Origin of the sequence: Pedobacter cryoconitis (assembly GCF_014200605.1) — a bacterium.
GTDB classification, from domain to species: Bacteria; Bacteroidota; Bacteroidia; order Sphingobacteriales; family Sphingobacteriaceae; genus Pedobacter; species Pedobacter cryoconitis_B.
Genome location: NZ_JACHCE010000008.1, coordinates 173015 through 230685 on the forward strand (window position 1 = coordinate 173015; position 57671 = coordinate 230685).

A 57671-nucleotide genomic window follows, 5' to 3' on the forward strand; every position below is an offset into this window, starting at 1 on the left:
AGAATAGTCAGGACCATTATATGGTGACATATATACGTTACCATAGCCCAATGGATTATTGGTAAGGTTAGCCCCGGTTTGGCCGCCAAATGCAGTAATTGAACTAAAAGGGGCAGGGCCAATACTTGCGCTGCTGGCATCTGTACGTACATTAGAGAAGGATGCTCTTGCTTTCAGAAAAGAAATTGCAGCGGGCATTTTTACATAGTCAGAAATTACTGTCGACAAGGAAATACTTGGATAATAATATGTCGTAGGCGTTTGGAAAGCTGATGATTTGTCTATCCTGCTGGTTGTAGAAAGTGTTGCATACTTACCAAAAGAAGCATCTAACGAGAAATAACCACTAAGTACCATCATACTCGAATTAAAACTCGTAGACTGTACCGGATTTTTAGAATTACTGAAAGAGTAAACTTCAGGTACATTCAAATAGTCAGTAGAGGTCCAGCTTGAATTATAGGATAAATTACGCAGGTTTGTTCCTACCAAACCAGAAAGGTTCACGAAATTTTTGACGTTATAATTGAAGTTTAATAATAGCTCATTATTGTTTTCAAATAAATTACGCCTGTCTTCACGGTAATCGCCCTGATTTCCTTCACGGCCATAAGGGTGAGCAGAAAATGGGAGCTTCTCTGTACGTAAAATATTATAAGTATCAAATTGTGAACGAAGTGTTGCGTTCAAATGGTTATCAATTTTAAAGTTGGCAGAAAGATAGCCATAGACATCATTTTTATGATGACCACGTAACCATTTTTCTGTCATCAGATAAGGATTATGATAACGCTGATATTCGGCAAATTGTGACTGTACACCTTCTTTACCCGGCTGCCATATCGCTTTAATATCTGGCGCATTCACATCCCAGTCGGCACCTGTCCAGATAGCTGTACTATAGATTAAACTGGATGGCCCATAATCTGCATCAGGAAAATTATCCGTATACTGTCTGTTAAAATCCAGGTTACCCTCAATCTTTAGTCTTGGATTTGGATTAAATGAACCATACATATTGAAATTGACAATATTAAGTCCGCTATTTGGGATATAACTTGACTGCTTGGATTGTGAAACAGAGAATCTTGTCGTATAAGTCTCTCCGTTAGCACTCAATGAAATGTTATTGTTAGTCTGATAACCGGTTTTCAGGAAATTCTTTAAATTGTTTTTACCTCTGGCCGTGTATGGTGTAGCTTGTCTTACCCCATTAATTACAGGACTGTCATACTGAGGGATTAACTGTCCGGCAAAGTAAGGTCCCCAGACATCATAATCTCCATCCACACCACCTGGTGCACCGCCTTTACCGTCTACGAATACATATTGTGTGTTTTCACCAGCACCAAATGAATTCTGTATACGTGGGAAAGTCAAAAATCCGCTGTTAATTACTGTACTGCTATTGAAATCAACAGTTAATCCTCTTTTGTTCTTATCGCCCTTTTTAGTCGTAATCAAAATCGCACCATTTACAGCCCGGCTTCCATATAAAGCAGCAGCAGCCGGGCCTTTCAATACCGTATAGGTTTCAATATCATCAGGGCTGATATTCCAGGTATCTGTATTGATTGGAAAACCATCCACAACATATAAAGTTAACTTATCACCGCGGATCATCACATTCGGCTCTCTCAATACCTCAGCAGAGGGGCCAACAGATAAACCGGCGACTTTTCCTACCAGGCCGCTAATTGGATTAGGGTCACGTGCTTTTAGTAAATCATCACCATTAACGGTCTGCAAGGCATAACCAACCTTTTTAGTATCTTTCTTGATCCCTAAAGCAGTGACTACGACTTCAGCAAGTGCTTTGCTATCACTTTTTAAAAGGACATTAATGAAAGTCTCCTCACCAATAATAATTTGTTTTTTCTCGTAGCCAAGATATTGGAAGGATACGGTCTGCCCTTTTCTTGCGGTTAAAAGAAAGCGGCCATTCATGTCTGTAACAGTACCTTGTTTGGTGCCGTCAACCAAAACACTTACTCCAGGTAAGGATTGTTTGGTTTCATCAGTAACTGTACCTGATATTTTAATCTGTGCCGCCAGAGTCATAGGGGCAAGCAAAAATAAGCATACAGTAATTACTTGTTTTAATTGCTTGTAAAGCTGTTTCATTGACGTGGATTTAGGTTGAAGTAAATTTTATTTTCATGCAGCAATACTAAACTTTGTTTATTAAAACTAAACCAATTTAGTATTATGTATACTTAAACTTTTGGTGTTTTTAGTTATAAATTATGCTGATTAGCAATAAGTTCGTTACACATTGATAATGATGGCTTAACATATCATCCGCTTATCTTATCGAAGTAGTTAACTCCTTTATTTTCAGTTGAAAATGATAAATTGAAATTGTTAATTATAGATATATTAACAGGCATTCTGAGCAGGTATTTGTGTTAATAGTAATTTAATCAAGGCCTGAGATTGAGAAATTATGCCCACATTTGTCATTTAATTACATCCTTATGCACATACTGGTTATTGAAGATGAACAAAGAGTTGCCGAACTGATTAAGAAGGGACTGGAAGAACTCGGATTTCATATTACTCTTGCCTTTGATGGAGAAATGGGCAAGAAGCTGGCCCTCACAAAAACCTATGACCTGATTCTCATGGATCTGATCCTCCCAAAGATTAACGGGATTGATCTTTGCAAAGAAGTGCGTATTGCCCGTCCTGATATTCCTATTATTATGCTGACCGCTTTAGGAACTACAGACGATAAAGTAGAGGGTTTTGACGCTGGTGCAAATGACTACCTGGTTAAGCCCTTTGATTTCAGAGAGCTGCATGCCAGAATCCGGGCTTTAATTAAAAGAAACCAGACACAGGGTAATACTTTTAACCAGGGTTTTATTTTGAGATTTGCAGATCTGGAAATGAATCTGGAAACCAAGCTGGTCAAAAGAAATGACATCCCTGTAGACCTTACGCCCAAAGAATTCCGTTTGCTTGAATATATGATGGGAAACTCTGAAAGGGTATTATCCAGAACTGAAATTGCAGAGAAGGTTTGGGATACCTTTGATTCGGGGACAAACTTTATTGACGTCTATATTAACTATCTCCGGAAAAAGATAGATAAAAACCATGAAGTGAAATTAATTCATACTAAACCGGGTATGGGTTTTATATTTAAAGAAGGATGAAGATAAGAGCGAAGCTTCTGTTATTATTTCTAACACTTTTCGGGGCTTTGCTTTTGGCATTTGCTGTATTTATCTATGTCTCTACCTCTCAGAACAGAAAAGACCAGTATTATAAACATTTAAAAAGAGAAGCAATCACAAAGGCTAATTTGCTTTTTGATGCGAAAGTACCTCCGGCGGTCTTACAGCTGATCTATAAAAATTCCATAAATTCTTTATTTGAAGAAGAAGTCGCTGTATATGACACCTCTTTTAACCTGCTTTATCATGATGCGGTACAAATAGATAAAGTTAAAGAAACAAAGAGAATGATTGATCAGATTATCCGGCAAAAGGAAATCACTTTTGATCAGGGTTCTTTGCAGGTTGTAGGTCTTTTATACAAGCATAAAGGCCAAACCTACGTCATTACAGCAGCAGCAAATGATAAGTATGGCTTGAGCAGGTTAGAGGACTTCAAGTATACTCTGATCATATCATTTATCATTATTATCAGCCTGACGATTGCTGCGGGTTATTATTTTGTAGGTAAAGCTTTAAATCCGGTAGCAGAAATCGTAGATAAGGTAGAAGAGATTACAGCAACCAATTTATATAAGCGGGTACAGGTTAAAAATGAAAAAGATGAAATAGGAGAGCTGGCAACTACCTTTAATACCATGCTCGACAGACTGGAACAATCATTTGATGGCCAGAAGAACTTTGTAAGTAATATCTCTCACGAGCTCAGGACCCCTTTAGCTACAATTGTTGGTGAATTGCAATTGGCGCTCATCAGGGAAAGAAGTGTGTCAGAATATAAAGAGATCATCAGATTATCGTTAAGCGATGCGCAAAGACTGGTCAGGTTGTCAAATGGTTTGCTTGATCTTGCAAAAGCAAGCTATGACCATACCACAGTCAGTATGAAAGAATTAAGGACAGATGAATTGCTGATGGATGCAAGAGAAGCTGTGCTTAAGATTAATGAAGCTTATAAAGTAGATATCGTTTTTGAACGTGAAATTGATGATGATGACGATATCTCGGTCAAAGGAAATGAATATTTGCTGAAAGTTGCGTTCATCAACCTGATGGAAAATGCCTGTAAATTTTCTGAAAACCACCAGTGTGTAGTGAGCATAAATTACAATCAGGATAAAATTAAACTGGTTTTCAAAGATTCGGGTATAGGGATTAGTGAAGATGAACTGGAAAATATATTTTCTGCATTTTACAGAGGAAAAAATAAAGACTTTAGCCCTGGAAACGGAATAGGATTATCCCTGACAGAGAAAATTGTACTAATGCATCATGGTACTATTCAGGTTACTTCAATCGTTAACTCCGGCAGTGAGTTTACCATCGAAATGTTTCACGTTTAAAATCTGCTTTGTAAAACAACAGCATGACGTCCTTGAAAAAGGATATGTACCACATTTCCTTACAGCATCAACTTTTTCAGAATTTCTACACTTCTAATTAAATCTTCCTGAGCAGAAGAAGCGAAGCCTAAACGGATACCGTTGGCATCATAGTCAGGATATTTGTGAATTTTTCCATCAGGCAAATATAAACCTTCACGAAAGGCCTTTCTGGCCAGTTCTTCCAGATCAATGGATGGATCAAAAACCGTCCATATTGACATACCACCTTCTGGAACGGTAAATTTTACCGCTTCTTTTAATTCATTGCCCAGCAAATCACATAAAAAATCACGCCGCTGCTGGTAAACAGCAAGTGTTTTTCTGAGGTAACGTTGTATTGTGCCGTCATTCAGCAAATCGGCCATTGCATTGTCCAGTACATGGTCGCCCTGCCTGTCCAGTAATATCCGGACTTTAGCTAAATGTTCAATCACGTTTTCGGCGGCCACCAAATATCCCATACGAAAGGCAGGAGAGAAGCTTTTGCTGAAAGAACCGCAGTAAATGACCATTCCATTTTCATCAGCACTGGCCAGTGGTAACAGCGGGCGGTGCTTAAAATGGAAATCAAAATCATAGTCATCTTCAAAAATGATGAAACCATACTCGTTAGCCAGCCGGAGCAATTCCAGTCGCCGGTCAATTCTTAAAGAGACCGTTGTGGGATACTGGTGATGGGGCGTAACATAGACCATTCTTATTTTCTGTCTTGTACAGATCTTGCGCAGCTCATCGACTATTAAGCCATGTTCATCTACAGGAACTCCAATTAATCTGGCCCCCGCGTGAAGGAAATTATGTTCAGCCCTTCTCCAGCCCGGGATTTCAGAAATAACAACATCTCCGGGACTGATCAAAGCATTGCTAACCAGGTTAATGCCCATTAAAGTTCCCCTTACTGAAAGTATGTTCTCAGCAGTAGTCTTAAGTCCTCTTGTCGCATTAAGATATTCCGATATGGCCTGCCGGTAAGCAGCGGGGCCGGCGGGATTCCCGTAATTGCCAAATTTCGGATATAATCCGCTTCTGGTAAGTTGATTACGGTAAGCCCGGTAAAATTCTTTTAAGGGGGCAAGTCTGGGATCAGGGTAGCCATCATCCAGATGTAAGCCATACAAAGGTGTCTCTGCAATACGATCAGGAAAGTCCCTGGGATGAAAAGTGAAACCAGCAAGCTTTGAGGAGGCTGGTGTTATTGCCTTTAACATTTCCGGATTATGATCTGCCACATGCGTAGAAACAAAAGTTCCGCGGCCTACAGCACTTTCGAGCCAGCCCTGCATTTGTAGTTCTTCATAAGCCTTCGCTGCTGTAATCCTGTTGATCTTTAAGAGGTTTGCCAGATCCCGGCTGCCCGGTAGTTTCTGGCCCGAACGTAATTGACCATTTCTGATCAAAGATAATAGGGCATCTGCTAGCTGAAGATATACAGGTCGTTCAGCTGAACGATCAAATGATAGGTCTGCAAATAATTGGTTGATAATCGGACTATTCATTATCTCATAATTGGACTACAAAGATAAGCCAATTGTAATTTACTTTTGTCTGGTAATACCATTAATCTTTACAGAGCTAAAAACGCAAATCATGTATACACCTAAGCACTTCGAATTTGAGAATGAAGCAGAAAAGATAGCCTTCATGAAAAAATATAGTTTCGCAACTATCGTAACAAACAAAGCAGGTCTTCCCATTGCAACCCAGATTCCGTTTTTGATTACACAAAACGCTGGTCAACTGGTATTGAGTGGACATTTTGCCTTAGCTAATGAACAGGCCGGTTATATTGAGGAAAATACCTCCCTGGTTATCTTTTCAGAACCTCATGCTTATATTTCTCCCGTTCATTATGATAAAATGGAGAATGTACCTACCTGGAATTACGTAGCTGTACATGCATATGGGAAAGCAAAAATTGTTGAGGAGGAGAATGCAAAGATAAAAGCGCTGGAAAGTATGATCCTGTTCTATGAGCCTGGTTATTTGGAACAATGGAACCATTTATCAGCTAAGTTCAAAAAAGGAATGGCGAGAGGAATTGCAGTCTTTGATCTGGAAGTCACCGATTTACAGGGAAAGAAAAAAATAAGTCAGAATAAAGCTGAAGCGGAAAGACAAAAGATAGCTTCTTATTTAGAAAAAAGTGAGCTCAGTTCAGAAAGGGCCATTGCAGACCTGATTAGAAAAAAATAATAAAAAACATTAATTATGAATTTTAGCATTCAAACACCATTAACAAATGAACGTGTCACGCTCTTGCCCTTAAAAGAAACCGATTTTGAAGAATTATATGCCGTAGCATCCGATCCAAAGATATGGGAACAGCATCCTAACAAAGACCGCTGGAAAAAAGAGGTGTTCCAGAACTTCTTTAACGGGGCTATTTTGAGCGGTGGCGCATTTAAAATAACAGACCAGGCTACCGGAGAATTCATAGGCAGCACCAGGTTTTACGACTATGAGGAAAAAGAAGGCTCGCTATTAATCGGCTATACCTTCTATGGTACCGCTTACTGGGGGAAGGGGTTTAACCTTTCCGTCAAGAAAATGATGCTCGATTATATATTCCGCTTTGTATCGAAAGTACAGTTTCATATCGGAGCAGAGAACATACGTTCACAGATCGCAATCGGCCGTCTTGGTGCCATTAAAATTATGGAGAAAGAAGTTATTTATTTTGGTGAAACTCCGAAACTCAATTTTGTATATGAAATCAGCAGGCAAAATTGGGTCAATATATAAGTTTTCTGATTATTAATCATTTATGGTGTCAGCAAGGAAGAATGCGGACACCATAAACGGAGATTAATTAAACTTATTTGTTTTTTTGAACTCCTGATTGTAGATTTTTAAATTGCTTTTCAGTAGCTGGCGTGCCACATGAATTCTTGTTTTCACAGTGCCAATAGGGATATTCAGCATTTCTGCTATTTCATGATATTTATATCCTTCAAAATATTTGATAAAAGGAGTGTAATATTCAACGCTTAACATCGCCAGTGCTTTGTTTACATCGTCACTAATAAATTTATTGTTGACCTCATTATGCGAAGCGCTGTTATACAATTGTGCCGAATTGATCTCTTCGGTTGTATCTATCAAACTGCGTTGCTTAACCATTCTTCTATAATCATTGATAAAAGTATTTCTCATAATTGTATATAACCAGCCTTTCAAATTCGTTCCTTCCACATAAAGTTTGGAGTAACGGATAGCTTTCAATAAGGTTTCCTGAACTAAGTCATCAGCGTCGTCAATGTTTTTTGTGAAATTCAGTGCGAAAGTTTTTAAAGCAGACTTGTGGTCATTAATTTGGTATGGGAAAGAATTACTGATCATAAGTTAAAAATTAGGTTATAAATGCGATTGATTAATTACAATTTTCCTAATCCAACTCTTATACCAATTAATTGACGAAAAACAAACAAATGTGCTAATTAAGAAGATCAGGCATTTATTGGTTTTTGCTGGTATAAACATAAAATGATAATTTGTTTAGCTATAGTGATACTTATATGAAATTATTCTGTCGTTTTTATCGTTTTATGGCTGTTAATGGTGGTTTGGCTATTCAAAGTTCCAATTGATATCATGCATAAAAGAGTGCTGATTTAATCTTGAGTCTCCCTGGTAATTTTTAAGAGTGTACTGTTTTTAGTACTATTCTTTGAAAAGCTATCTGCAGCACCTGAATTTACCAGGTTCATTCTAATGAATTTCTAATGAATTTCTGTTTATCCTCTAACGGCCCTTTCAAAAAGGGTGTTTTATATTTGCAGCACAATAAAAAACAACAATATATGGACTCAGGCCCCTATTTAAAGACGCTTTTAAAAGCGCGACAAATTAATTATTTAACCGCCCGCCAATCCTCATAGCTTATGTTATGCCGGTTGACGGCATAAAACAAAGTTATGTTCAATTTTTCAAAAACACAGACAAAATATACCCGTCATATTGCAGATTATGATTATCCGGTGGGTATGGATACAAGACCAACAATCACGTTTGGCGTAGCTGACAAAATCTTCAGCAGACAAAATTACTATCAGTCCCTTTCTTTAAGACAAATCTTTTTCAAACTGTCTTTTTTAATATTGAATGCAATCAGAGGGGCCTTTCACCAGGCTAAAAAAATGGAGGGCTCGCTATGACAATATTTGAATTTACACTGAGACTTGCTGTAGCTTTTGCCCTGGGGGCAGCTATCGGTACAGAGCGCCAATGGAGACAAAGGATGGCCGGACTAAGGACAAATATGCTCGTTTGTTTAGGCGCCTGCATGTTCGTTTCATTAGGTGTGAAAGTTGGCGGAGATGCCTCTGGCAGAGTTATATCCTATGTAGTCAGCGGGATTGGTTTCCTTGGAGCAGGCGTAATTATGAAAGATGGCCTGAACGTCAGGGGGCTGAATACCGCGGCCACCTTATGGTGTTCTGCTGCTGTTGGTACTTCGTGCGGCCTGGGTTTTATTCCTGAGGCGGCAATCGTTACTGCTTTCGTCATTCTTACACATATACTGATGCGCCCGGTTGGCGTCAAATTAAGCCGCCTGCCTTTAAAAAACACACGTATTCCGGTGGCTTACCTTTTAATTATCAAATGCAGACAGGATGTAGAAAATCATTTGAGAGTTCTGTTGCTTCAATTTACAAGTAATGATGATAAGTTATTATTAAGGTCACTCAAAAGTACCGATGATGGCGATCCGAGTAAAGCCGTTATCATGGCCGAAATTCTGGCAAATAGCAACGAAGACTCTATTATGGAACGGATCGCCGGACGCTTAACTATTGAACATGAAGTTTCTGAGGTCAGCTGGAATAAAGCTGGTGATGAAAATGACCTGTAATCAGTATGAAAATGACTTGTAGCTAAATTATTAACCACCTATAAATTAATAACAGAAAATGACATTCCTGCTTTTAAAATGCGGTATCATACAATATGCAATCTTATTCATTGCGATTGGAATTACTGCCGACAACCTGATGATTGCAAAATTGAGTGGTAAAACGGTTTCGGTGATTAGCCGTGCCAATTGGATACTCATCCTGCTCTTACTGTTTATTACACAGAATCAAATGTTTTTGTGGGGTAAATGGGTCACGGGCTGGGTACCTGCGCTAACCGTAAACCAAAAGGACTGGCTCGCAATGGGCCTGCTGATTTCCATTGGGGTCAAGATGTACAGGGATCATTTTCAAAGTAAAAGAGATACCACTGCTATCAATTATACGGCAAATAACTTATTGATACTCGCTTTTGGATCTGCGATTTACTTATTCGTTTTTGGGATGGCTATTCAATGGCTTAACCGGACCGAAGGAAATGTAAATATCCTTTTTCCGGTCTTTATACTCATCTTTTTGGGCACCGGGGTATGGTTAGGCAAATCTCATAACCATAAACTGATCCACAGGCTGCGCACAGTTTGTACCTGTCTGATGATGGTAGGGGTGGCCGTACTCCTGTTCCAATTGATATAATTAACAATTTCCGCTTATCTTATATATATAATACCATGACTATCTTAAAAGAGAGTTTAAAAAAAAGAGCCATTCCAGACAAAAGAAAAGTAATGTCTAATGGTAGTGATGAGGCTGCAGCGACCAAACTACAAAATGTTTCCAGGTCAGATCAAAGTTTCTATTTAGCTATGCTCGATAGCAACCTGGATGGATTATCGGCCATGCAAGCCAAAGAAAGACTGGGCAAATTCGGGTTAAATGAAGTGCATCACGAAAAAGCTCCTGCATGGATTAAACAACTGTTCCAGGCTTTTATAAATCCTTTTATTGGTATCCTGCTCATTATTGCGGTGATCTCTTTTATACTGGATGTCTGGCTGGCAAATCCAGGTGAAGGTGATTATAAGACCGTTACCATGGTTGGTATTATGGTCATGGTGAGTTCTTTACTTCGGTTTTTTCAGGAATATCGTAGTAACCGGGCTGCAGAACAACTTAAAAGCATGGTTAAAACTACAGCTACTGTAGTCAGAAAAACGACCGGAAAGAAAGAACTGGATATTAAAAAATTAGTGCCCGGAGATGTAATTATGCTGTCTGCCGGAGATATGATCCCTGCAGATTGTCGTATTGTACAATCTAAAGATCTCTTTGTCAGCCAGTCTATGCTGACAGGGGAGTCTTTACCAGTAGAAAAAAGAAGTCTCGCTGTACGTGATGCAGAAAATAAACCACTGGTAGAGCTGGATAATATCTGCTTCATGGGTACTAACGTTGTGAGTGGTTATGCGACCGCAATTGTCGTAAACACTGGCAACCAGACCTACTTTGGTTCACTTAGCAAAGTGATCGTTGGTAAACGTGCGGAGACAAACTTTGATAAAGGTGTCAATAAAGTGAGCTATCTGCTCATCAGCTTCATGGTCGTTATGGTTCCGCTGATCTTTTTGATCAATGGATTGGTCAAAGGGAATTGGTGGGATGCTTTGCTTTTCGCTATTGCTGTAGCCGTTGGACTGACTCCTGAAATGCTCCCAATGATTGTAACCGCAAACCTGGCCAAAGGCGCGGTGAACATGAGTAAACATAAAGTAATTATTAAACGCCTCAATGCTATACAGAATATTGGCGCTATGGATGTGCTTTGTACTGATAAAACAGGCACGCTGACTATGGATAAAATTGTGCTTGAGAGGCATCTGAATATCTTCGGACAAGAGGATGAAGAGGTGCTGAAATGGGCTTACCTCAATAGTTTTCATCAAACCGGGCTCAAAAACCTGCTTGATGTAGCGGTTTTAGAGCATGTCGAACTGCATGATTACCTCAAAGTTGAAGAACACTTTTTAAAGGTAGATGAAATCCCTTTCGATTTTCACAGACGCAGAATGTCCGTTGTCCTTAAACAGCGCAATGGAAAACATTTGCTGATCTGTAAAGGGGCAGTTGAAGAAATGCTTGATCTGTGCAGCCATGCTTTTGATCCCGGAGATGATAAACAGCTGCATATTGAGTCAGATAAAGTAATTCCAATGGATGAGACCATGCGGAAAATGATTTTGCAGACCTCAAAAAAGCTCAATGCAGAAGGGCTCAGGGTATTGCTGGTTGCTATTCGTGAGTTTGATGACCGTGCGCTTAATTACGCTGTTGAAGATGAGAAAGACATGATCCTGACTGGCTTTATCGGCTTTTTAGATCCTGCTAAACCTTCGGCTAAAATTGCTATTGAAGCTTTACAAAAATTAGGGGTGAGCATTAAAGTACTGACTGGCGATAATGAAATTGTCACTAAAAAGATATGCCGTGATGTAGGTATCCCTTTTGATAAAATCCTGCTGGGTGCAGAGGTCGAAAAAATGTCTGATGCTGAATTGCAGGAACAAGTGGGAGAAGTTTCTATCCTGGCAAAATTAAGCCCTGTTCAGAAATCCCGTGTTGTTAAAATCTTGCAGGCCAAAGGTCATACGGTAGGTTTTATGGGCGATGGGATCAATGATGCTGTCGCACTCAGAGATGCCGATGTAGGTATTAGTGTAGATACAGCGGTGGATATAGCCAAAGAAAGTGCTGATATCATTTTGCTCGAAAAAGACCTGATGGTTTTAAGAAAAGGCGTGATATACGGCCGCAGGACCTTTGGTAATATTATCAAATATATCAAAATGACTGCCAGCAGCAATTTTGGTAATATGTTCAGCATGCTGGGTGCAAGTGCCTTTCTGCCATTCCTGCCTATGCTGCCGGTGCAAATTCTGGTTCAGAACCTGCTGTATGACGTTTCGCAGGTCTCTATTCCATGGGACAGAATGGACGAAGACTTCATTGAAAAACCTAAAAAATGGGATGCTTCAGGAATTAAAAGATTCATGCTGTATATAGGCCCGATCAGTTCAATTTTTGATTATGCAACGTTTGCAGTTATGTTTTTTGTATTCAAAGCGAATAGCCCTGCGCATCAGAGCCTTTTTCAAAGTGGCTGGTTTATCGAAGGGTTACTGTCACAGACGCTGATTGTACATATGATCCGGACCCGTAAAATCCCATTTATACAAAGCTGGGCAACAGCTCCGGTAGTGGCATTAACCTCACTGATTATGGTGATCGGGATATTTATTCCTTTCTCCCCATTTGCAGGTGCATTAAAAATGGAACAATTGCCACTAAGCTATTTCCCCTGGTTAATAGGTATCCTGGGCTCTTATTGCCTGCTTACACAACTCATTAAAGGATGGTACATTAAAAGATTTAACCAATGGCTTTAGTCCGCTCCGGCAAACAATGGATCATCGCAATCCTGTTAATTCTACTGGTTGTGGTATTCGCAGAATGGTTGGAATACCGTTTTCACACCCTATCTGATTTCTCACACAAAGACAATAAACAATATGAAGTTGAAAAATAACAGCCAGCCATATCTGGCTGCCATCGCAGTAATTATCATAGGGCTCACTGCTTCCTGCAAACATCAGCCGGCTAAAGAAGCGGCTGCTGAATATACCTTAAAAGGTGACGTAATTACTTTACCTGAGCATTCTGTTTTGAAAGGCAAGTTAAAATACATCACTGTTGATACAGAACCTTATCAAATGCAAATGCTCACTGCCGGAACAGTCAGAGCCATTCCTACGCAATACGCTGAAATCGCGCCTCCATTTCAGGGAAGAGTGACTAAATCGTTTATTAAACTAGGCATGAAGACTACTGCTGAAACCCCTTTGTTTGAAATCAGTTCGCCAGATTTTATTGCCGCTCAGAAAGTCTTTTTTCAGGAGAAATCGCAAATGCAGCAGGCAGAGCGGACTTTGAAACGTCAAAAAGATCTGATGGCTAATGGTGTAGGTACACAAAAAGACCTTGAAGAAGCACAAACCGCCTATGATGTAGAGAAAAAAGAGTTTGAAAATGCAGTTATAGGAATCAAAATTTTTAAAGCAAATCCAGAAAAACTATCTCTTGGTCAGGCGCTTGTTGTACATGCACCAATTACTGGCGAAGTGATTGAAAATAAAGTGGTTTTGGGCCAGTTTATCAAAGACGATGCTGCCAGTGTTGCAACTGTAGCTAACCTGAATAAAGTATGGGTATCCGGGCAGGTGAAAGAAAAGGATATCCGTTATATCCATGAAAAAGACGAATGTGAAATTGAAGTTGCCGCTTTACCGGGAAAAACAATCAGGGGAAAAGTTTACCACGTCAATGAAGTTGTAGACGAAGATACCCGCAGTGTACAGGTTTTAATTGAATGCGACAACAATGATCATATGCTTAAACCGGGGATGTATGTTTCTGTGAATTTTATAGATGCACCTGCTTCGGCTATTATCGTTCCGTTAAAGGCAATCCTGCAGATGAACGATGCAAATTTTGTTTTCATAGTTACCCCGGATGGTAAATATATCAAGAGAAAAGTAGAAACAGGTGGTACAGAAAAAGACCGTGTTGTTATTAAATCAGGTCTGGCCAAAGGCGAAAAGATCGTATCAGAAGGTGGCTTCTATCTATTGGAAGCTAAGTAAATCACGCTATTAGCCCATTACTATGAAACAATTAATTTTTACTGCAATTAAAAAACGCTGGCTCTTTGCAGCACTATTTATACTCCTGGCCGTATTCGGTTTTTACTCCTGGAAACAACTTTCCATAGAGGCTTATCCGGATATTGCCGATGTGACCTCGCAGGTCGTAACACAGGTACCGGGCCTGGCTGCCGAAGAAGTAGAACAGCAAATCTCTATCCCGATAGAACGTGCATTAAATGGTTTACCAGGCATGCATGTTATGCGCAGCCGGAGTTTATTCGGCCTGTCCCTGATTACCATGGTTTTTGACGATGGGGTAGATGATTACTGGGCAAGACAAAGGATTCAGGAACGGTTAACAGATGTCAAACTACCTTTTGGCGCTACCCCGGGACTTGATCCGCTGACCTCGCCAACCGGAGAAATCTACCGGTACATTATAGAAAGTAAGAACCACGATTTAAGACAGCTTACTGATTTACAGAACTGGAAAATTATTCCAAGGATCAAGCAGGTACAGGGAGTTGCCGATGTAGCCAATTTCGGTGGCATCACGACACAATATCAGGTAGAAATCGATCCTGCTAAATTAGCCCAATACCATGTTTCGTTAACAGACGTGCAAACTGCCATCAACAGCAATAATACCAATGCCGGCGGAAGTATCTTAAACCGCGGGGAACAAGGTTACGTAGTCCGTGGGATAGGTTTAGTGAAAGATCTGGCTGCATTAGGTGATGTCGTTGTTAAATCTGTTAGTGGTGTTCCTGTATTTGTAAAGGATTTAGGAGAGCTAAAATATGGAACGCTCGAACGTAAAGGTATTTTGGGTTATACAGACCGTAACGTAAATTATTCGGACGGGATTGAAGGCATTGTTGTGATGCTGAAAGGGCAGAACCCTTCCGTTGTTCTGGAAGGCATTCATAAAGCTGTAGCAGATTTGAATAAAGGGGTTTTACCAGAAGGCGTAACTATACGTGCCTATCTGGACAGGACAAATTTAGTGAATACCACACTGGATACGGTTTCCCATACACTTTTAGAAGGGATGGCCCTGGTTATTATCGTGCTGATTGTTTTCCTGGGAAGCTGGAGAGGGGCTCTGATTGTAGCCATTACAATCCCTGTCGCTTTGCTGGTTGCCTTTATCCTGATGCATTTTACCCATATCCCCGCTAACCTGCTTTCTTTAGGTGCTATTGATTTTGGAATTATCGTGGACGGGGCAATTGTCATGCTCGAAACAATCCTGAAGAAAAGAGAAGCTAACCCTGAGCAAGAGTTAGAAGAGGTTTCTATCGGTAAAAGGGCATTGAGTGTTGCAAAACCAATCCTTTTCTCTACGATCATCATCATTACTGCTTACCTGCCTTTATTCTCTTTCGAAAGAGTAGAGAAAAAACTGTTCACGCCCATGGCATTTACCGTAGGTTATGCCTTACTCGGAGCATTGGCTGTTGCCTTATTACTAATCCCCGGTTTAGCCTATGCGGTTTATAAAAAGCCAGGAAAAATCTATCATAACACCTGGTTAGAGAACCTGACCAAATGGTACGACAGCCGTTTGAAAAAGATCATGGATAAGCCTAAAAAGGTCTTTATGCCCTTGATTTTGGTACTGGTGGGTGCAGTCATCTTATCAATTACTGTCGGAAAAGACTTTTTACCACCATTAGATGAAGGCTCTATCTGGTTGCAGGTTTCTCTGCCTCCGGGAGTGACTTTAGAAAAATCAAAAGAAATGAGTGATTCACTCAGGGCAGTAACCATGAAGCATCCTGAAATCACTTATGTGAATGTGCAGGCGGGCCGGAATGACGAGGGTACTGACTATTTCACTCCGTCACACTTTGAAGTTTCTGTAGGATTGAAACCTTATAAAGAATGGGCTGGCGGTAGAAACAAGGCCGATCTGATCGAAGATCTATCCAGAGAATACGCTGCTATGCCGGGTTATACCGTTGCTTTTACCCAGCCTATGATAGACGGGGTAATGGACAAAATTGCAGGTGCACATAGTGAACTGGTGGTCAAAGTATATGGTAACGACTTTAAAGAGACCAGAAGAATCACCGAAAATGTAGTCACCACTTTAAGAAAAGTTAAAGGCGCGGTAGACATTGCAATAGATCAGGAGCCACCTCTGCCACAATTACAAATCAGGGTAAACAGAGATGCCGTAGCCAGGTATGGATTGAATATGAGCGATGTGGCAGAACTCGTGGAAGTAGCTATTGGTGGAAAAGCTGTTTCACAGATCTTTGCCGGGGATAAAGTTTACGATGTGATTTGCCGTTACAAAGAAGAAAGCCGCAACACACCCGAAAAAATTGCAAACCTCATGCTGACCTCTTCAACAGGGGCTAAAATTCCATTATCGCAAATTGCAGAAGTGAAAACTGACCTGGGGGAAAGTTCTATTTCCAGAGAAATGAACCGCAGACAATTAACGGTCAGGTTAAATTTAAGAGGGGCAGATCTAAGCTCGTTTTTAAAAGAAGCACAGGCAAAGATTGCGCAGCAGGTTAAATTCGATCCCGAAAAATACAAGATTGAATGGGGTGGGCAGTTTGAAAATCAAAACCGGGCTTATGCTAAATTGACTGTTGTAGTGCCTTTAGCTTTAGCGATCATGTTCTTGTTGCTTTATGGTGCTTTTGGGAAATTCAGGCAGGCAGGTTTGATTCTGAGTATCGTTCCTCTGGCCTTATTTGGTGGGATGTTAGCACTGAACATACGTGGAATGACCTTAAACGTATCTTCGGCAGTGGGATTTATCGCACTGTTTGGTGTAGCTATACAAAACGGGGTGATCCTGATTTCTCACATCAACGAACTCCGTAAAAAGGGCTGCGATTTACTAAAAGCGGTTATAGACGGTGCAAAAGATCGTTTCAGACCTGTGCTGATGACTGCGACTGTTGCAGCTTTAGGTCTTTTACCTGCTTCTTTGGCTACAGGAATTGGTTCAGATGTGCAAAGACCATTGGCGACAGTGATCGTTTACGGACTGTTTGCCGCTACTGCGATTACCTTATTTGTGCTGCCTGCACTCTATTATCTGCTGGAAAGTAAATGGGGCAGGGATGATTTTCAGCCAGATGAATTTCAGTCAATCCCTGCAGCAGATCATAACAAACCTATCTGATAAAAGATAAAAAAATACAGAGATGAAACTTACTTCATATATCTTGTCCTTGGCCCTGGTTACAGGGATAACCTTTAAAGGACAAGCACAGGTTGATACCCTGTCTTTAAATTCTAAAATATCTGTTGTGCAATATCTTAGCCGTGTTGGTAAAGAGAATTTGGGTTATGCCGCAGAAAAATACAATGTAAATATTGCCGAAGCAGGAATTGAAACCGCAAAAATTTTCCCTGACCCTCAGTTTTCATTCGGTGCTTTTGATAATCAGCAGTCTAAGCTGAAACTTGGCCAGGGGTTAACTTTTGGTCTGGGGACAACCATAGAATTAGGTGGTAAAAGAAGTGCCCGGATCAATCTTGCTAAAAGCCAGACAGAGTTGAGCAAAGCACTTTTACAGGATTACTTACGAAACCTGAGAGCTGATGCTGCAATCGCTTATTACAATGCTATTCAACAATATTCCTTATTGAAAGTTCAGCAGTATTCTTATCAAATGATGAAACAGCTGGCAGATGCAGATGCGATACGTTATAAACTGGGTGCTATTACAGAAACCGATGCCAGGCAATCAAAACTGGAAGCCAGTAACCTGCAAAATGGTTTGTATCAGAACGAAGCAGACTGGAAAAATTCGCTGATCAAACTGGGTGCTTATCTGGGTAAAAAGAATGCGGACACCTTGTTGATTCCTGATGGCGATTTCGAAAACCTGGGGCGTGATTTAAACTATCAGACTTTAATCAGTAATGCGCAAAGTATCAGAGCAGATGCTGTCGCTGCATTAAACAGTAAAGCTGTAGCTGAAAGAAGCCTTGAGCTTGTTAAAGCAAATAGAAGAATTGATCTGGGTGTTAACGCCGGTTTACAGTTTAACGGAGAGTCTACCAACGAAATTGCGCCGACACCTTATCACCGTACTGCCAATATTGGGTTCAGTGTACCTTTAAAACTATCAAACCATTATAAAGGGGATTTGAAAAGCGCGAAGTTTACAATCAAACAGGCAGGCGTACAATATGACCAGGTTTTACAGCAGATCCAGGTTGAAGTTACCCAGGCTTATTTCAATTATACCGCCGCCGGAAAACAGGTTCAACAGTATAAAGACGGACTTTTAGCTGAAGGAAAGAAGATCCTGGCTGCCAAAGTCTATAGCTATAAACGTGGTGAAACCTCTCTTTTAGAGGTATTGAATGCACAAAGAACTTATAATGAAGTGCAGCAGGGATTTTATGAATCACAATCAAATTATGCTTCAGCACTCATAGAACTGGAACGGGCTGCAGGGATATGGGATATCAAATAATTTTGAACTGCTAAGATTTGTTTAGGCGGCAATAATTCCGCCGGCAGGATTCTGTATTTAAGGATCGGGCCGGCGGTTTGCTGTTTTATAATAAAGCTCTTGTATAATCAGTGTTTATTATTTTAAAAAAGCGTGATAGTTAACAGCATATTCGTGATTTGTACTAGAGCTTAAGTTATGGGCTTCATATTTTTGGGATGTGAAAATATTTATCCGCATAGTATGCTTTTTAATTGTTCTTGTCTTAATAAGCAAGGAAAGAAGTTTTGCGCATGATATTCAACAGCATGATCAAAGTAATATTGCGCATGATCAATATCCTCTTCAGCAATCGCTAAAACAAAAACAGTACAGTCAATTATCTCCTGATGACTTGACTGCATTTCAATTACCAGATCATGCGGTCAATATTGATCAGTATTTTCTTGATGGCGAAGGTGTTGACTTAAAAGAAGTAAAAGCGGGTCCTTTAACTTCTTCGCACGCCGCTGTGCTGTTACTCGTTTTTAATCATTTATTGGCAAAATCCTGTACTATTATCCTGAATACGCTTCGTGAAAAGGAAATCTCTGCCGCTTATACCACTCCAAGGTATATTTTACATCATAATTTACGTATTCCTTCCTGTTAAGAATCAATTTTAGTTATTGATTTTTCGTTTTCCAGTTGATTAGCCTGTTTTATTTGGTGTTAAATCTCCTGAAATGTCTTTTTAATATTTTTTTAGAATGATTATTTCGTTTTATATGATTAAAATCATTGTATTTTTAGTGAGTTGCGTTGATTTGTATGTTTTTATAAGCTTATATAGTCTGTTTTGATGTCTGTATATTGATGTTGTTTGATTCTTAATTGTCTTTTAAATATTTTTTACCTGTAAATTAGAAAATAATATGCATTTGACCCCTCGGGAAACCGAAAAACTACTGCTGCATCTGGCAGGTGAGCTGGCTGCCAAGCGAAAAGCCCGTGGTTTGAAATTAAATTATCCGGAATCAATCGCTTATATCAGCGGTGAATTAATGGAAGCAGCCCGTGACGGTAAATCTGTCGCAGAACTGATGCAATTCGGAGCGACTTTACTAACCCGCGATGATGTCATGACAGGTATTCCTGAAATGATTCACGACATCCAGATAGAAGCCACTTTTCCAGACGGAACCAAATTGGTGACCGTTCATGATCCAATCCGTTAATCTTATTCAGTTCAACATGATACCAGGAGAAATATTTATCAAAGAAGGGGATGTGATCTGTAATGAAGGTCGTAAAACCGTGAAATTAAAGGTCACCAACACCGGAGACCGCCCGATTCAGGTCGGTTCACACTTCCATTTTTTTGAAGTGAATAAAGCGATGTCTTTTGACCGTGAAAAAGCGTTCGGAATGAGGCTTAATATTATTGCAAGTACCGCTGTGCGTTTCGAGCCGGGCGAAGCCAAAGAAGTTGAGGTGGTAGAATTTGGCGGGATGCGCAGGCTATACGGGCATAACAACCTGGTCAATGGTGATACCACATTGCCACAGAATAAAATTGCCGCTATGCAGAAAGTGGAAAGAAATCATTTCAAAAATGAACCGGAATAGCACCTTTTAGAATTTAAGAACATGAGTTTAAAGATAAACAGGAAAAATTACACCAATATTTTTGGTCCTACCACAGGCGATAAAATAAGGCTTGCAGATACAGAGATCATTATAGAAATAGAAGATGACCTTTCGCATCCTGGTGATGAAGCCAAATTTGGGGGCGGTAAAACGGTGCGGGATGGGATGTGCCAGTCTTCTATTGCAGTCAGGGATCAGGGCGTACTGGATATGGCGATTACCGGGGCTATTATTATAGAACACTGGGGGATCGTAAAGGCCGATATTGGGATTAAAGACGGTAAAATTGTTGGAATAGGCTGTGCTGGAAACCCGGATACCACAGACGGTATATCCCCAAACATGATTATCGGCGCCTCGACCGAGGTACATGGTGGTTCCGGTTATATTGTAACTGCCGGAGGGATAGATACACATATTCACTTTATCAGTCCCACACAAATAGAAACGGCACTTTATAGTGGTATTACCACAATGATTGGTGGTGGTACGGGACCAGCTGATGGTACCAATGCTACGACAGTAACACCAGGTAAATGGAATATTAAAAGAATGCTTCAGGCTGCCGAAGCCTTTCCTGTCAATGTTGGCTTCTTTGGTAAAGGGAACTGTGCTACCGAAGCCCCTTTGGCAGAACAGATTGAGGCCGGAGCTTTAGGTTTGAAAATCCACGAAGACTGGGGGGCTACACCTGCTACTATTGATGCTTCTTTGACTGTTGCAGATAAATATGATGTTCAGGTTGCCATCCATACCGATACGCTGAACGAAGCTGGTTTCCTGGAAGACACGATTAATGCAATCAATGGCCGCGTAATCCATACTTTCCATACCGAGGGTGCAGGTGGGGGACATGCCCCTGATATTATCAAAGCGGCCATGTACGCAAATGTTTTGCCAGCCTCAACAAACCCTACAAGACCTTATACTAAAAATACAATAGATGAGCATCTTGATATGCTGATGGTTTGTCATCACCTGAGTAAAAATATTCCGGAAGATGTGGCTTTTGCCGATTCCAGGATACGTCCTGAAACCATAGCTGCCGAAGATATTTTACAGGATCTGGGTGTTTTCAGTATCATGAGTTCAGACTCTCAGGCCATGGGCCGTGTTGGAGAAGTCATTATGCGTACCTGGCAAACGGCCGATAAAATGAAAAAACAACGGAGTTATCTGCCCGAAGATGTGAAAAATGAAAATGACAATTACCGGGCTAAGCGCTATGTTGCAAAATATACGATCAATCCTGCCATTGCCCATGGAATTTCCAAATACGTAGGTTCTTTAGAGCCTGGTAAAATTGCCGATCTGGTGATTTGGAAACCTGCATTTTTTGGTGTCAAACCAGAAATTATCATCAAAGGCGGAATGATTATCGCGAGTAAAATGGGAGATGCCAATGCTTCTATACCAACTCCGCAACCTGTCATCATGCGGAATATGTTTGCTGCTTATGGCAGGGCTGTCACGAAATCAGCATTCACCTTTGTTTCAAAAGTTTCACTGGATAACGGCATTGCAGCCGAATATGGATTAGAGAAAACGCTGCTTCCTGTAGTGAATTGCCGGAATATTTCTAAACGGGATATGATCCACAATGACGCATTACCAGAAATTACTGTCGATCCGGAGAACTATGAAGTCAAAGTAGATGGGGAGAAAATAACCTGTGAGCCTATTGATGAAGTCGCATTGGGGCAGCGTTATTTCCTTTTTTAAAGAAAGCAGCATATGATTGTACAGGAAATTATAGGAAATAAAAGTGATTATCCCATTGATGGGCTCGAAAGAGATCTGCTGGAGCTGGAATGGTATGAAACCACTAAGCGTATTCAAAGAAAAAAGACGGTTAAAGGGATGGAAATTGCTATCCGGTTTGTCAAAGAAGGGCAGCGGTTAAGACAGGGTGATATCCTTTATATAGATACAGAAAAAGTGGTTTTGGTTCATATTTTACCTTGTGAGGCCATTGTCATCATTCCGGATACTTTGCTGGAAATGGGGACGGTCTGTTATGAAATCGGGAACAAGCATATGCCGTTGTTTATACAGGATAACAAGGTGATGATGCCTTTTGAAATGCCGATGTTCCGCTGGCTGGAGGCCAGTGGTTATCGGCCCGAAAAGCAGATTGTACAATTATTTCATCTGCTGAAATCAAATGTTGAACCCCATGGGCACAGTGGGAATACGTCCTTATTCACAAAAATCCTGAACCTGGCAGCAGCAAAAGAATAGCATGGAACTCAATTATTTAGGCAGCCTGTTACATCTTTCTGATCCTACATTGCCAATTGGAGGCTATAGTCACTCTAATGGTCTGGAAACTTATGTCCAGGAAGGAATAGTTTGCAATGCTTCAACTGCGAAGTTATATGTCACCAATATGCTAAGCTATAATATCAAATACAATGATGCGGCAATGATGAAGCTTGCTTTTGAAGCCGCAGCAGAAAACAATATTGAGCTGATCATTAAGCTTGACCAGGAATGTACTGCATTAAAATCGCCAATGGAAATCAGGCAGGCCAGTCAAAAACTAGGTTTAAGGCTGATTAAAATATTCAGAAGACAAAAAGTATTCCCACTGATTACGCTTTATGAAAAAGCAATTGCTGAGAAAAATGCAGATGCCCATTATTGTATCGCCTTTGGCCTGTATGCACAGCTTTTAGGGTTGCCGCTGCCGGAAGCACTTTTTGCCTTCTATTTTAATGCAGCCGTTGGGATGATTACCAATAGCGTTAAACTAGTGCCCCTGGGACAATTGGACGGACAGGATATCCTCTTTGAATTACAACCGCTGTTAAAACAGCTGGTGGTTGAAAGTCAGTCTGTTGACCGGAGCCTGGTGGGGCTTTGCAGTATCGCTTTTGACATCCGCTGTATGCAGCATGAAAGATTATACTCCAGGTTATATATGTCATAATATAGAGGTTATATAGCTCATAATCTAAACCCCTGATGAATATTATTTAAATTTTAAAAAAGAACTAATGGAACGGAAATATATAAAAATTGGTGTTGCAGGCCCGGTAGGGTCTGGTAAAACTGCATTACTGGAAAGACTGAGCCGCAAAATGATGGATCAGTATGACCTTGCTGTCATCACCAATGATATTTATACAAAAGAAGATGCCGAGTTTATGGCTAAAAACAGCCTATTGCCTCGTGAACGGATAATTGGTGTAGAAACAGGCGGTTGTCCGCATACTGCAATCAGAGAGGATGCCAGTATGAACCTTGAAGCTGTCGATGAACTGGTAGCCCGTTTTCCTGCTATTGAGCTGATCCTGATTGAAAGCGGTGGAGATAATCTTTCTGCGACATTCAGTCCTGATCTTGCTGATGTAACCATTTTTGTGATCGATGTGGCCGCGGGAGAAAAGATCCCACGCAAAGGGGGGCCTGGAATTACCAGATCGGACCTGTTGCTGATCAACAAGATTGACCTTGCGCCGTTTGTGGGTGCAAGTCTCGAAGTAATGGAAAATGATGCCCGCCAGATGCGTAAAGGAGCCCCTTTTATTTTTTCCAATCTTTTAAAGATGGAAGGGTTAGACGATGTAATTGGCTGGATAAAGAAATATGCCTTATTGGAAGATGTAGAAGAACCTCAATTAATCAGATAAGGGTTTATGATCTGTTCACTTCGTATCACTGTTCAGGAAAAGCAGGGGCGCTCTTATTTAAAAGACGTTTTTGTCACCCCGCCTTTCCGGGTGGTCCCTGTAGGGCAGCATAAGTCTGATCAATCTTCTTATTTGATGGTGATGAGTACTTCGCCGGGTATATTGAGCGGGGATGAATATCAGATCGATATTCAGGTCAAAGAAAATGCAAGGCTGCAATTGCAGTCTCAGTCTTACCAGCGCCTGTATAATATGGAAAAAAGCGCGACCCAGCACATGAAAGTCAGGCTGGAAAAAGGAAGTTCTTTTTTTTATGTGCCGCATCCGGTCGTTCCGCATGAAAACTCCTGTTTCACAAGTGTTAACCAGGTTTACCTCCATGATCACTGTGAGCTGATGATGAGTGAAATCATCACCTGCGGACGTAAACATCATGGCGAAGTTTTTAAATACAGGCATTTCCAAAACCTGATTGAAATCTATCATCATCAAAAGCTGATCCTTAAAGACAATGTATTATTACAGCCTGCACTGATGCCGCTAAATTCGACCGGACTACTGGAAGGTTATACCCATCAGGGCACACTAATTTATATCAGCACAAGCAAGGAGCCTGGAAATGAAAGTAATGAATCTGTTCATGATAAGGCCCCATCATTCAGAGAAAAAGAGAAATCTGTACAGGAACTAATCGAATACCTGTTTTTAATGATGGAAACAGAAACGGATATCATATTTGGCATTTCTGCAGTTCAGCAAAATGGCTTCGTCCTGCGCATTTTAGGAAACGGGGGCGAACAGCTTTATAACTCTTTCCAGAAGGTACAGCAAGTTATCTGGGCGCAAACCTATCAAGCAACAATTTAATCATGATGACATCTACTTTAATTGCACTGGCATTTACAGCCATTACCATCAGTTTTTTCCATACCGCATCCGGTCCGGATCATTATCTGCCTTTTATTGTTTTATCCCGTTCCCGTAAATGGAGCATGATGAAAACTGTTTTTCTTACCATTACCTGTGGTTTAGGCCATGTATTAAGTTCTGTCATCTTAGGGCTGGCGGGATTATTTTTAGGCTGGCAGCTCAATAAAGTTTCCTGGCTGCAGGATGTCCGTGGAAATGTATCCAGCTGGGCATTGCTGGCCTTCGGGGTCATTTATCTGATTTACGGATTAAGACAGGCATTTTTAAATAAACCCCATAAACATTTTGATGTGATGGAAGAAGAAGTCTATGTATACACCCATAAGCATGGAGAAATTGTAATGCCGGGCAACAAAGTAAAGGTTACGCCATTAGTCTTATTTGCCATTTTTGTGATGGGCCCCAGCGAACCCTTAATTCCACTTTTATTCTATTCCGGCACTAAACGTTCTGTTCCCGAAGTTGTCGTTTTGATCTCTGTATTTACAATCAGCACTGTACTGACTATGTTAGGAATGGTATTGCTGGGTGTTTACGGTTATTCTTTTTTCAAAACAGATAAACTGGAGCGTTATGTCCATGCCATAGGAGGTGCTGTAGTGACAATCTGCGGTATCGGAATGGTGTTTTTAGGCTGGTAAAATTAGATTTTTCAGTTAATTATTAGTTTCAGTTAATCTCCCTATGAATTCGAAATCTATTATTTTAATCCGTACCCTGTTCCGGGGTATAGGGCAGATTATGCTGCAGGAAAACGGCTGGACCGGAGCACTTTTTCTCGCTGGCATATTTTACGGCTCCTGTATTTCTGGAATAGCTGCCCTGTTAGCTGTTGTTACAGGCACATTTACTGCAAAGTTGTTAAAATACGACCGTAACGAAATAGAGCAGGGGCTCTATGGATTCAGTGCTGCATTGGTCGGTGTAGCTTTAACTTTCTATTTTAAGCCCATGCCTGCTATCTGGCTCGCTATCTTCATTGGAGCAGCGCTGGCTACAATCCTGCAGCATTTCCTGAGCTGTAAGAACATCCCTGGTTTTACCTTACCCTTTATTGTGGTTAGCTGGATTTTGCTTTACTTTTTTCATCATGTCGATATTATTGGCAATTCACTGTCTTTGGCAGAAGTATTCCCTGACTCTGATGACTTTATCACTTCGGCACGCGGATTTGGAGAAGTAATTTTTCAAGGCAGTACCGTTGCCGGGGTGCTCTTTTTTCTGGCTGTCTTTGTCAATAAACCTATTGCCGCATTGTATGGTATCGCAGGGGCATTGTTAAGCGCCTGGCTTTCTGTTAAAACCGGAGAACCCATTGTGGATATCCATATGGGGTTATTCAGCTTTAATGCTGTTTTATGTGCAATTACCTTTTCGGCAGAAAAACCAAAGGCGGGAATATTCGTCCTCATTGCAGTGGTATTAGCTGTGCTGATCGATATAGCGATGCTTAAAATGAACTTTTCTGTATTAACCTTTCCATTTGTTGCGGCAAGCTGGATTACGCTTGCGCTTAAAAAAATAATGCCTGTACGATGGCAATTCTTAGCATGAAAAAAACAAGTATTTATAGCTGCCTGTTGTTATTTACTGGTGCAGTTTCTGCACAGACCCCTGTTTTAAATAAAGATAAAATAGCTAAAAAACCAGTGATTTTGCTGGATAGTGTCGTTATTACTTCCAAAACGGCACAGCAGGACCTGATGAAAATCAATCTGAACCGTGTTCCGGTAAATACGGCGCAGGATCTGTTGCGAAAAGTACCCGGATTGTTTATTGCCCAGCATGCCGGGGGCGGGAAAGCTGAACAGATTTTTCTAAGAGGTTTTGATAACGATCATGGAACCGATATTGCGATCAGTGCAGACGGAATCCCGGTGAACATGGTCAGTCATGCCCATGGACAGGGATATTCTGATCTCCATTTCCTGATTCCGGAGACCATAGACAATATATCCTTCGGAAAAGGTGCTTATTATGCCGATAAGGGAGATTTTAATACCTCCGGTTATGTTGATTTTCATACTTATGACCATGTAGATCAAAGTATGCTCAAGTTGGAGGGCGGGAGTTTTAATACCATGCGCACTGCTGGTATTTTTAATCTGCTGCATGAGGATACAAAACAACGCAATGCTTACATCGCCGGGGAATATAATTTCACCAACGGCCCTTTTAAGGTGAAGCAAAATTTTAACCGTTTAAATCTGTTTGGAAAATTCAATCAGCAGCTCGACGAACGGTCTTATATCAATATCCAGGCCTCTACTTTTAGTTCTAACTGGAACGGTTCTGGTCAAATACCAGAAAGAGCGGTTTCTGAAGGGATTATAGGTCGTTTTGGTTCCATTGATACCACAGAAGGCGGTAATACTTCCCGTACCAGCCTTTTATTGAATTACCGTTACAAAATCAGTGACCGGGAAGATTGGGAAAGCAGTTTCTATTATTCTCATTATAAATTCAACCTGTATTCAGATTTTACGTTTTTCCTGGTACATCCCGATAAGGGAGATGAAATTCATCAGTTTGATGACAGGGATGTTTATGGGATGAATCATAAATACAGCAAAAGATTTGAATTTAGTAACAACAGTTTGATCTGGAAAGCTGGAGGAGGCTTACGTATGGACGATATTCATGACCTGGGACTGAGTTATGTGACTGCAAGGGATTCATTGAATGAGAGATTGGCCTGGGGAACAGGTACTGAAACCAATATCAATGCTTTTACTGCTGCAGAATGGGTTATCGGAAAATGGATGATCAATCCCGGAGTCCGTGCAGACTGGTTTAACTTTAACTATTATGATAAGCTGAATCCGCGAAACGGGCAGCAGGGGTATCAAAAGATAAGAATCAGTCCTAAACTAAATTTCTTTTATAATGCAGGTGCAAACACGCAATTATACCTGAAAACGGGTTTTGGCTTCCATTCCAATGACATACGCGATGTCATCCTTCAAAAAGGTGCAAATACATTGCCCTGGTCTGCAGGAGCTGATTTGGGTGCTATGCTAAAACCAGTCAGGGATCTTGTTATCCAGCCTATTTTGTGGTATACTTATCTGAGTAATGAATATGTTTGGAATGGAGATAGTTATGGGACAAGTGCTGTAGGTAAAACCAGAAGATTTGGAGTGGATCTTACCATACATTATCAGCCTTTAAGCTGGTTATACCTGGATGCAGATGCTAACTATGCAGATCCAAAACTGATCGGAGAACCTGCTGGCAATAACTATCTGGAGCTGGCGCCTACCTTTACCAGTGCGGGTGGGATAGGTGTACAGCTGAAAAATGGGATGTCTGCTAACCTGCGTTACCGTTATATCCATAGCCGTCCCGCGACACAGGATAACAGTATCATTGCGCAGGGATATTTTGTCAATGACCTGCTGCTGGGTTATGAAAAGAAACACTGGGCATTCAACATCCAGGTGCAAAACCTGTTTGATGTCAACTGGAATGAGGCTATGTTTGCTGAAACAACCAGGCTGCATGGAGAACCGTCAGCAGGGGTAGAGCAACTGACTTTTACACCCGGCACGCCGCTGTATATCAAAGCCGGTATCACAGTGAAATTCTAATTATTACTATCTTTAACTAATTTCATGCTGCACTATGAACTCTGCTGTAAAATTAATGACCAATTATGAATATAAACGCCAGTTCTTACCTGATGTAACTGAACAGATACTGCATAATTTATCAAATTTACAGCTGTACAGAATTGAAGATTATCTGCGGGATATTGTTATTCCGGTCCCGCCTTACCGCACTTCATTCAATTTCCTTATACTGGTGACCAAAGGCAGTATCCGGCAGCAATTAGGTACTGAGCAATATACAATCAATGCCAGTCAGATTTTGAATATCAAACAGGGAAGTATTACCAGGACGCTTGAACTATCAGGTGATATCAACGGCTTTTACGTGATTTATGAGAATGATATTATTTCTGATATCGCCCTGAATAAAACTGAACTTAATTTCTTTTTTACCGCACCTTTTATCAATTTAACGGAAAAAGTGCTGAACTGGGTAACCGGTATTTTTAAGCTGCTGGAAGAAGAAATGGAGGATAAACAAGGCCTTTCAGAGATCTGTGTCTCTCTTTTTACGTCTATCCTGTTAAAAATTATTCATCAGAGCCCTTATCAGCCCTATACCATCACCAGAAGCATTGAAATTTCATATTTGTTCAGGGAGCATGTTCAAAATCACCATATCACGCATAAGGATGTCTTATTTTATGCCAGAAAGATGGCTTTATCAGAAACATATCTGAATAAATGTGTGAAAGAAACTACTGGGAAACCGCCAAAACAATGGATTAATGAAATCAGTATCCTGCATAGTCAGATTTTATTACAGGATATGACTATGGAAATCGCAGAAATAGCTTATCAGTTAAATTACCAGTCTGCTTCTTATTTTAGCAGGGTATTTAAAAAAATTAAAGGCTGTACGCCTTCAGTTTTCAGGGCACAGTTAACCGGGTAATTGTTTTTAATTCTCTTCAAATAATTTTATGGGAAACATCAATCAGTTAAAACCAGGAAAGAAATATGAGGTCATCAAAGCGTTTGTTGACTATGATTATATCGGGCATCCTATTGGGGAAACATGGATCTTTGAAAAGACAAACTTCCTGCCTTATGAAGATGGCTTAACCCTGCATGTGATTCATCATGGGCGCAGCCAGGTTTACCGGCTGCAATGGAGAGCAGAAGAGCAGGCGGAAATTCTTTCGGATTTTGAAAGTTATGTATTGGAAATCAGTGATTAACTGAGTAGCTTGGATCTATAAATCGAGCTGCTATGAATTTACCTTTTAAAGAGGCAAGGAAAAATATTCTGGCCGGGGATTTCTCCGGCCTATTTAAACCCAGTCACCAAACGGGTTATATACACCCTTCAGAGGTCGCTCAGCTCTTTGTTTCTATCCCGGCAGCCAAAGCAATCGATGCCTATAATTCTTTCAGCCCAAAGCAGCAGGTGAACGTTTTGCCCTATCTGGACATTCAGCTTCAAAAGAAAATCATCAATAGTATATCAAAAGATAGAGCTTCATATATCCTCAATAACCTGAAATCGGATGACAGGACTATCTTTTATTCTTCTTCCAGAGGAATAGAACTGTCCCGTTTCATGGAATATCTAAATGATGAAAACAGGAATGCTGTGGCCAATCTGCTGGGTTACCCTGCTAAAAGTGTCGCCCGGATTATCAATACTGATTTTGCAACCGTAGACCGGACGATGACTATTGCTGAAGCGACAGAGCATTTGCGGCTACATCATCAGGACACCGAAGCTGCCAATGTGATTTATGTGGTAGATAGTGACGGAAAATTAATTGATGATGTACCCGTAAGGCGGCTGGTGCTGAATGAGCGTTCCAAAAAAATCATGGACATTGTAGATGGTTTCTGTATCAGCCTGAAAATTACTGATACGAAAGAAGATGCAGTTCAGAAGTTTAAAGAATATGACAGGGTTGTATTACCCGTGGTCAGCGATGACTATATTTTATTGGGGGTGGTCACCATAGATGATGTGATGGATGTTGCAGAGCAAAAAGCGACGGCAGAGATCCAGAAATTCGGGGGGATTGAAGAGCTGGATTTTCCTTATGTGAAGACACCTTTCTTCTCTTTACTTAAAAAGAGGGCAGGCTGGCTGATTGTCTTGTTTTTAGGGGAAATGCTAACCGCAACAGCAATGGGCTATTTTGATGGGGAAATTTCAAAAGCAGTTGTACTTGCTTTATTTGTCCCTTTAATTATTTCCAGCGGAGGAAATAGCGGGTCGCAGGCTGCAACTTTGATTATCAGGGCTATGGCTTTAAAAGAACTGAACCTGAAAGACTGGTGGTATGTGATGCGCCGGGAAATTTTATCAGGCCTGGTACTGGGGATCATCTTGGGCGCGATAGGTTTTATCCGCATCGCGATCTGGCAAAACCTGCATTGGTATGATTACGGAATTCACTGGTTACTGCTCGCAATCACTATCTTTTTCTCCTTAATCGGGATTGTGATGTGGGGGACACTCAGCGGCTCTATGGTGCCAATGGTACTGAAAAAATGTAAAATAGACCCTGCAACTTCGTCAGCGCCTTTTGTTGCTACACTGGTCGATGTAACGGGACTGGTTATTTATTTTAGTATTGCAGCAATCTTTTTGAAGGGAACTTTGTTATAGTAGTCAATCGTGTTTAAAATAAAGCCGTATAAATTAACAAACCATAACCCATAGAAAAATGAAAACAACAAAACTATTAATGAGCGCGGGCGTTATTGCAACGCTGTTTTTTGCAGCCTGTTCACCAAAAGACGGGGACATACAAACAGCTGTAAAGGCTAAAGAAGCCAGCGAAGTAAGTGTAGCTGTTACCAAGGGTGAGGTTACGCTGACTGGTGAGGTTGCTGATGAAGCAGAAAAAGCGAAAGCTGAAACCATTGCTAAAGCTGAAAAAGGGGTGAAGTCGGTAGTGAATAATCTGACTATTAAACCTGCATTCAATACCACAGCACCTGTTGTGATTGCTGACGATGCTGCATTGACTAAAAATGTTGCGGATGCGGCTAAAGACTTTCCAACAGTTCAAACTACAGTTAAGGACGGTGTAGTTACTTTAAAAGGAGAAATCAGTAAATCTTCTTTAGTAAAATTAATGCAGCAGTTGTCTGTATTGAAGCCTAAAAAAATTGATAACCAATTAACTGTAAAATAAACTGAATTATGGCCTTACAAGATAAATATAAAGCACTGACTGATGCAGCAACTGCAGCAGGGATTTCTGATCTGGCAGTCCGTGAACAGGACGGGGTATTATACATAGACGGGACTGCGGCAGACGGTGCCACAAAAGACCAGTTATGGGATATTTATAATCAGATTGATCCTAATTTTGCGTCTGGCGATTTAGTTTTAAATGTAAACGTTGCAGTAGATGCAGCGGTAACACATGCTAAAGTAATCACAGAAAGCAGTAACCTGAATATCCGTAAAGGACCAGGTACTGATCAGCCTATTGTTGGGAAGGCAGCTCATGGAGAGGTTATTACACTGGTTAACAGAAGTAATGATTTATGGTGGCTGGTGCGTACTAATGACGGCGAAGAAGGTTATTGCTATGCGCAATACCTGGAGCCTCAGGCTTAGAATATATTTTAAGATCAATAAAAACCGGCTTTTTAAAGGGGACTCTGTTAAGGGGGGCTCTGATAAAGAGCCGGTTTTTTTATGCTGTAAATCTTCGTTCTTAATTCGTAAACCTTCCGCAATACACACTCCTGGAAACTTCATCGCTCTTCACATCTTTAAAGGCTATAAATACTTCATAAGTATTGTTTTTAAAATGTTTATGACTAATAGCGAAGGTGTCCTTCAATTCATCTCTTCTAGCCCCGCTGTAATTGGCATACACCCAGCTGTGAGTTTTGCTGTACAACAGGATAATGGCTCTGTCTGTTGGAGCGCCTGTACCTGTGTGATCTTTATCCCAGGTGAAGTCAAAGGTGTTTGCTGAGCACGTGACCTTTACATTTTCAGGTTTTACCAGATTTCCTTCTGCAACTAAAACCGTATCCCAGTTGATTTCCTGCTCAGGAAATTCACCTTTGATAGCATTTTTTATGTTCACGGACCTGGCGGCATTGCTGGCAGATATATCCTGATCTTTGGTGATGTGTTTGAAGCTAACTTTCAGAAATTCAGAAACAGGGTTTAGAAAAGGGCTTAATATCTTCATTTTAGTGGTCTGTGCCTTCCTGTAAAATTGTCATTCTGTCCCGAATAAGGTCTGGACAAGGTTAGGCTACTACATTGATTGAGTTGCTTGTATTGGAGTTGTTTCGCATGTTTTTGGGTTTTAATTGCCTTTTTTTGCCATGTTTTTCAGGCTGAATTTGAAGGTGATAAATGGGGGGCTGAGGAAGGTTCAGGATTGATCTGTTTGTTATCTGGCCTTATCCTGTTCTTTAACTATTTACAGGGATCTGAAGCAGATGATTGTGCAGATGCACCAAAGCTGGATTCGGATTTTCTTTCCTGGTCAGCATAATCAGTGGAATAGTCTCTTTTTCATTTTCAAGAGGGATGAATTTTAAATTAAGTGCATAACCATTTGCTATCTGCTCTGGTAACAGCGAGATTCCAAAACCACTTTCCACTAATCTTAAAACAGAATTCAGCTGAGAAGCATGATGTGAAATTTGCGGAGTGAACCCGGCATTCGCACACATGATTAAAAAACTATCAAAGATAGTAGGACCGCATTCACGTGTAAAAGTGATAAACTTTTCATCAATTAATTCTTTAACTGATATTTTATTGTTTTCTGATAATGAGTGTTTTGCATGGATTACTGCTACAAAAGGTTCAGAAAGAATCAGTTTCTCTTCCAGTTTTTCGGGATGGAGCCATGTTCTGACAAAAGCAGCATCCAGTGTTCCGTTGTTCAGTTCGTGAACCAGATTGTGATTGGTAAGCTCTTCAAATTGCAGATTGATATGCGGAAGGTTTTTGTTGAACTCTGCCAAAAGTGAAGGCAGTTTGCTATGCATAACCGCACCGGCATAACCAATCCTTAAGGTACCAGTTTCACCCTGTCCATAAATTGCCAGGCGCTTTTTTACGGTTTGCATCTGCAAAATCATTTGTTTGGCATCCTGTAAAAAATCAAGTCCGGCGGGAGTGAGGATTACGCTCCTTTTAGTGCGTTCAAAGAGCAATACACCCAGTTCATTTTCTATTTGCTGAATCATTCTGCTCAAAGGGGGCTGAGAGATATGCAGCCGTTCAGCTGCCCGGCCAAAATGCAATTCTTCGGCTAAGATCAGAAAATAGTTAAGGTGTCTTAAATCCATATTAATACTTTTTTGGTATTAGTTGTTGACAAAAATAGTATTTTGGGTATTAAAACGTAAATGTAATTTTGTACCAGTTCATTAAAAAACATGAAAAATATTTTATTCACCCTTTTATTAATTTATCCCATTGGCATCATGGCACAATCAAAAGAAAATCCGGTTAAAAAATTACCATACAGCAAAGTGAAACCTGCAGGGGATTTTGTTTTTATATCCGGACAGGTTGGTGTGGATAGTTCAACTGGTAAATTAGTAATTGATAGTTTTGAGTCTGAATTACATCAGGTTATGAAAAATATAAAAGGTTTGCTTGATGCGCAGCAGCTTGACTTTAGTGACCTGGTCAATGTAACTATTTATTTGAAAAACATGGACAACTATCCGCTGACCAACGAGGTTTACAGTTCTTATTTTAAAGATGATTTTCCTGCCAGGGTTTGTATTGCAGTACTTGATTTACCTGCAAAAGCAAATGTTGAAATTGCAGCTACGGCATTCAGGCGTAAAAATTCTTTAATGGAAAACAAAAAGCTGGTCTCTCAATTTCTGGAAGAAGTGCGTTCAGGAAAAAAGCCGGATCACGCAGGCTTATTTATGGCCGATACGATGCTGGCACATCAGATGAATGCAGAGCAGGAAGCTGCAATCAAAAGAACACCTCAAAACTACACGGAACATATCAGGGAATTCCTGGCATTATATGGCAATTTTAAATTTGAGGTCACTGAGATGATTGCCGAAGATGACAAGGTTTATGTGAGATGGAAACAAACAGGGAAACACCTGGGGACAATTGATGGGCATCCGGCTACCGGCAAACAGCTGGTTGAGATTTCGAGTGCGGTTTACCGTATTGTAAATGGTAAAATTGCTGAATACTGGATACAGACAGACCGTCTGGGATTGGAGAAACAATTGCTTCGTTAATTGGATCATTTGGGAAAAACAAAAGAGGGAATCTATATCAGATCCCCTCTTTTGTTTACTGTATATCCTTTGTAGAATAGCAATTGTAAATTATTGATTGAAGTAATTATAGTTTCTGATTAAGCCATCATAATCACGGTCCAATCCTTCGATATCGTTATCTGTCAATTTACCTGCTGCTGTGGCATCACGCAGTGTCTTTTTAGTACGGAGTAAAAGATCGTGAAAGCCTTCATAAAACCGTTTATACTGGCCATCTTTATTGGCTTTTTTAGCGTTGTCAATATTCAGACCTGCATTTTTTGCTTGTGCAGCTTCTAAGCTTTTATAACTTTCCTGTACCTGATTACTGATCTTTGGGTAATTTTTGCCATTATCTGCCAGCAAATCGACGAAACTACGGATATTCTTCATATCAGTTTTCATGGCTACGATATATTCTTTCAGTGGGCTGTCTTTTAAAACAACAATTTCGGCAGCATCAGCTACTTCATTTACTTTTTTCATCAAAACAATCTTATCTGTATAAAGTACTTGTACAGTCTTTCTGATGGTATCAATGAATGCATAACCTTTAGCTCCTTTATCGTCCTTATAATCCTCTGCTTTAAGGTAATCATCCAATTGTTTGTAATTATGCTGAAGCTTTGTGAATAAGGTATTGTACTGGGTGATCTGCGTTTTAAAATAGGCCTGGTTCTCTTTTCCCAATTCATCAACTGGTTTCTCCAGGGTTACGCCATTCATATTGGTCAGCCCGGCCCGCATCACATGTGGTGTAATTATCCCAATGAATGCAAATTTGTCTGCAGGGTTTTTCAGGCCCTTTTCTATACGGCTTGCATTTCCAAGGATGTCTTTCAAATAAGAGTTATGACTGTTTGCCATGTCTACAACGAGGTTAGTATACTCAATGACACGGCTCGCGCTATCAGCCGGTCCGGCTATATCAGTGGAAGAACTGGTACCTGAAGCAGCCTGATTTTTCTTCTTATTATTGGTGCAGGATAGTGTTGCTGATAGCAGGGTTATACAGCAAAAGATATAGGTAATTATTTTTTTCATAATGTAAATGGTTGATTGATGGTGAGATAAAGGTATTCTTCTATAAGAATAAATCAAAAAATAAATCTTCAGGGAATATTGTATATGTGTTTTTATTATCATTATTATAATAGCAAGATAGAACTATGGTTATTTTAATGATAGTTTTATTATCGGGAAATTTGTGCTGTTAAATCAATAAATAAAATAATGGAACGTAAAAAATTTATACAGACAGCTACGCTTGGTGCGGCCGCCGTATTGACAGGCAACGCGATTGCTGCAACTGCTAAAAATAAAAATATGGAAAATCATCATCCAAAAAATAAAGGGTTTAGCCGTGCTAACCACGTGGGGATCGTGGTTGCGGATCTGGATAAATCTATTGCCTTTTATGAGGCGCTAACCGGTCTTAAAGTGATTAATGTCGATCAGATTGGCGGTGATCGTATGGCACAGGTATTAGGCTTAAAGAAAACACTGATCAGGTATGCAAATCTGCATTTAGAGAATATCAATATGGATTTGCTGGAGTATGAGCAGCCAGAACCGGTTAAGGCTCATTATGAGAACAATCACATAAGCGCAATGCACTTATGTTTTGAAGTCGATAACATTAAGGATGCAGTGAAACGCTTGAAGGATGCTGGTATTAAATTATCTGGAGAACCTATCATTTTTGAAGCAGCAGATGGACTGAAATCAGGTTTTGGTACTGCAGTGGCTTATTTTGATGATCCTGATGGAACACATCTTGAAATTATTGAGCCACATGGCCCTTTTAAAAGAGAACGTGCGTAAGTATTCAAAACAGGAATATAGAAGTACCGGAATATGGTACTTCTTATTTAAAACAAACTGTTTGAAGCTGTATTATTTACAATTGTAGGTATAACTTATCTCATTTTGTGCATAGCTACCATTCTGGAACCTTGTCTGTTCTGTCATATTGGTCACTTTGTTATTCTGATCGATTTTGTAATCGTAATATGTTATTGTCCCATCTTCAGGCATGATATCAGCTATTAAGTTTTTAGATCCCTTACCGAGAAAACTCCATAGTTCCATAGCAACGTCATTCTGGGCCTGTGGTAAATTAAACAAATTGTTTATAGCTATATAATTAGTGTATTTAATGACAGTTTTATATAAATCGTTACTGTAGATATTATCATTTGTAATTAAAATCAGATTTCCATCCTTATAGGTATAATGCGAGGAACTTGTTATTGATCCAAATTGAAAAAAATCTCTTCTGATCATATAGCCATATTGATCATAGCTGAAATTTACTTCTGAAGTATAATTATCAATAGTTAATTTAATAATTCTACCTTCAGAATCTAGCGTATATCTTTTGGTTTTTGTTATTCCGCCGGGAATATTAGTCGTCTTTATTTCAATAATCTGTTGATCAGTATAATTAAAAGTAGTTGCTTCATTATTATAATTAAGATCTTTTTTGATTACTCTTCCTTTTTCATCATAGGTATAAAGCGTTTGAAATTGCAGGATACCTGGTGGCCTTACTGCTATAGTTTTCATCAGCTGACATTGTTCACCTTTCGGTTCTGATCCTCCTTTTTTACAGGCCAGTGTAAAGATCATGCAAACTACAGAGAGGGTTAATATTTTTTTGTTCATTTGGTGTTAAAAAAAATTAGCGCGAAAATACAATAAAAATCATAACTAATAATTATTTATTGTATAATGAAAATATTCCCCGTTGTTGTAATTCTGGTTTTTTTGTAGAATGCTTGACAGGCTTTCTATTTAATGAAAATTCTACATCTGTTAAGAATTCTAAATTTCTAATTGTAATAATTTTGAGGCATTAGACTTTTTATCGCAGATTAAATGTTTGTGAAAAAATCCCTTTTTTCATGAAAGTGAAATTTATATACCCGTAAAAGTCCACTATTGAGGTAGATTAAGGGGAACTACTCTTTTATACAAAAATTTCAATTGTATTTTGTTGAGCTTTTTGCCTAAAAGTGTACACGAACTGCAATTGGTTTTCCGGAATTAAATTGCAATATTTAAGTACTAGCCAAATTAAATTGGGTTTCAACATGAAAAAATACCTGAATTTATTTCAAAATGCTCCTGTTGCTATAGCTATGCTGGATGCGAAAACTTTAAGACTTGATTCTGCAAATCCAGCAATGCTGCAACTATGGAGAAGGGAAAAATCTGTATTGGGCAGGAAACTTACAGATTTTCTTCCTGAAATTGCTGAACAGCCCTATCATGAATTAATTTATAATGTCATCCGTACGGGAAGATCATATAGTGAAACAGGGGCTAAGTTCTACACAAATCACAATGGCAGGACGGAAACTATCTTTGTAGATTATAGCTATACACCGATTCTTGGGAAAGATAGTAAGGTGGTCTCTATACTTGTGGTTGGAATGGATGTCAGCGAGCGGGAATTAAGCCGTCAGTACATGCAGGAGTCGGACAGGAACCTGCGGGCGATGGTGATGTCTGCGCCGGTAGCTATGGCTGTATTCAGGGGCTTTGATTTTCAATTACAGTCTGTCAATGAAAAGATGCTCGATTTATGGAGTAAAACCAGCAGAATGGGCTTAAGAGAATTGCAGCATGTTTATCATAATGGCATATCATTTACTTCAGAATATGATCAGATCTGCTATAGTTATACACCTTTGAGAGATATCAAAGGAAATACGACAGGGGTAGTGATGATTGGAAACAGGAAAGAGTAGGCCTGTATGGAAATAACAGCAGATCGTTAAAAGAAGCACTGCTCAGAGTTTCAGTAATTCAAGATAAGGATCACCTGCTAAATTCAGCATCCTGGCAAAGGCAGGCTCCGTTTTATATCCCTGTTCCTTCAATTTGATAATTTCTGCTCTAAAGGATTCATCCCGCTCATTCAATAATTTGTATTCAATCAGCATATGTCTGTAACCTGCCTGTTCACGGGTAGGGATTTGCTGTCCGAAAATTTCAATTTCCCAGTTAGCGGCAATCAGCTTAGCAAGAATAACTTCCTGATCATTGATCATCGTTTCTTTCAAACTGAAATCTTTAAACAGCGAAAAGGATTCAATCAGCAGATTTCTGAACTTTTGCTTATCCTGATAACAACAGATGATATCAAGATCACTGTTTTTGATAGCTATATTCAGTGGGACAGTTCCCACCAGGATAGGATCAAATTGCTGCAGGATTTCAAAGATTAAGGAATCTTTGAGTACTTGATAAGCATCCTTTTGCCGGTCATTGCCCTTTGCTAAATAAGAGATAGAATCAAATTTTATCATCGGGCACAAAACTAAAAAGTTGCGGCCATAATTGTGCGTTTAAAAGGATAAAATACAGGTGATCCTTTAAATTCATTTCTTAATCTTTCTTTATAGGTCGCTATGAAACTTTGTCTGACATCTTCCGGCAGTTTTTCGACATAAGGGATCATGGCTGTGCCGGATACCCAGTCAAATAAAGCATCTGCATCTTTTAAAACATGAGGATAGATTTTCTCATAAACACTGATTTCAGTACCACCATGCTGAAAAAACAGCTTTGCATACTCTTCTATATCCATTACCGGTGAAACGCGGGTAAAGCCTTTTAGAACTTCTGAAAAAGGAGGGGTTGAAGCGATGTCTATTAATGTGGTATGGGTAAAATGCCTGTGATTGGATGGGATTTGTACTACAAGCTGTCCGCCGGGTTTAACTGTAGAAATGATTTGCGGATATAGGGCCTGATGATTACTGAGCCACTGGATAGCTGCATTGGAAAAGACGAGATCATATTTTTCTCCAGAACCAAGCTGTTCTTCTATTGTTCTTTTTTTAAAACTAAGCTGTTCATTTTGAAATGCAGCGGCGTCATTGAGCATTTCCTGAGAGGAATCTATTCCAAGAACAGTTGATCCTGGTAAAGCATCTGCAAGTTTCCTGGTCAGTTCTCCTGTTCCACATCCTAAATCTATTGCCTGTAAAGCAGGTTTAACTTTGACCAGTTGTATTAAATCGTAAAAAGGGCCAAAACGCTCTTGTTTGAACTTGTTGTAAACATCAGGATTCCATGCCATAATGAGGTGATTAAAATATATATATAATGATAACGTAACTATTTTAGGTTTTGGTGTGTTTCTATTCTGGAATTATACACTAATGAAATCTTAATATATCATGAAATTTTTTATAAATGAGACCGATCAGATTGTCAATGAAGCTATCAATGGATTATTAACCAATCCTGAATTGGTTAAACTGGATTCCTTCCCCGAAGTACGTGTGGTGATGCGCAAAGACTGGGATAAATCAAAAGTGGCAGTTATTTCTGGCGGTGGTTCCGGTCATGAACCGGCACATGCGGGGTTTGTAGGAAAAGGAATGCTTACGGCTGCGGTATGTGGTGATATTTTTGCTTCACCTACAGTTGATGCGGTATTGTCGGCTATTTTAGCAGCGACGGGGCCAAAGGGCTGTTTGTTAATTATTAAAAATTATACGGGCGACCGTCTTAATTTTGGCCTGGCAGCAGAACAGGCGCGTGCTTTAGGTTATGAAGTGAAAACTGTAACGGTTGATGATGATATCGCCCTTGGCCAGGATGTCAAAAAACGCGGATTGGCGGGTACTTTATTTGTACATAAAATTGCCGGACAGCTTGCCCAGGAAGGTAAATCATTAACAGAAATTGCAGAAATCGCACAGAAAGTTATAGACCGTACAGCTTCAATAGGTCTTTCACTTACTGAATGTCAGCATTTGGGACAGGAAACGACTTCCCGCTTGACTGATCAGGAAGTGGAACTTGGTTTGGGTATTCACGGTGAGCCAGGAATAGAGGTGGTTGCCTATGCAAAGGCAGATCATTTAATGGAGCTGGCAATCGGCAAACTGGAAGCAAATCTGCCTGATACCCAAGGTAGGTATGCCATGATATTTAACAATATGGGTAGTGTAAGCCCTATTGAAATGAGTCTGCTGGTCAATGCGTTCAGTAAAACAAAATTAGCCGCTCAGGTTGATTATATGGTTGGCCCTGCCGCTCTGATGTCGTCTATTAACATGAGCGGTTTTTCTGTATCAGTGCTTTTGCTGGATGAAGAAATAGAAAAGGCGTTGCTTGCTGATGCAGAGCCTGCTGCATGGCAGATGCAGCCATTCGGTAAACCAGCAGAAATCAGTAGTCCTAAACTCCCTGAAACTTTACAGTATGAGCCTTCTTTAAACCCTAAAGTTAAACAGCTGATAGAAGAAACAGGTTCTTTAATGGTTGCTATTGAGAAAGAAATCAATGCATTGGATGCTAAAGTTGGAGATGGTGATGCAGGATCTACATTTGCGCTGGCAGGAAAACGTTTGTTATTGGTTGCAGATAAGCTGCCACAGAATGAGACAGGGAAATTACTGCTGACTATTGGCCGTATACTGGCAAGAGAAGCTGGCGGATCAAGTGGTGTTTTATTATCAATTTTGTTTACTGCTGCCGGCAATACGTTTTCCAAAGAGCCTGATTTGGGGAAAGCCCTTTTAAGCGGTTTACAGAAAGTGAAAGATTATGGCGGGGCAAAAGCGGGGGACAGAACTATGATCGATGCGCTGGAGCCTGCATTTGAATCGTTAGCAAAAAAGGAGTCCATTCAAATCGTTGCACAGCATGCACGCAAGGGTGCTGAGTATACCAAAACGATTACCAATACTAAATTTGGAAGGTCTTCTTATCTTTCTGAGGCAGTTTTGAAGGATATTCCCGATCCCGGTGCAGAAGTAATTGCAAGGGTTTTTGAGCAGATTGCCTCATTAAATAATTAAATTGATTTAGTTTAGGCCGGCGTTATCTTTTTATAGAAAGCATTACCTTTTACCCGCCCCGTAAGGTGTCTAGCTTTGCAGGGAAAGACGGAAGGTAATGCTTTCTATATTAGTTATTTTTTGTTATAATCATAATTGATCATCCATTGCACGCCAAACTGATCATTGAACATACCAAAGAATGCTCCCCAGAAGGTCTTTTCCAATGGCATGATCACTTTTCCATTTGCCGAAAGCCCGTTGAATAACCTGGTAGCTTCTTCTTCAGAATCTGCCTGAATAGAAATGTAAAAACCATCGCCTTTGGTAATTGTACCGTAAGAAGCGGGACGGTCACTGCCCATCAATGTACTTCCTCCGCCAATAGGTAAAGAAACATGCATGATTTTGTCTTGCTGACTTTTATCTGCCTGGTACTCTTCAGGCATTTCGCCAAATCTGGCTAATACATCAAATTCACCACCAAATACTGATTTGTAGAAATTAAATACTTCTTCGGTATTTCCGTCGAAGTTCAAATAGGGATTAACTGTTGCCATGGTTTTTATTTTGAATTGTGTATAACAAATGTATACCCATTTTCAGTATCCGATAGGGTATGAATTAGCCAATCTTAGTGGCGTTTTGCGACTAAGAAATGTTATTCCTTAGCTGACTAAGAAATGTTATCCTGTAGCTATTGATAAAAAAACATATTTTCTACCTGGCCCCCGTTTGTTTTCCTAATTTAGGGCAAAATAATTTATGAAAAGATTTCTTGCTTTACTATCATTTATAAGCTGTATTACGCTTGCTGCACATAGCCAGTCTGCTGCTGTTTCGGACGAATTTGAACAGCCTTATACGCTGTCTAATCAGTTGGTTAGGACTGCGCTGGCTAAAAAAGACTATAAAGAGGCGGAGAAACAATTTATTAGTTTTTTAAATCAGTTTAAGGGCATGTCTGCTGATACACAAAAAAAATATGCAGCAGTTATTCCAAATCAATATTATAATCTTTCTTGTGTAAACGCATTGGAAGGCCAAAAGAATAAGGCTGTTCTGTATCTGGACAGTGCTTTTCAGAATGGATATTATGATTATAGCCATACACTTGCGGATACTGATCTGGATGGGTTACGCAACGATGAACAGTTTAAGATAGTTTTACAAAAGATAAGAGAGAAAGGTGATTATAATTATATCCTTCAAAAAGCAGGTTCTTATAATAACAATGATCAGAGGAAACCTTTAGTGTTTACTTATCAGAATGCCAGTGCACCAGAACTGGTTAAATTCAGAAAGCAGTATAAACTGGATTCTATAAGTGGAAACGGGGATGAAATATCAAAAATTAAAAACCTTCTTTTTTGGGTTCATAATACGGTTAGGCATGATGGGAATTCCAGTAATCCTGACAAGAAAAATGCGGTTGATTTAATTGAAATCTGTAAGAAAGAAGACCGTGGGGTAAATTGCCGCATGATGGCTACCGTTCTGAAAGACGCTTATCTGGCCATGGGTTTTAAGGCAAGGACAGTGACCTGTATGCCAAAAGATACTGCCGATTTTGATTGCCATGTGATCAATGTGGTCTGGTCAGAAACGCTTCATAAATGGATATGGATGGACCCTACTTTTAATGCTTTTGTGAGTGATGAGAAGGGCAATTTATTGAATGTCGAAGAAGTGAGAACCAGGCTGATCCTTAAAGAACCGCTTGTGCTGAACGATAATGCAAACTGGAATAATAAAAATAAACAGACTAAGGAGCATTATCTGGATTATTATATGTCTAAAAACTTATACTGGATAAATTGTGATGTTAAAAATGAGTGGGATATAGAGACTCCGGGAGCGGGAAAAGCGCCTTTTGCAGTTATTAATCTATATCCTGGTAATTTTTCTACGATGAGCGGAGATAAAGAAGCTGATAAAAAAAAGATAAGTTATGCGACCAATAATGCTGCTTATTTTTGGGCCAAACCGGCTTTATAGTTGATTCTGCCTGCTACTGTTTGATATTTGCTATGATCTGTTTGATTTTAGCAATCAGCAATAAAGTGTTCCGTAGTAATTTTATTCTTATTGTTTCCTCCGGGTAATATCGCCCGCAGCGCAGATAAAAATAGAATTATTATGGATTTAACAAATTACAGGACCCTTGGAAAATCGGGTTTAAAGGTAAGTCCGCTTACCCTTGGTGCAATGACTTTTGGCGAAGACTGGGGCTGGGGTTCGACTCCGGCAGATTCGGAAGCTATCCTGTCAAAGTATATTGGTTTGGGTGGTAATATCATTGATACTGCTAATATTTATACTAAAGGGCATTCCGAGAAAATTATTGGTGATTATTTAAAGAAAACAGCTATCCGCAGAGATCAATTGGTACTTTCCACTAAGTTTTACTGCAATTTGTATCCTGGTGATCCGAATTCGGGAGGTTCCAGCAGAAAAAACATTATCAGCTCTCTGGAGAATTCATTAAGAAGACTGCAAACGGATCATATAGATCTTTACTGGATGCATGCTTTTGATCCGTTTACGCCAATTGAAGAGACTATGTCTGCTTTACATGATCTGGTGCGCTCTGGCAAGGTACGTTATATTGCGATTTCTGATACTCCGGCATGGAAAATAGCACAGTCACAAATGATTGCTCAATTTCGTGGCTGGTCTGCATTTGCAGGTTTACAAATAGAATATTCTTTATTGGAGAGAACAGTAGAGGGAGAACTGATCCCAATGGCGCAGGATTTAGGCTTAGGTGTAATGCCATGGTCGCCATTAAGGGGAGGGGTTTTAAGTGGTAAGTATACCAGGGCGAATAAAGGTGAGAAACAGAGCGAAAGAACCAGTTTGGAAGGGGGGGCTGAATTTGATGAACGTACTTATCAGATTATCGACCGTTTAGCTGAAATTGCAGGGGAAAAAGAAACTACTCCGGCCAGTGTTGCTTTAGCCTGGGTGGTAAGCAGACCGGGGGTAACTTCTACTTTAATCGGCGCAAGGACTATGGAGCAATTAGATCAGAATCTAAGTTCTTTATCGGTAGTTTTATCAAATGATGATATTGCTTCATTAAATGAATTATCAGCGCCTGTATTAAATTTTCCAATCCCTATGATCTTAAACAGGGCATCCCATCTGGCGCAAGCGGGTACGACTGTGAATGACGTACCTTCTCTTGTAATTTCACTGGCACCACAAAGTATCAAAGAGGTTTATTAGGAATTAATTTTTTCTGCTGCCATCAAAAGAAAAATCGGGCGGCGTGTTTCATCTTTCATTTCTGGATACGCTTCCAGGATTTCTTTTGATGGCTGCGGTTCTGAGATACTGGTGATCCGGAATCCGGCATCAATGATTGAATTGATATAGCTTGCCAGAGTTCTGTGATATTTGATCACATCATGATCAAGAAATCTTGCTATACGCTGTCCTTCATTCTGATAACCATCAACTGGCCAGTGCAGCCTGTTTCCATCCTGATCGCAATACCAATCCTGTGCAGCAAGTGCAGTGAAAACAGGGTGCTCTACAGAAAGTACGAATGAGCCACCTGGTTGAAGTGCATGGTTGACTTTTTTGCAGACGATGTTGAAATTTTCTACATAATGAAAGGCCAGTGAGCTGATCACTACGTCAAACTGTCCCGGAGCAAAATCAATGTCTTCGATAGCCAGTTGAAGATATTCAATTGCGGGTTCAGCAGAACTCTCTCTGGCACGTTTTAGCATGTTCTCAGAAAGATCCACACCGATCACTGATTTTGCCTGCTGTTCACTTGCATAACGGCAATGCCAGCCAAAACCACAACCCAGGTCCAATACATTTTTATCTTTCAGGTCCGGGAGTAAAGCTTTGAAAACCTGCCATTCTCCGGCTGCATTTAAACCTCCGGTTGAACGGGGCATCTGACTGTAATTTGCAAAAAAACCAGGGTCATCGTATTTGTTCTGTTTCATTGATTGTCCTTTTTTCGGAAGAACCTTTGAGGATTAAAATTGGATTGCGCTTTGCTTTATAAGATTTCCTTCCAGATTCATCAAAGCAAATTTACAAATTTTATTTTTCTGCTGCGCACAGGGGGATTAAATGAAACAGCCCCGTGATTTCGGGGCTGTTCAAGATACGGAGCGTTTTTATTTCTGCCGAGGTCAATTCGGTAGCACTATTTATTCTTCATCAATGCCAGATTTTAAGGTGTCTTTCCGGATAGATAATTCCAATATAATTGAGCTCCCGAAAAATTCTGTCCACGAAGGGTCTTCTGTGAGTATTCTGGCTTCAAAACCTATAAGACTTGCAAGAAAGATGATATGTTCTGTACTATAAATATGATCATAGGAGGTAAACTCTATAGTATCTGTGCGTTGTGAGGACGGGGACTGAATTAAAAACTGTACCGGAACTTCTGCTCTGTAGTTATAGGGAGTCCATTTGATTTTACCGCTTGGCCATGCATACTTAATTTGTTCTCCTTTGGCGTTGGTAACTTCTGTATAGTTTATCTGTGGGTTGGAGAGGTATTCTGTAATCAGAAAGATATCATGCATTTCTACAAATAACTTCCCGTTATCATTTAGCTTTTGTCTGCAGTTTTTAAGCAATTGAAATACGTTTCCTATATCCAGAATACTCAGGCCATTATACAAACAGGTTATACAGTCAAATTTGATATGTTCTGGAGAAGCTAAAATAGCCTCAGGCAGATCGCCTACTATATATTGAGCGTGGTTTTGAAAACCTTCAGCTAATGCAATCTTCTTCATCTCAGTACTTGAATCTATCGCCCAAACATCGATACCGGCCTTTTTTAAGGCTTCTACACTATGCAGTGATTGTCCTGCGAACAATTCAAGAAAAGATCTGCATGGATTACCTGGCGCATAAGTGTTCAGGATGAGTTCTAACTGGTTTTTGAAATCTCTGTCGTTGGTTACATCTGCATAATAACTTGCAAACTCTTTATATAGTTTATTCTTCATTTTGATATAGTTTATTTCTTCAGTTCAACTCCTTTGCAAATCCTTGCATGTATTAGCAATTTAACCTGGAATAAGCTATTATTTTAGGGTCATATGACCCTAAATTTTAAGATTAATGATCTTTTTGGGGTATGTTATTTTTTCAGTTCATCTTTATAAATCGTTCCACCTTTCATTACAAATGGGATATGTTCGAGCAGGGTGATATCGGTCAGCGGATCATCTTTAAGTGCAATCAGATCGGCATATTTGCCTTTGCTTAACGACCCGACCTTGTTTTTCCATCCTAATAAATCAGCTGCATTTATAGTCGCTGCCTGTATAGCCTGCATAGGTGTCAGGCCAAATCTGACCATGTATTTAAACTGTTTGCCATTCCAGCCATGCGGATATACTCCGGCATCTGTACCAAATGCTATTTTTACACCCGCCTGTACTGCCCGCTGAAAACTTAAACGCTGTGCTTTACCTACCAGTTTTTCTTTATTAATGATCTTTTCGGGGGTTCCGTGTTTGGCGTAGTCGCTGAGTATATAATCATCATTATAGATATCGGCCACCAGGTAGGTTCCATGAGATTTCATCAGTTTGATCGCCTCGTCGTCTAAAAAGCTGCCATGTTCTATAGAGGCTACTCCGGCTTTGACTGCCATTTTTATCGCAATAGTACCATGCGCATGTGCACAGGTTTTTAACCCCCAGAGATGCGCTTCTTCGACAATTGCATTCATTTCTTCTTGTGAAAACTGTGGTGCGCCTACGCTTTCTTCTTCGGTAAGTACACCTGCACTTGCACCAAATTTGATTACTTCAGCGCCATATTTAATATTATAACGTACCTGAGCCCGTACACCTTCTACACCATTGGCCACACCAGTCATTTGTTTGGGCCCTATCCAGTCCAGATAAGGTGAAAAGCCATTGAGATCACCATGACTGCCTGTACTGCCTATAAATAAAGTGGCTGCGAGTATCCTTGGGCCTGGTATATCACCACGGTTAATCGCATTTCTTAGAGATATGTCTATAAATGCGGCAGCACCAACATCCCTGCAGGTTGTAAAACCGGCTTCTAAGGTGCGTTTTGCATAGATAGGTGCAACTATAGCAAGGTCTACAGGGGTCTTGCGGAAAATATCATCGTAATAGTTTTCTCCGGGCTGTACAGTAAGATGGGTATGACAATCTATTAATCCGGGTAATACTGTGGCGTCACTCAAATCTATAATCGTTGCACCCGCCGGGATGATGAGGTTCGCACCAATACTTTTTATAGTGTCATGGTCAATCAGGATGAGCTGGTTAGTGAGGATTTTGCCCTTTTCCACATCAATCAGCCTGCCTGCTTTAATTACTTTTACTGAATCGTTTTGCTGTTGCGCAAAGCTGTTTATGGATAAAAATAGTAGGATTAATGCGGTGAATTTTAACCGTAATAGAGTCATGTTATTGCGTATTTGGTTTATTAACAGCAATATATGAAATTCTATGATTTGTAAACTAATTGAAGGGATTTAGATTTTTGTAACTAGCTTACCTGTAAAAATCTTTAGCATTCACATCCCCGCGTTTTCCTGATGGGTCCTGAACTTCTAGTTTCAGGGTATATCCGCCGCCGCCTTCTAAGAATAACAATTCAAAAGTATGATACCCTTTTTTTAATGCGATCTGAGCAGATTTTTCAGTAGCGAAGTGCATGCCGTCATTATCGACAAGGACATTGCCGTCCATTTTTAATACACTGCCGTCGTCAGACCGGAGAAAAAATGTATAAACCCCGGTTTGTTCTGCATAAAAATAGCCTTTGTGCCTGGTGGCAAACTGATCTGCTGTTTTTTCTATAGGAATCTCAATAGCAGAAGTCACTTTTTGAACTTCGAGATCTTTTTCATTGATTTCTTTAACCGCTTTGTATCCATGAGGATAATAGGAAAAGTTTAAACCCTTTTGCAAATCTTTTACTTTAGTGGGTTCGGCAGAGGTCTGTTTTTTATAATTGACCGTGTAAACTTCTCCACGTTTACCGGTTGTATTGAATGCAGCTAACTTAAACTGTACGGGACGACTGACCTGAATACGCTCGTTAAATACCGGGGATGACAGCAAGGGTAAAGAACCATTTGTAGTATAATGTATTTTAAATGCTGGAATAGGATTACTGATCCGCAGAGATGCTGTATCAGTAAAAACACTGTTTAAACTAAAGCCTTTCAAATCCATGAACCTGTAATTGATATGCATAGCATCCAGCATAGGCAGTTGCATGACCACTCTGTTTTCAAAATTTTTCCAGTCTGCCGGTGTGCTGCTCCAGGCGATTTCTGACATCGCCATCATTCTTGGAAATATCATATATTCAAGACGTTGCTCACTGGGAATAGTTTCTGTCCATGTGCAGGACTGAACGCCCTTAATAAGTTTTTGACCGGCTTTGCTTAGCTGAAAACCCAGCGGGTCAAACTGATATACTTTTTGTAAAGAATTGACGTCCTGCTGGGCATCAAAATAGCAATATTCGCCTGGTGCCATGATGATCTCATTTCCTTTTTCTGCGGCATGTTTTGGAGCATCCTTAACCCAGGTACGCCAGTACATCATCGTAGCTGTTTTTGATATTCCCCCATCAAGAATTTCATCCCATCCAATCATTTTTTTGTTTTTGCTGATCAGAAAACGCTCCATTCTATGCACAAAATAACTCTGGAGCTCATTTATGTTTTTCAGGCCTTCTTTCTTCATCAACGCTTCACATTCAGGAACATTTTTCCAACTGCTTTTTTCTACTTCATCCGCGCCTAAATGAATATACTGACTAGGGAAAAGTGCAGCTATTTCTGTAAATACATTTTCTGCAAAAGTGTAGGTGGTCTCTTTACATGGGCATAAAGGCTCAGAAAAACCTTTTCCCTGTCCGCCTTTTCCATTAGAGGTGAGCCATGGTAGTAAAGCTGTCGCAGCCATCATATGTCCGGGCATATCTATTTCCGGAATAATCTCAATTGATCTTGCCTGCGCATAGCTGATCAGGCCTTTGATCTCCTCCTGAGTATAAAAGCCCCCGTATTTCTTTATCCCGTCAATCATCCTGAAATGTTTTTCTGGCAGGGCATAGTCCGGATTGTCTTTGGCTAATGCTAGACAAGTGGAGTCCTGATGATTGAGCATCCGCCATGCACCCTGAGCGGTTAGCTCCGGATATTTTTTGATTTCTATACGCCAGCCCTGATCATCTGTAAGGTGTAAATGAAATTTGTTAAACTTATATAAGGCCATCCTGTCTATCATCTTTTCAAGATAGGCAATGTCAAAAAAGTGGCGCGATACGTCTAAATGCATCCCTCTCCATTCGAAACGGGGAGCATCAGTGATTTCAACACAGGGAACGTGAAGTGTATTTAACGGGTGGCCTGCATATAAGGGGGCCCCAATTAGTTGTTTTAAAGTTGATACGGCGTAAAATGCACCTTCTGCTGTATTAGAGGTGATGATAACTGATCCGTTTTTTACTGAAAGTATATAACCGCCCTTTGGCAGTGCACTGTTACCGGTTTTAAGAATGATCTTTCCTGTGGTTTTTGCTGTTGCTGAACAATGTCCGGTCATGCTTTTAAGTTCGGCAGTAGCCGCATTAAATACAGAATTTGCAGGGCTGATAATTACCGTGTTTTTATAAAGCAGAAACTTTCCCGCTGCGGGCTTTAAGGTTGTGGGCTGCGGGATCACCGCATAACTGTTATTTACAGTTTGAGATTGTGAACCAGTCAGGTTAAGGAGCAGCAAAATAGGGAACGCAGCTAATGAAAATAGGTTGAACTTCATTGTTAATTATATTTGGTGGCCTGAGACCAAATGTAATTAAAACGTATTATTCGTGATTGGTAATTTATTAGCTGATATTATCTTTTTTCAATAGTTAACAGGGTGATATTTAATTAACCATTCCAGGCAACTTCTGTAATATCATCATCTAATTGGAGTTCTGCAATGATTTTTACGATGTCCTCTTTTGAAAAGCGATTGAATTTGAGAGATACAATAAAATCGGTATCCGCCTGTTCGACAATCATTGTGCTGATGTCCATATTGGTGTTTTCAAAGAAACGGCCAATGATGGTTACTGACTTTTCACGGTTGCTTGTGGTAATCCTGAGGCTTCGCTGGGCAAACCGTGCTGTAAATTTCTTTTCCAGTGGCTGTAACATCAGCAGTATAAAAATTGCCAGGCCTGTAGCTATAGCTGCTGCGAAATACATACCAGCACCAGATGCCAGGCCGATAGCCGCTACTGTCCATAGTCCGGAAGCTGTTGTTAAACCACGGATTATCCCTTGTTTTAAGAATAAAATGGTACCTGCACCAATAAACCCAATACCACTAATGACCTGTGCTGCAATTCTGGATGGGTCAAGAACCACATTCGGCGTACCCAGAATATCAGTAAATCCATATACTGAAACCATCATGGTTAAAGATGCACCTACACAAACCATCATATGCGTTCTTAAGCCCGCTGCCCAATCTTTACGTTCTCTTTCTAAACCAATAATTGCACCGAATAATGCAGCGAGAGCGAGACGGATAGTGATTTCGGACCAGGAAATATGCATAAGATAAATGAATTAAAATTGTTTTCTTGTTTTTACAACAAAACAAAACGATAAAGGTGTTTATATAGCTTGTAACTTCATAATTACAAGTCCTGTAAGTGGCTGATTATAAGTTCTGTTTATCGATCAGGAAAGGCCTGTTTATCTGCCCTGTAATTTGGTTAAAATCTGTGTTTTTCTTATCTTTAAGCTATATTGATGGAGGAAAAACGATTGGGGAAACCCGAATTCAAAGAGGCTTTAAAATTTTGGTTTAAATTAGGCTGGATCAGTTTCGGTGGTACAGCGGGACACATCGCTTTAATGCATGATTTTTTGGTCGATAAGAAAAAATGGATCAGTAACAGCCGCTTTTTTCACGCCCTGAGTATCTGCATGCTTTTACCCGGGCCTGAGGCGCAGCAGTTAGCTATCTATATCGGGTGGCAGCTGCATGGCAAAAGGGGAGGATTGATAGCCGGGATATTATTTGTTCTGCCTTCTATGTTTATCCTTTTAGGTTTAAGTATCGTTTATGTCTCCTATGGGAATTTACCCTGGATATATGCGATGTTTAATGGCTTAAAACCGGCAGTTATTGCTATAATTATCATTGCTTTATATAAAGTAGGACAAAAGTCACTGCGTAGTGTTTTACATTTTATCATAGCCGGTGCTGCTTTTGTCTGCATTTTCTTTTTTAATATTTCGCTGCTGCTCATCATTATAGGGACGATCATGCTGGCAATGATTATCCGGTATTTTAACCCTGGTTTGCTAAGTGAAACAAGTAATTTACAAACAGATCAGGAAGTTAATGAACACGGTTATTATATCAATTCCTTTTCGGCTGCGCCTGGTGCAGGTTTTGAAATTAAACGATTGATCAAACAACTCTTTGTTTTTATAGTTTTCTGGATTATCCCTTTAATTGCATTTTACTTTTTATCAAAGGATTTTGCCTTTTGGCAGCGATTGGTTTTGTTTTTTACACAAACCGCTTTCTTCACTATTGGCGGCTCGTATACGGTGTTGCCTTATGTGGCACAGTTTGCTGTAACTAAATTTGGCTGGCTTTCTAAAATGCAGATGGTAGATGGTTTTGCGCTGGCAGAGACTACGCCCGGCCCCTTAATTATTGTTGTAGGATTTGTTGGGTTTATGGCAGGGTTTAATCATTTTCACAGCTCTTTACTGATGGGGAGTATTGCGCTTGTGATCACTACTTTTTATACTTTCCTGCCTTGTTTTTTATTCATTTTTATTGGCGGACCATTAATTGAAAAGTCTCATGGCAATGAGGCTGTCGGCGGTATTCTAAAACTCGTTACCGCTGCTGTCGTTGGGGTTATCCTGAACCTGACTATTTTTTTAGGTAATGAGGTGATCTTTCCGGGTGGAGTAAGTACCACTCACTTTGATGTTATTGCTTTGGCATGGGTGATAATTTCAATTTTTTTGATGCTTAAATTGAAATTAAACGTTGTATATCTTATTCTACTGAGCCTATTAGCAGGTTTATTGCGGTATGCTTTTTTTTAAGGTTGATAAGGGAAGTACTTCGCGGTTTTTGTCTTTTTCAGCGTATTTTTTTAGAATTGTATTGCGTGCTGTCAAAAGATTTTCCATGTACTTTTGGAGAAATAAATAATCTGCAAGTTTTCCTAAAATACCTAATGGAGATATGTAGATAAATACATCTGTCATCAGCGTCCCATTATCTTTTTCTTCAAATTTATGGATATGTTTAAAGGATTTAAATGCACCTTTTACCATTTCATCAGTAAAGGAATGTGGCTTTTCAAAAGCGGTGATCTTCGATGTTAATTCCTGAAAGAAGCCAAAATGTTTTGCCCGCCAGGTGACAGATTCTCCAGGTCCTATTAATCCTGACATCTTTCCGGCAACGACTTTCTCCTTGGTCTGTTGAGTAGAAATCTGGTGCAGGTCAATATTTCTGGACAGGTCAAATACTTCTTCTGGCGTGGCTAAAATAAATGTATTGAGATAGATTGTTGGCATTAGATGGATAATTACTTGTTGTTTTTCTGATCGCGTTTCTATGCAAGTATATTATTTATTTCGACAATTGCAGGGTAAAAAAATCCGGTGATCTCAAATTATCGGCTATTCATATCAGTTATCACACAAGTTATCATCTTACGATAACAGCTATCCCTTTATTATTGCAATAGTTACCGCTCCTTATTCTGAAAAATATTAAATTAGCGACATGAGTAATGAAATGGTAACGCTGCATACTGCAGGACTAGTGGTGATCAAAGAAGGAAAATTACTGTTAGCTTTTAGTGGTAATAAAAACGCCTGGTATTTACCGGGAGGGAAAATTGATAGTGGTGAAACTTCTCAGCAGGCTATTCTAAGAGAGATCAGTGAAGAACTGAACCTGGAAATGAATCCGGAGCTGCTTAAATTTTATTGTCATATCACCGCGCCGGCTTATGGAGAAAATAAGAACATCCTGATGGAGCAAGACTGCTTTATTTATGAGTTAACGGAAGAAATTGCAGCCAGTAATGAGATTGATGAAGTAGGGTATTTTGATTTGGAAACTTATCTGAAAGAACCTGCTCAGGTGCCTGGTGTATTAACGCTTTTCAGCAGACTTGAAAAAGATGGTCTAATTTCAGGTGTGTTAAGTCCAATATGATCATTTACCAGGTGAAAACCCCTGCAATGCTGTCTGAATTTGAAGTTACAACTATTTTGAAGCATTGGGAAGTAGACGATTGGCTCAATTTTACCTTAAAGGAATTTAATGAAAGATTTGCTGATTCTGAGTTTCATCTGCTGACTGATAAAGATTCCAATATCCTTTGTGTAACACGCATCAATTTTGATTTTCATCTGGAGCTAAATCATGTTGTTTACAGGGTATCAGAATTAGTTGGTCTAGTCTCTGTGGAGAAGATGAAGGGCCATGCTAAACGGTTAATATCGGATGTTGTGCTCAATCTGAAAAATAGGGGGGTAGAATGCATTGGGTTTTGTGAAAGTGGGTTAAGGCCTTTTTACGAAAAATGCGGAACACCTGTCTTGTATGACCAGGCTCATTATCTTAAAGAAAAACCTTTAAGTGAAGAATTTGACCATCACACAGATGATGACATCCTGGATATCACTTTGTCTGCTCACTTACGTAATTTGCTAACTGGTTTAAACAAAGAGAATATAGGTTATATCTTATTTGAGGATTAGGCTCTTTTGCTTCCTGTATAATGTGATCTTTTAATTCTGATATGGAATTATCTTTTAATTTTGCAGGGTGGATGAAATCTTAAAGGAAATAAGGTCATGTATGGTTTGCAGGGATTATTTGCCTAATCTTCCAAAACCAGTTGTAAGAGCGGGCGTTAAATCTAAAATTGTTATTATAGGACAGGCTCCCGGGCAAAAAGTTCAGAATAGCGGAATCCCATGGGATGATCAGAGTGGAAATGAGTTAAGAAGATGGCTTGGAGTTAGCAAAGAGCAGTTCTATGATGATCAGTTATTTGCGCTGATTCCAATGGGTTTTTGTTATCCCGGTAAAGGTATTTCGGGAGATCTGCCGCCACGGCCTGAATGTGCGCCGTTGTGGCATCAATCCTTACTTAGTGAGATGAAGGAAGTTAAGCTGACGATACTTATAGGTCAGTATGCTCAGAATTATTATCTGAAAGACGTCAGCAAGAGATCGCTTACAGAAAGAGTGCGTCACTTTGATTTATACCTGCCGCTATTTCTGCCAGTTGTACATCCATCGCCGAGAAACAAGATCTGGCAAAAGAAAAACCCATGGTTTGAATTAGAAGTTGTGCCTTTCTTAAGAGGGATTGTAAGTGATTGTATCAAAATTTCTTAGTTTTAATCAGGGAGTGTTTTATGAACTGTAGCCAGGCTGGCTGCTTTGCCGGTTGCGTTTGATTAAATAATGGTGCCACAGAAAATAGGTCGCAAGTGAGCGGAAGGGTTTCCATTTTTCAGAAAGTGCAAGCATTTCTTCTTTGTTTTTTGCGCCTGTTAATTCTTTTAGTGTATTCACGATTGCAATATCGCCAAGGGGCAGAATATCTTTAGCTCCTAAACAAAACATCAGGTAAACATCTGCAGTCCAGTGACCGATTCCTTTGATGCTGGTTAATTGCTTCCTGATTTCTACTTCATCCAGATTTGGGAATTCTTCCAGATCGATTTCTTTATAGAGTATGGCATTGGATAATTCACGCAGGTATTTTGATTTTTGCCGGCTTATCTGGCAATTTCTCATTTCATCGTCACTGATTTTCAGAATATTAGCTGGCGTAAACTCTTTGATATAACCTTCTAACTTTAAAAAATGCGCATGGGCAGAAGAAAGACTGACCTGTTGCTCTAATATGATTTTAGCTAAGGTCGTAAATCCTGGTGGCCTGGACCAGTTTGGAGGCGACTGATGCAGGTGATGTATTTCAGCGAATAGCTGATCAGTTTGAATAAGCAGGCTAATATCTTTTTCGTTGACAATAATACTACTCATAACGATAATCTAATGACTGTTTTAACAGAGCGTGTGTTTCAGGTTAAACTAACAAATTGAATGTTTCAGGGTAAACTAAAGGTTCAGCACTAAAAGTTCAGCATTAAAGGTTCAGCGTGTCAAAAATCTCTCCTCTGCTTAATTTGTCATTGATTTTAGCGATGACTTCAACTTTGCCTTTCAGACATAAAGCATGATCTGATAAGCGAAAGATATCTTCAAAAAATATAAGTTTCACACCTTGTCTTTCTATCTTTAGTTTCACAAGAAAGGTATCTCCGGAAGTGAGCGATCTCTTAAAATCCATTTCTATTCTGGAAACCATTAAAAGGATGCCATCTGCAGTGAGTTGTTTAAATGATATGTTTTTTGATTGCAGGTATTCGTGACGGGCATGTTCAAGATAGTTTTGATAGATAGCATTGTTTACAATGCCTTGTATATCACATTCATAATCTCTTACCTTGAGTTGAATTTCAAATATATAGTCTTGCATCTTTTGTAAATGTTGAAATAATAGCCCCGAAGGGCTGCTTTTTAAGCTGGAATATTAAAACGGCCAATATATTGGAGACCGTTATTGGTTGCCTTCTGATTCTCAATGGTTAGTTCATCGGCTGCATAACTAAATATGGCATTTGCAGTTGAAACCCCTTTTTGGATACAGGCCTGGTAAATTTCTACCTCTGCCTGATCATTCCATACCGGTAATTCTTCTATCATAGCCTGAATACTAACCCTTTTTCTGCCATGATAAATAGTGATCCAGTCTTCATCGTAAGCATTTTGCAGATTCAGATCTTTACAGAACTGGCAGCGAAGATTTAAATCCTGGTTGTTTTTCAGAAATTTTGACTGATCAAAATATTTATAGAATTGTTCTTCTGTTTTATCTGAAGTTCCCGCCCACACGTGGATGCTTTGCTGTGCCATTTTCTTATTATTTTATTTTGTAGATGCTCAATTTTTATTGAGCGTTCCAAGGTAAGGATTTTGTTAGATAATTCAGCTTTTCGTTCGTGTAAATAGGTTAAACCAATAGAATTCGCTTTTTGAAAAGAATAATTGCAAATATTTAAAGAATGTATTATTATTGCATAATCATTGACTAGTCAAGTAAATATTGCAAATGAACTCTTCTCTTAAAGTATTAATGAACCTGTCCAAAGTGCAGGCTGTTATATCACGCAGGTTTGATCGCCTGAACATCCATGGTATTGGTTTTAACGATTTTATGGTGCTCTATCTATTGCAGCAATCTGCAGATGAAAAGATGCGGCGGATAGATCTGGCAGATAAAATAGGGGTCACCGCTTCTGGCATTACAAGGATGTTATTGCCTATGGAAAAAATAGGCCTTTTGACCCGTGAAACAAATGAAAGGGATGCCAGGGTGAGTTATGTGGTACTTACACCTGCAGGTAAACAATTATTTGAAGATGCAGAGAAAACTGCTAAAATACTGGCTGAGGAAATTATTCCAGCCGGGAAATCAAAAAATATGAATCTTTTATCAGACCTGCTGATCAGATTAGGCGGGGACATTACTTAATTCGGGAATATCAATCATTTATTTATGGCAGCTCTGCAGAACCTTATACCAGCAGCTAAATTACCAGCAGTTGAAAGTGCATTATTACAAACTTTTAATACAAGCCAGGTACAAAAAATAACTTTACTTGCTGGTGGCCTTTCGGCCTCTATTGTCTATAAAATTGAGGTTGACGGTCAGGAATATGTTTTGAAACTGGATAGTCCTGTTGAATCTGCCGATCAGGAGAGTTGTATGGAAATCGCTGCTGTGGCGGGTATTGCACCCAAATTTTATTATCTGAACCGGGTAGCGGGGATTGCAATCACAGCTTTTATTCAGCCTATGTCAATGCAGGCTGTCTTTAAATCCCGTGAGTTGTTATTGTCTAGTCTTGGCAAAGTTGTCAGCTCTATACATAATTTGCCTCTTTTTTCTAAAGAAAACAGTCTGATTGATACTGTAGATGGGCTTATCGCTCAGTTTAAAACATCCAAGATGTTAACGGGCCCTGTTTTCGATGCTTGTTTTGCGCATTATGAAACCATCAGAAAATATTATCCATGGGATGATGCAGATAAGGTTTCGAGCCATAATGATCTTAATCCTAATAACATGGTATTTGATGGAGAAAAAATATGGGTGATTGACTGGGATGCAGCTTTTCAGAACGATCGTTATGTTGACCTGGCTATACTGGCAAATTTTTACGTCACGGATG

Annotated in this window: 57 protein-coding genes and 1 pseudogene (2 of these 58 running past the window's edge); 39 read left to right on the forward strand and 19 right to left on the reverse strand. The window is 39.8% G+C overall.

Annotated elements, in window-relative coordinates; all coding sequences use genetic code 11:
• A protein-coding gene (locus HDE68_RS21160) for a SusC/RagA family TonB-linked outer membrane protein (protein ID WP_183884224.1) crosses the window boundary here: on the reverse strand, positions 1 to 2124 show its 5' portion. 1158 nt of this gene lie to the left of the window's left edge; the window shows 2124 of its 3282 coding nt (coding positions 1-2124); the start codon lies at positions 2122 to 2124; the stop codon falls past the left edge of the window.
• 353 nt (positions 2125 to 2477) lie between these two features.
• On the opposite strand from HDE68_RS21160, the gene HDE68_RS21165 reads away from it, so the two are divergent.
• On the forward strand, positions 2478 to 3161 hold the full coding sequence (locus tag HDE68_RS21165) for a response regulator transcription factor (RefSeq protein ID WP_183884225.1): 684 nt from the start codon (positions 2478 to 2480) through the stop codon (positions 3159 to 3161).
• Entirely contained in the window at positions 3158 to 4525 is a 1368-nt protein-coding gene (locus HDE68_RS21170) for a sensor histidine kinase (RefSeq protein ID WP_183884226.1), read from the forward strand. Before HDE68_RS21165 ends, HDE68_RS21170 begins: the two co-directional genes overlap by 4 nt.
• A gap of 59 nt (positions 4526 to 4584) precedes the next feature.
• Here the strand turns inward: HDE68_RS21170 and HDE68_RS21175 are convergent, their stop codons facing one another.
• The gene (locus tag HDE68_RS21175) at positions 4585 to 6063 is read right to left on the reverse strand and encodes a PLP-dependent aminotransferase family protein (RefSeq protein ID WP_183884227.1); all 1479 of its coding nucleotides are present in this window, start codon (positions 6061 to 6063) and stop codon (positions 4585 to 4587) included.
• 91 nt (positions 6064 to 6154) lie between these two features.
• Between HDE68_RS21175 and HDE68_RS21180 the strand changes: the two genes are divergently transcribed.
• Both HDE68_RS21180 and HDE68_RS21185 read left to right on the forward strand, forming a co-directional pair.
• Entirely contained in the window at positions 6155 to 6760 is a 606-nt protein-coding gene (locus HDE68_RS21180; RefSeq protein ID WP_183884228.1) for an FMN-binding negative transcriptional regulator, read from the forward strand.
• A 15-nt stretch (positions 6761 to 6775) separates the two neighbouring features.
• On the forward strand, positions 6776 to 7309 hold the full coding sequence (locus HDE68_RS21185) for a GNAT family N-acetyltransferase (RefSeq protein ID WP_183884229.1): 534 nt from the start codon (positions 6776 to 6778) through the stop codon (positions 7307 to 7309).
• Between the two features lie 63 nt (positions 7310 to 7372).
• Here HDE68_RS21185 and HDE68_RS21190 read toward each other — a convergent pair whose 3' ends face one another.
• Positions 7373 to 7906, reverse strand: a complete 534-nt coding sequence (locus HDE68_RS21190; protein ID WP_183884230.1) for an RNA polymerase sigma factor — start codon at positions 7904 to 7906, stop codon at positions 7373 to 7375.
• Positions 7907 to 8481: 575 nt separating this feature from the next.
• Here HDE68_RS21190 and HDE68_RS21195 point away from each other — a divergent pair.
• From HDE68_RS21195 to HDE68_RS21305, 23 genes and pseudogenes are all read left to right on the forward strand, one after another.
• Positions 8482 to 8721: a hypothetical protein gene (locus HDE68_RS21195; RefSeq protein WP_183884231.1), complete on the forward strand. Its 240-nt coding sequence runs from the start codon at positions 8482 to 8484 to the stop codon at positions 8719 to 8721.
• Positions 8718 to 9419 carry an MgtC/SapB family protein gene (locus tag HDE68_RS21200; protein WP_183884232.1) on the forward strand — a complete coding sequence of 234 codons (702 nt, stop codon included), beginning with the start codon at positions 8718 to 8720 and terminating at the stop codon, positions 9417 to 9419. Before HDE68_RS21195 ends, HDE68_RS21200 begins: the two co-directional genes overlap by 4 nt.
• Positions 9420 to 9477: 58 nt before the next feature.
• A complete protein-coding gene (locus tag HDE68_RS21205; RefSeq protein WP_183884233.1) occupies positions 9478 to 10056 on the forward strand; it encodes a manganese efflux pump in 579 nt (192 codons plus the stop codon).
• Positions 10057 to 10091: 35 nt separating this feature from the next.
• Entirely contained in the window at positions 10092 to 12803 is a 2712-nt protein-coding gene (gene mgtA / locus HDE68_RS21210) for a magnesium-translocating P-type ATPase (protein ID WP_183884234.1), read from the forward strand.
• Positions 12804 to 12926: 123 nt separating this feature from the next.
• Positions 12927 to 14057: an efflux RND transporter periplasmic adaptor subunit gene (locus HDE68_RS21215; RefSeq protein WP_183884235.1), complete on the forward strand. Its 1131-nt coding sequence runs from the start codon at positions 12927 to 12929 to the stop codon at positions 14055 to 14057.
• Between the two features lie 22 nt (positions 14058 to 14079).
• Entirely contained in the window at positions 14080 to 17211 is a 3132-nt protein-coding gene (locus tag HDE68_RS21220; RefSeq protein ID WP_183884236.1) for an efflux RND transporter permease subunit, read from the forward strand.
• 22 nt (positions 17212 to 17233) lie between these two features.
• Positions 17234 to 18517 carry a TolC family protein gene (locus tag HDE68_RS21225; RefSeq protein WP_183884237.1) on the forward strand — a complete coding sequence of 428 codons (1284 nt, stop codon included), beginning with the start codon at positions 17234 to 17236 and terminating at the stop codon, positions 18515 to 18517.
• Positions 18518 to 18716: 199 nt separating this feature from the next.
• Positions 18717 to 19148 (forward strand): hypothetical protein, encoded by a 432-nt coding sequence (locus HDE68_RS21230; protein WP_183884238.1) that lies wholly within the window; start codon positions 18717 to 18719, stop codon positions 19146 to 19148.
• 262 nt (positions 19149 to 19410) lie between these two features.
• Complete coding sequence (gene ureA / locus HDE68_RS21235; RefSeq protein WP_183884239.1) at positions 19411 to 19713, forward strand: urease subunit gamma; 303 nt, start codon at positions 19411 to 19413, stop codon at positions 19711 to 19713.
• Positions 19714 to 19729: 16 nt separating this feature from the next.
• Positions 19730 to 20029: pseudogene (ureB, locus tag HDE68_RS21240) on the forward strand (urease subunit beta); the annotation flags it as partial.
• 96 nt (positions 20030 to 20125) lie between these two features.
• Positions 20126 to 21847, forward strand: a complete 1722-nt coding sequence (gene ureC, locus HDE68_RS21245; RefSeq protein ID WP_183884241.1) for an urease subunit alpha — start codon at positions 20126 to 20128, stop codon at positions 21845 to 21847.
• Positions 21848 to 21859: 12 nt separating this feature from the next.
• Positions 21860 to 22366: an urease accessory protein UreE gene (ureE, locus tag HDE68_RS21250; RefSeq protein WP_183884242.1), complete on the forward strand. Its 507-nt coding sequence runs from the start codon at positions 21860 to 21862 to the stop codon at positions 22364 to 22366.
• A gap of 1 nt (position 22367) precedes the next feature.
• Positions 22368 to 23057 carry an urease accessory protein UreF gene (locus tag HDE68_RS21255; protein WP_183884243.1) on the forward strand — a complete coding sequence of 230 codons (690 nt, stop codon included), beginning with the start codon at positions 22368 to 22370 and terminating at the stop codon, positions 23055 to 23057.
• 67 nt (positions 23058 to 23124) lie between these two features.
• On the forward strand, positions 23125 to 23760 hold the full coding sequence (ureG, locus tag HDE68_RS21260; RefSeq protein ID WP_183884244.1) for an urease accessory protein UreG: 636 nt from the start codon (positions 23125 to 23127) through the stop codon (positions 23758 to 23760).
• A gap of 6 nt (positions 23761 to 23766) precedes the next feature.
• On the forward strand, positions 23767 to 24627 hold the full coding sequence (locus HDE68_RS21265) for an urease accessory protein UreD (protein ID WP_183884245.1): 861 nt from the start codon (positions 23767 to 23769) through the stop codon (positions 24625 to 24627).
• A gap of 2 nt (positions 24628 to 24629) precedes the next feature.
• A complete protein-coding gene (locus HDE68_RS21270; protein WP_260171825.1) occupies positions 24630 to 25331 on the forward strand; it encodes a hypothetical protein in 702 nt (233 codons plus the stop codon).
• A 43-nt stretch (positions 25332 to 25374) separates the two neighbouring features.
• Positions 25375 to 26244: an urea transporter gene (locus tag HDE68_RS21275; protein ID WP_183884246.1), complete on the forward strand. Its 870-nt coding sequence runs from the start codon at positions 25375 to 25377 to the stop codon at positions 26242 to 26244.
• Positions 26226 to 28280, forward strand: coding sequence for a TonB-dependent receptor (locus tag HDE68_RS21280; protein ID WP_221300868.1), 2055 nt, complete (start codon positions 26226 to 26228; stop codon positions 28278 to 28280). Before HDE68_RS21275 ends, HDE68_RS21280 begins: the two co-directional genes overlap by 19 nt.
• 34 nt (positions 28281 to 28314) lie before the next feature.
• The gene (locus HDE68_RS21285) at positions 28315 to 29196 is read left to right on the forward strand and encodes a helix-turn-helix domain-containing protein (protein ID WP_183884247.1); all 882 of its coding nucleotides are present in this window, start codon (positions 28315 to 28317) and stop codon (positions 29194 to 29196) included.
• Between the two features lie 28 nt (positions 29197 to 29224).
• Positions 29225 to 29482, forward strand: coding sequence for a DUF3601 domain-containing protein (locus HDE68_RS21290; RefSeq protein ID WP_183884248.1), 258 nt, complete (start codon positions 29225 to 29227; stop codon positions 29480 to 29482).
• Between the two features lie 32 nt (positions 29483 to 29514).
• Positions 29515 to 30900, forward strand: a complete 1386-nt coding sequence (mgtE, locus tag HDE68_RS21295; RefSeq protein WP_183884249.1) for a magnesium transporter — start codon at positions 29515 to 29517, stop codon at positions 30898 to 30900.
• Between the two features lie 58 nt (positions 30901 to 30958).
• Complete coding sequence (locus HDE68_RS21300; RefSeq protein WP_183884250.1) at positions 30959 to 31432, forward strand: BON domain-containing protein; 474 nt, start codon at positions 30959 to 30961, stop codon at positions 31430 to 31432.
• 8 nt (positions 31433 to 31440) lie between these two features.
• A complete protein-coding gene (locus HDE68_RS21305) occupies positions 31441 to 31863 on the forward strand; it encodes an SH3 domain-containing protein (protein ID WP_183884251.1) in 423 nt (140 codons plus the stop codon).
• A 100-nt stretch (positions 31864 to 31963) separates the two neighbouring features.
• Here HDE68_RS21305 and HDE68_RS21310 read toward each other — a convergent pair whose 3' ends face one another.
• Together HDE68_RS21310 and HDE68_RS21315 are read right to left on the reverse strand one after the other, a co-directional pair.
• Entirely contained in the window at positions 31964 to 32452 is a 489-nt protein-coding gene (locus HDE68_RS21310) for a DUF6266 family protein (protein WP_183884252.1), read from the reverse strand.
• 229 nt (positions 32453 to 32681) lie between these two features.
• A complete protein-coding gene (locus tag HDE68_RS21315; RefSeq protein WP_183884253.1) occupies positions 32682 to 33569 on the reverse strand; it encodes a LysR family transcriptional regulator in 888 nt (295 codons plus the stop codon).
• A 90-nt stretch (positions 33570 to 33659) separates the two neighbouring features.
• On the opposite strand from HDE68_RS21315, the gene HDE68_RS21320 reads away from it, so the two are divergent.
• Positions 33660 to 34499: a Rid family detoxifying hydrolase gene (locus HDE68_RS21320; RefSeq protein WP_183884254.1), complete on the forward strand. Its 840-nt coding sequence runs from the start codon at positions 33660 to 33662 to the stop codon at positions 34497 to 34499.
• A 90-nt stretch (positions 34500 to 34589) separates the two neighbouring features.
• Here the strand turns inward: HDE68_RS21320 and HDE68_RS21325 are convergent, their stop codons facing one another.
• Positions 34590 to 35564: a hypothetical protein gene (locus HDE68_RS21325; protein WP_183884255.1), complete on the reverse strand. Its 975-nt coding sequence runs from the start codon at positions 35562 to 35564 to the stop codon at positions 34590 to 34592.
• A gap of 189 nt (positions 35565 to 35753) precedes the next feature.
• Between HDE68_RS21325 and HDE68_RS21330 the strand changes: the two genes are divergently transcribed.
• Positions 35754 to 36344, forward strand: a complete 591-nt coding sequence (locus tag HDE68_RS21330) for a VOC family protein (RefSeq protein WP_260171826.1) — start codon at positions 35754 to 35756, stop codon at positions 36342 to 36344.
• A 72-nt stretch (positions 36345 to 36416) separates the two neighbouring features.
• Here HDE68_RS21330 and HDE68_RS21335 read toward each other — a convergent pair whose 3' ends face one another.
• Positions 36417 to 37187 carry a hypothetical protein gene (locus tag HDE68_RS21335; protein ID WP_183884256.1) on the reverse strand — a complete coding sequence of 257 codons (771 nt, stop codon included), beginning with the start codon at positions 37185 to 37187 and terminating at the stop codon, positions 36417 to 36419.
• 428 nt (positions 37188 to 37615) lie between these two features.
• On the opposite strand from HDE68_RS21335, the gene HDE68_RS21340 reads away from it, so the two are divergent.
• Positions 37616 to 38275 carry a PAS domain-containing protein gene (locus HDE68_RS21340; RefSeq protein ID WP_183884257.1) on the forward strand — a complete coding sequence of 220 codons (660 nt, stop codon included), beginning with the start codon at positions 37616 to 37618 and terminating at the stop codon, positions 38273 to 38275.
• A gap of 42 nt (positions 38276 to 38317) precedes the next feature.
• Here the strand turns inward: HDE68_RS21340 and HDE68_RS21345 are convergent, their stop codons facing one another.
• Together HDE68_RS21345 and HDE68_RS21350 are read right to left on the reverse strand one after the other, a co-directional pair.
• On the reverse strand, positions 38318 to 38836 hold the full coding sequence (locus tag HDE68_RS21345) for a DUF4269 domain-containing protein (protein ID WP_183884258.1): 519 nt from the start codon (positions 38834 to 38836) through the stop codon (positions 38318 to 38320).
• A gap of 11 nt (positions 38837 to 38847) precedes the next feature.
• On the reverse strand, positions 38848 to 39612 hold the full coding sequence (locus HDE68_RS21350) for a methyltransferase domain-containing protein (RefSeq protein WP_183884259.1): 765 nt from the start codon (positions 39610 to 39612) through the stop codon (positions 38848 to 38850).
• A gap of 100 nt (positions 39613 to 39712) precedes the next feature.
• Here HDE68_RS21350 and HDE68_RS21355 point away from each other — a divergent pair, with 100 nt between their 5' ends.
• Entirely contained in the window at positions 39713 to 41344 is a 1632-nt protein-coding gene (locus HDE68_RS21355) for a dihydroxyacetone kinase subunit DhaK (RefSeq protein WP_183884260.1), read from the forward strand.
• Positions 41345 to 41457: 113 nt separating this feature from the next.
• Here the strand turns inward: HDE68_RS21355 and HDE68_RS21360 are convergent, their stop codons facing one another.
• Positions 41458 to 41883 (reverse strand): VOC family protein, encoded by a 426-nt coding sequence (locus tag HDE68_RS21360; protein ID WP_183884261.1) that lies wholly within the window; start codon positions 41881 to 41883, stop codon positions 41458 to 41460.
• A gap of 205 nt (positions 41884 to 42088) precedes the next feature.
• Between HDE68_RS21360 and HDE68_RS21365 the strand changes: the two genes are divergently transcribed.
• A complete protein-coding gene (locus HDE68_RS21365; RefSeq protein ID WP_183884262.1) occupies positions 42089 to 43321 on the forward strand; it encodes a transglutaminase-like domain-containing protein in 1233 nt (410 codons plus the stop codon).
• A 141-nt stretch (positions 43322 to 43462) separates the two neighbouring features.
• Complete coding sequence (locus HDE68_RS21370) at positions 43463 to 44554, forward strand: aldo/keto reductase (RefSeq protein ID WP_183884263.1); 1092 nt, start codon at positions 43463 to 43465, stop codon at positions 44552 to 44554.
• Here the strand turns inward: HDE68_RS21370 and HDE68_RS21375 are convergent.
• The 5 genes from HDE68_RS21375 to HDE68_RS21395 all read right to left on the reverse strand — a co-directional run bounded on the left by HDE68_RS21375 (position 44551) and on the right by HDE68_RS21395 (position 50921).
• Positions 44551 to 45291, reverse strand: a complete 741-nt coding sequence (locus tag HDE68_RS21375) for a class I SAM-dependent methyltransferase (protein WP_183884264.1) — start codon at positions 45289 to 45291, stop codon at positions 44551 to 44553. The genes HDE68_RS21370 and HDE68_RS21375 overlap by 4 nt on opposite strands.
• Before the next feature lie 210 nt (positions 45292 to 45501).
• Positions 45502 to 46314: a class I SAM-dependent methyltransferase gene (locus tag HDE68_RS21380; RefSeq protein WP_183884265.1), complete on the reverse strand. Its 813-nt coding sequence runs from the start codon at positions 46312 to 46314 to the stop codon at positions 45502 to 45504.
• A 134-nt stretch (positions 46315 to 46448) separates the two neighbouring features.
• Positions 46449 to 47759, reverse strand: a complete 1311-nt coding sequence (locus HDE68_RS21385) for a metal-dependent hydrolase family protein (RefSeq protein WP_183884266.1) — start codon at positions 47757 to 47759, stop codon at positions 46449 to 46451.
• Between the two features lie 88 nt (positions 47760 to 47847).
• A complete protein-coding gene (locus HDE68_RS21390) occupies positions 47848 to 50133 on the reverse strand; it encodes a family 20 glycosylhydrolase (protein ID WP_183884267.1) in 2286 nt (761 codons plus the stop codon).
• A gap of 113 nt (positions 50134 to 50246) precedes the next feature.
• Positions 50247 to 50921: an MgtC/SapB family protein gene (locus tag HDE68_RS21395; protein ID WP_183884268.1), complete on the reverse strand. Its 675-nt coding sequence runs from the start codon at positions 50919 to 50921 to the stop codon at positions 50247 to 50249.
• Between the two features lie 198 nt (positions 50922 to 51119).
• Here HDE68_RS21395 and chrA point away from each other — a divergent pair, with 198 nt between their 5' ends.
• Positions 51120 to 52442, forward strand: a complete 1323-nt coding sequence (gene chrA / locus HDE68_RS21400; RefSeq protein WP_260171827.1) for a chromate efflux transporter — start codon at positions 51120 to 51122, stop codon at positions 52440 to 52442.
• Here the strand turns inward: chrA and HDE68_RS21405 are convergent.
• Positions 52419 to 52922, reverse strand: coding sequence for an SRPBCC family protein (locus HDE68_RS21405; protein ID WP_183884270.1), 504 nt, complete (start codon positions 52920 to 52922; stop codon positions 52419 to 52421). The genes chrA and HDE68_RS21405 overlap by 24 nt on opposite strands.
• Positions 52923 to 53133: 211 nt before the next feature.
• On the opposite strand from HDE68_RS21405, the gene HDE68_RS21410 reads away from it, so the two are divergent.
• From HDE68_RS21410 to HDE68_RS21420, 3 genes are all read left to right on the forward strand, one after another.
• Positions 53134 to 53571 (forward strand): NUDIX hydrolase, encoded by a 438-nt coding sequence (locus HDE68_RS21410; protein WP_260171828.1) that lies wholly within the window; start codon positions 53134 to 53136, stop codon positions 53569 to 53571.
• Positions 53568 to 54119: a hypothetical protein gene (locus tag HDE68_RS21415; protein WP_183884271.1), complete on the forward strand. Its 552-nt coding sequence runs from the start codon at positions 53568 to 53570 to the stop codon at positions 54117 to 54119. Before HDE68_RS21410 ends, HDE68_RS21415 begins: the two co-directional genes overlap by 4 nt.
• Positions 54120 to 54186: 67 nt before the next feature.
• The gene (locus HDE68_RS21420) at positions 54187 to 54765 is read left to right on the forward strand and encodes a uracil-DNA glycosylase family protein (RefSeq protein WP_183884272.1); all 579 of its coding nucleotides are present in this window, start codon (positions 54187 to 54189) and stop codon (positions 54763 to 54765) included.
• Between the two features lie 18 nt (positions 54766 to 54783).
• Here the strand turns inward: HDE68_RS21420 and HDE68_RS21425 are convergent, their stop codons facing one another.
• From HDE68_RS21425 to HDE68_RS21435, 3 genes are all read right to left on the reverse strand, one after another.
• On the reverse strand, positions 54784 to 55419 hold the full coding sequence (locus HDE68_RS21425; protein ID WP_183884273.1) for a DNA-3-methyladenine glycosylase family protein: 636 nt from the start codon (positions 55417 to 55419) through the stop codon (positions 54784 to 54786).
• Positions 55420 to 55522: 103 nt separating this feature from the next.
• On the reverse strand, positions 55523 to 55915 hold the full coding sequence (locus tag HDE68_RS21430) for an acyl-CoA thioesterase (protein ID WP_183884274.1): 393 nt from the start codon (positions 55913 to 55915) through the stop codon (positions 55523 to 55525).
• Positions 55916 to 55956: 41 nt separating this feature from the next.
• Positions 55957 to 56352, reverse strand: coding sequence for an immunity 22 family protein (locus HDE68_RS21435; protein WP_183884275.1), 396 nt, complete (start codon positions 56350 to 56352; stop codon positions 55957 to 55959).
• Between the two features lie 196 nt (positions 56353 to 56548).
• Here HDE68_RS21435 and HDE68_RS21440 point away from each other — a divergent pair, with 196 nt between their 5' ends.
• A complete protein-coding gene (locus HDE68_RS21440) occupies positions 56549 to 56971 on the forward strand; it encodes a MarR family winged helix-turn-helix transcriptional regulator (RefSeq protein ID WP_221300871.1) in 423 nt (140 codons plus the stop codon).
• A gap of 24 nt (positions 56972 to 56995) precedes the next feature.
• Positions 56996 to 57671: the 5' portion of a phosphotransferase gene (locus tag HDE68_RS21445; RefSeq protein ID WP_183884276.1), read on the forward strand. The gene runs 341 nt beyond the window's last position; the window shows 676 of its 1017 coding nt (coding positions 1-676); its start codon is at positions 56996 to 56998; its stop codon lies off the right edge, out of view.

Bases quoted from the DNA above. Each gene is read 5' to 3' on its own strand.
- HDE68_RS21165 (WP_183884225.1), top strand. From the start codon at position 2,478: ATGCACATACTGGTTATTGAAGATGAACAAAGAGTTGCCGAACTGATT.
- HDE68_RS21170 (WP_183884226.1), top strand. From the start codon at position 3,158: ATGAAGATAAGAGCGAAGCTTCTGTTATTATTTCTAACACTTTTCGGG.
- HDE68_RS21175 (WP_183884227.1), bottom strand. From the start codon at position 6,063: ATGAATAGTCCGATTATCAACCAATTATTTGCAGACCTATCATTTGAT.
- HDE68_RS21180 (WP_183884228.1), top strand. From the start codon at position 6,155: ATGTATACACCTAAGCACTTCGAATTTGAGAATGAAGCAGAAAAGATA.
- HDE68_RS21185 (WP_183884229.1), top strand. From the start codon at position 6,776: ATGAATTTTAGCATTCAAACACCATTAACAAATGAACGTGTCACGCTC.
- HDE68_RS21190 (WP_183884230.1), bottom strand. From the start codon at position 7,906: ATGATCAGTAATTCTTTCCCATACCAAATTAATGACCACAAGTCTGCT.
- HDE68_RS21195 (WP_183884231.1), top strand. From the start codon at position 8,482: ATGTTCAATTTTTCAAAAACACAGACAAAATATACCCGTCATATTGCA.
- HDE68_RS21200 (WP_183884232.1), top strand. From the start codon at position 8,718: ATGACAATATTTGAATTTACACTGAGACTTGCTGTAGCTTTTGCCCTG.
- HDE68_RS21205 (WP_183884233.1), top strand. From the start codon at position 9,478: ATGACATTCCTGCTTTTAAAATGCGGTATCATACAATATGCAATCTTA.
- mgtA (WP_183884234.1), top strand. From the start codon at position 10,092: ATGACTATCTTAAAAGAGAGTTTAAAAAAAAGAGCCATTCCAGACAAA.
- HDE68_RS21215 (WP_183884235.1), top strand. From the start codon at position 12,927: ATGAAGTTGAAAAATAACAGCCAGCCATATCTGGCTGCCATCGCAGTA.
- HDE68_RS21220 (WP_183884236.1), top strand. From the start codon at position 14,080: ATGAAACAATTAATTTTTACTGCAATTAAAAAACGCTGGCTCTTTGCA.
- HDE68_RS21225 (WP_183884237.1), top strand. From the start codon at position 17,234: ATGAAACTTACTTCATATATCTTGTCCTTGGCCCTGGTTACAGGGATA.
- ureA (WP_183884239.1), top strand. From the start codon at position 19,411: ATGCATTTGACCCCTCGGGAAACCGAAAAACTACTGCTGCATCTGGCA.
- ureC (WP_183884241.1), top strand. From the start codon at position 20,126: ATGAGTTTAAAGATAAACAGGAAAAATTACACCAATATTTTTGGTCCT.
- ureE (WP_183884242.1), top strand. From the start codon at position 21,860: ATGATTGTACAGGAAATTATAGGAAATAAAAGTGATTATCCCATTGAT.
- HDE68_RS21255 (WP_183884243.1), top strand. From the start codon at position 22,368: ATGGAACTCAATTATTTAGGCAGCCTGTTACATCTTTCTGATCCTACA.
- ureG (WP_183884244.1), top strand. From the start codon at position 23,125: ATGGAACGGAAATATATAAAAATTGGTGTTGCAGGCCCGGTAGGGTCT.
- HDE68_RS21265 (WP_183884245.1), top strand. From the start codon at position 23,767: ATGATCTGTTCACTTCGTATCACTGTTCAGGAAAAGCAGGGGCGCTCT.
- HDE68_RS21270 (WP_260171825.1), top strand. From the start codon at position 24,630: ATGATGACATCTACTTTAATTGCACTGGCATTTACAGCCATTACCATC.
- HDE68_RS21275 (WP_183884246.1), top strand. From the start codon at position 25,375: ATGAATTCGAAATCTATTATTTTAATCCGTACCCTGTTCCGGGGTATA.
- HDE68_RS21280 (WP_221300868.1), top strand. From the start codon at position 26,226: ATGGCAATTCTTAGCATGAAAAAAACAAGTATTTATAGCTGCCTGTTG.
- HDE68_RS21285 (WP_183884247.1), top strand. From the start codon at position 28,315: ATGAACTCTGCTGTAAAATTAATGACCAATTATGAATATAAACGCCAG.
- HDE68_RS21290 (WP_183884248.1), top strand. From the start codon at position 29,225: ATGGGAAACATCAATCAGTTAAAACCAGGAAAGAAATATGAGGTCATC.
- mgtE (WP_183884249.1), top strand. From the start codon at position 29,515: ATGAATTTACCTTTTAAAGAGGCAAGGAAAAATATTCTGGCCGGGGAT.
- HDE68_RS21300 (WP_183884250.1), top strand. From the start codon at position 30,959: ATGAAAACAACAAAACTATTAATGAGCGCGGGCGTTATTGCAACGCTG.
- HDE68_RS21305 (WP_183884251.1), top strand. From the start codon at position 31,441: ATGGCCTTACAAGATAAATATAAAGCACTGACTGATGCAGCAACTGCA.
- HDE68_RS21310 (WP_183884252.1), bottom strand. From the start codon at position 32,452: ATGAAGATATTAAGCCCTTTTCTAAACCCTGTTTCTGAATTTCTGAAA.
- HDE68_RS21315 (WP_183884253.1), bottom strand. From the start codon at position 33,569: ATGGATTTAAGACACCTTAACTATTTTCTGATCTTAGCCGAAGAATTG.
- HDE68_RS21320 (WP_183884254.1), top strand. From the start codon at position 33,660: ATGAAAAATATTTTATTCACCCTTTTATTAATTTATCCCATTGGCATC.
- HDE68_RS21325 (WP_183884255.1), bottom strand. From the start codon at position 35,564: ATGAAAAAAATAATTACCTATATCTTTTGCTGTATAACCCTGCTATCA.
- HDE68_RS21330 (WP_260171826.1), top strand. From the start codon at position 35,754: ATGGAACGTAAAAAATTTATACAGACAGCTACGCTTGGTGCGGCCGCC.
- HDE68_RS21335 (WP_183884256.1), bottom strand. From the start codon at position 37,187: ATGAACAAAAAAATATTAACCCTCTCTGTAGTTTGCATGATCTTTACA.
- HDE68_RS21340 (WP_183884257.1), top strand. From the start codon at position 37,616: ATGAAAAAATACCTGAATTTATTTCAAAATGCTCCTGTTGCTATAGCT.
- HDE68_RS21345 (WP_183884258.1), bottom strand. From the start codon at position 38,836: ATGATAAAATTTGATTCTATCTCTTATTTAGCAAAGGGCAATGACCGG.
- HDE68_RS21350 (WP_183884259.1), bottom strand. From the start codon at position 39,612: ATGGCATGGAATCCTGATGTTTACAACAAGTTCAAACAAGAGCGTTTT.
- HDE68_RS21355 (WP_183884260.1), top strand. From the start codon at position 39,713: ATGAAATTTTTTATAAATGAGACCGATCAGATTGTCAATGAAGCTATC.
- HDE68_RS21360 (WP_183884261.1), bottom strand. From the start codon at position 41,883: ATGGCAACAGTTAATCCCTATTTGAACTTCGACGGAAATACCGAAGAA.
- HDE68_RS21365 (WP_183884262.1), top strand. From the start codon at position 42,089: ATGAAAAGATTTCTTGCTTTACTATCATTTATAAGCTGTATTACGCTT.
- HDE68_RS21370 (WP_183884263.1), top strand. From the start codon at position 43,463: ATGGATTTAACAAATTACAGGACCCTTGGAAAATCGGGTTTAAAGGTA.
- HDE68_RS21375 (WP_183884264.1), bottom strand. From the start codon at position 45,291: ATGAAACAGAACAAATACGATGACCCTGGTTTTTTTGCAAATTACAGT.
- HDE68_RS21380 (WP_183884265.1), bottom strand. From the start codon at position 46,314: ATGAAGAATAAACTATATAAAGAGTTTGCAAGTTATTATGCAGATGTA.
- HDE68_RS21385 (WP_183884266.1), bottom strand. From the start codon at position 47,759: ATGACTCTATTACGGTTAAAATTCACCGCATTAATCCTACTATTTTTA.
- HDE68_RS21390 (WP_183884267.1), bottom strand. From the start codon at position 50,133: ATGAAGTTCAACCTATTTTCATTAGCTGCGTTCCCTATTTTGCTGCTC.
- HDE68_RS21395 (WP_183884268.1), bottom strand. From the start codon at position 50,921: ATGCATATTTCCTGGTCCGAAATCACTATCCGTCTCGCTCTCGCTGCA.
- chrA (WP_260171827.1), top strand. From the start codon at position 51,120: ATGGAGGAAAAACGATTGGGGAAACCCGAATTCAAAGAGGCTTTAAAA.
- HDE68_RS21405 (WP_183884270.1), bottom strand. From the start codon at position 52,922: ATGCCAACAATCTATCTCAATACATTTATTTTAGCCACGCCAGAAGAA.
- HDE68_RS21410 (WP_260171828.1), top strand. From the start codon at position 53,134: ATGAGTAATGAAATGGTAACGCTGCATACTGCAGGACTAGTGGTGATC.
- HDE68_RS21415 (WP_183884271.1), top strand. From the start codon at position 53,568: ATGATCATTTACCAGGTGAAAACCCCTGCAATGCTGTCTGAATTTGAA.
- HDE68_RS21425 (WP_183884273.1), bottom strand. From the start codon at position 55,419: ATGAGTAGTATTATTGTCAACGAAAAAGATATTAGCCTGCTTATTCAA.
- HDE68_RS21430 (WP_183884274.1), bottom strand. From the start codon at position 55,915: ATGCAAGACTATATATTTGAAATTCAACTCAAGGTAAGAGATTATGAA.
- HDE68_RS21435 (WP_183884275.1), bottom strand. From the start codon at position 56,352: ATGGCACAGCAAAGCATCCACGTGTGGGCGGGAACTTCAGATAAAACA.
- HDE68_RS21440 (WP_221300871.1), top strand. From the start codon at position 56,549: ATGAACTCTTCTCTTAAAGTATTAATGAACCTGTCCAAAGTGCAGGCT.